Here is a 57671-nt window from a genome sequence, read left to right as displayed (position 1 = left end):
CAAGAAGCTGCAGTCGGAGGGCTATATCGAGGGCTACTCGGCGCAGATCAACGTCAGCAAGCTCGGGCAAACCCTTACGGTCTTCACCGAGATCACGCTGAAGAACCACCGGCAGATCGACTTCGCCCGGTTCCTGGCGGCGATAGACAAGGTCGATCAGGTGATCGAATGCCATCTGGTGTCCGGCGGCTACGACTATCTTCTGAAATTCGTCACGGCCGGGATCGGCGAATATCAGACGATCATGGAGCGCCTCACCGACATGGACGTGGGCATCGACAAATATTTCAGCTTCGTCGTGCTGAAGTCGCCGATCGTCAAGGCGCACATGCCGCTGACCAGCCTGTTCCGCATGTAGGTTTTTAGCTTCCTCACCTGCAGCGCCGCGCGTCTTATCAGACGCGCAAATGGCAGTGTAGCACTTTGAATTTCTGCATGTCGTTGTCCTTCAATCGAGGTCCAGGAGACATGCAGTAGCCTTCTCTCCGTTTTGCTTGTGCGGCTGCCGCGAGCCTCCTTCGCCCCGCTTGCGGGGAGAACGCGGCCGGCAGGCCGGATGAGGGGGCGTTCTGCTAAGCAATGCCGCTCAGCGTCGGCAATAGGCCCTGACCAATTCCGGATCCTGCTCGAGGCCATCGAGCCAGGCGGGATCGAGCTTCGGCACCGACGAGAAGAGCAACTGCGAATAAGGGTGGTGCGGCGCATTGACCTTGGCCGGAGTGATGTCCTCAACCTTTTTGCCGCCATACATCACGACGATTTCGTCGCAGATCGCCTCCACCACGGAGAGATCGTGGCTGATGAAGATGTAAGAGAGACCGAGCTCGCGCTGCAATTCTTTCAGCAGCTCGATGACGGCGGCGGCGACCACCGTGTCGAGCGCCGAGGTAATCTCGTCGCAAAGGATCAACTTCGGATCGGCGGCGAGCGCCCGGGCGAAGTTGACGCGCTGCTTTTGGCCGCCGGAAAGCTCGCCCGGCCGGCGATGACGGAGGTTGCGAGGCAGGCGCACCATGTCGAGCAGCTCGTCGATGCGTGCGTTGCGCGCCTTGGCATTCATCCCGTGATAGAAGGTAAGTGGCCGGGCTAATATGTCCTCGACGGATTTCGCCGGATTAAGCGCCGTATCGGCGTATTGGAAGACGATCTGCATTTCGCGTAGTTCATCGCGCGAGCGCTCGCGGGCGCTGCGACCGAGTTCCTTGCCGTCGAAGACGATCTTGCCGACGGCGGCCGGCAAGATGCCGGCGATGGTGCGAGCGAGCGTCGACTTGCCGCAACCGGACTCGCCGATGATACCGAGGTTGCGCCCTTTCTCCACCTTGAGACTGACATGCTCGACGGCGCGCACAAGCGGCAAGCCGTCGCTCTGGGACGGACCGTATCCCGCGACCAGGTTTTCGATCTTCAGAAGCGGAGCCGGGGCGGTCTCGGCTGTGTCGGCAGCCTCCCGGGGCTTTGGTTCAAAGGCGGAGAGGAGTTCGCGCGTGTAAGGGTGCTTGGCGTTCGAGAGGATTTCCTCGGTGGTGCCGACCTCCTGTACCTCGCCGCCCTTCAATACGATGATGCGGTCGGCGATCTGGGCGACCACCGCGAGGTCATGGGAGACATAGACGCCGGCAATGCCGCCCTTCTTCATCACCGACTTGAAGGCGCGCAGCACCTCGATCTGCGTCGTTACGTCGAGCGCCGTTGTCGGCTCGTCGAAGATGACGAGCTTAGGATCACCGATAAGCGCCATGGCCGCGGAAAGACGCTGCAGTTGCCCGCCGGAAACCTGGTGCGGATAGCGGCCTCCGATCGTCTCGGGCTCGGGCAGCGACAGCGCGCGGAATAGGCCGACGGCGCGGGAGCGCGCCTCGTCGGCCGCCATGAGCCCGTGGATACGGGTGACCTCGATCACCTGGTCCATGATCGTGGCGGCCGGATTGAATGCGGCGGCGGCGGATTGCGGAACATAGGTGACTTCGGTGCCGCGCACCCTCGCGCGCTGCTTTTCGCTGAGGGTCATCATATCCTTTCCAGCCACCGAGACGCTGCCGCCGGCAATGCGACAGCCCGGACGGGCATATCCCATCAGCGTCAGCGCTATCGTCGTCTTGCCCGAGCCGCTTTCGCCGATCAGCGCCACGATCTCGCCTTCGGCGATGTCGAGGCTGACGCCGTTGATGATCTCGACGCGGCGGCCGGAATCGGTGATGGCTTCGACCTTCAGGTCACGGATTTCTACGAGATTACCCATCATTCGCTCCGATCCCGGATCTTACGCGGCAGGTTGTCAATCAGGAGGTTCACGCTGATGGTGAGGCTGGCGATCGCAAAGGAGGGAGCCATCACCGCCGGTGCGCCAAAGGGAAGGCCGCCGATGTTCTCGCGCACGAGAGCCCCCCAGTCGGCATAGGGCGGCTGGACGCCAAGGCCGAGAAAGGAGAGGCCGGAGAGCAGGAGAACGATGAAGACGAAGCGGATGCCGAGGTCGGCAAGTACCGGCCCGACGATGTTCGGCAGGATTTCCGAGCGGATGAGATAAAGCGTGCTCTCGCCGCGGATCCGGGCGACGGTGATGAAATCCATCGCGTTGATATTTACGGCAAGCGCGCGGGCGAAGCGGTAGGCGCCTGGGATGTAGATCACCGACAGCGTCAGGATCAGCACCGGAATGGAGGAGCCGACGGCGGCGACCACCACAAGGCCGAAGAGCTTGCTCGGGATCGAGTTGAGGGCGTCGAGGAAGCGGCTCAGGACCGTGTCGAGCCACCCGCCGGCGACCGCTGCGATCATGCCGAGGACCACCCCGGTGAAACAGGCGATGGTGACTGCTGCAAGCGAGATGCCGACGGTGTAGCGGGCACCCATCAGAATCCGCGAAAACATATCGCGGCCGAGGTAATCGGAGCCGAGCCAGAAGTCGCGGCTCATCGGGCCGAAGTAATCGAGGTCAATGATTTCCCCGACCGGGTAGGGGATGATCAGCGGCGCGAAGATCGCGACGAGCGCCCAGCAAAGGATGATCGAAAGGCCGACCATCCCGACGATATTGAAGCGATAGCCGAGCCGGGTTCCGGAAATCCGGGCAGACTTGGTCTCAGAATGGGTCATTGTCATCGTAGCCTCGGATTGGAAAGGATGGCGATGATGTCCGCTGTCGTGATCAGGAGCAGGTAGCCGAGACAGAAGATCATCGCGCAGCTCTGGATCAGCGGCAGATCGCGCGTGGAGACAGCATCGACCATCAGCTTGGCAATACCGGGATAATTGAAGATCGTCTCGACGATAATGACGCCGCCGAGCAGATAGGAGAGCGAAAGCGCGACCGCATTGACAATCGGCCCCAGAGCATTTGGTAGCGCATGGCGAAACACCATGCGTGGCCGGGAGGCGCCCTTGAGCAGCGCCATCTCCACATAGGGCGTGTTGAGCGTCTCAATCACTGCCGCGCGCGTCATACGGATCATCTGAGCCGAGATGACGAAGGTGAGCGTGATCACCGGCATGGCATAGATGCGCAGAAGATCCGTGAGCGACGTCACCTCATTGGCGAAGGAGAGCGCCGGAAGCCATTTCAGATAGACGGCGAAGATCAGCACGGCTGAGGTCGCTATCATGAATTCCGGCACGGAGATGACGCCGATGGTCAACACGGTGACGATGCGGTCGTAGAGCGAGCCGCGCAGCATCGCTGCCGTGATGCCGAGCGTGAGTGCGATCGGCACGGAGAAGAGGGCGGTGACGCCGGCGAGCTGCAGCGTGTTAACAAGGCGCCCGCCAATCAGATCTGCGACCGGCATCTCGTTAGCATAGGATGTACCGAGGTCGCCTTGCAGCAAACCGACGATCCAGCGCAGGAAGCGGAAGATTGCCGGTTCATCGAGATGCATGGCCTGGCGCAGACCTTCGACGGCCTCCGGCGTGGCGGCCTGGCCGAGCAGGATCGACGCGGTATCTCCCGGCAGGAGTGTCGTCGCGAAGAAGACGGCGAAGGAAACGATCACCAAGGTGATCACGGCGATGAGCAATCTGCTCAGCACAAGGGATAGGACACGGTTGTTCACGGCGCTCCCTCTCGGCTTTCAGGACAGGTTTCGAACCATAATGCCGAGGGGCCGCAGCGATGCGGCTGCAGCCCCCAAGCCCAGTTGCTCAATCAGGCCTCGAGCCAGACATATTCCGCAAAAGCATAACCCATCTGCCCACCAAGCGGATTGGGTTCCAAGCCCTTGAGCTTGGCGGTGATCGCGTCGACGTTGGAGATATAGGCCGGAATGATGGTGCCGGCCTCGTTGGCGACCATTACCTGCATATCGTTGTAGATCGCCTTGCGCTTCTCCTGGTCGAGCGAGCCGCGCGCCTCGATCAGCATCTTATCGAATTTCTCCGATTTGTATTGGCTCTCGTTCCACGGAGCCTCCGAGGCGTAGAGCAGCGAGAACAGGATATCCGGCGTCGGACGCGGGTTGATATTGCCGAAGTGGACCGGCGCCTTCAGCCAGTAATTGTCCCAGTAACCGTCCGAGGGTACGCGCTGGACGTCGAGCTTCAGGCCGATCTCGGCCGCAGAGGCCTGGATGATCATTGCCATGTCGATCGCCGAGTTGGCCGCCTCAGATGCGATCACTGGGATCGACTGTCCCAGCACGCCGGCCTTCTCGAAGTGGAACTTCGCTTTCTCGGGATCAAAGGCGCGCGGCTTCAGGTCGGGATTGTGATAGAAGTTGGCCGGGGATACCGGCTGGTCGTTACCGACCTCGCCCAAGCCGCGCAGCGCCGATTTGACGATCTGCTCGCGGTTGACGAGGTACTTCATGCCCTCGACGAAGTCGCGCTTGCTGCCGGGTTCCATGTCCAACCGCATGTTGAGATTGGTGTAGTTGCCGGAGGTGGTCTTCGAGAGCACGAAGCCATCGCCCTGGCTCTCGACCAGGCGCATCGAACGCGGATTGATTGTGGCGGCCAAGTGGATATCACCGGACAGGAGCGCATTCACGCGCGAGCTGTCGTCGCTGATCGCGAAATACTCGAAGGAATCGACGTGCGGTCCGGACTTCCAATAGTTCTTGTTCTTGATACCAACGGAGCGCACGCCTGGCTCGAAGACCTCTCTTACGAAAGCGCCCGTGCCGTTCCCCTTGGAGAAGTCGGTGGTGCCGTCGGCGACGATCATGAAGTGGTGCATCGACAGGATGGTCGGCAGGTCTGCGTTCGGATTGGCAAGCGTGATCTCGACCGTCTGCTTGTCCACAGCCTTGAAGCCTGTCATCTGCGCGGCGATCTTTGCGACCTTCGATCCGACGGATGGATCGAGATGGCGCTTCAGCGAGAAGATCACGTCGTCTGCTGTTAGCGGCTTGCCATCATGGAAGGTGACGCCCTTCCTAAGCTTGACTGTCCAGGTCTTCGCATCTTTGGTATCGATCGCTTCGGCCAGCTCCATCTGCGGCGTACCGCTTTTATCGAGGAAGGTGAGGCGGTTATAGAAGGAGCAGCAGCGTACATAGTCGGTGGAGAGCGACGCCTTGGCCGGGTCGAGCGTGTCGGCGGTGGAGGATGACCAGCCGGCTGCCTTGAGCACGCCGCCGGAAACCGGTGTCGCCGCAACCGCATTACCGGCTCGGCCGAGCACGAGGGTGCCTGCGGAGAGGGCGACACCGCCGGCCAGCATCATCTGCAGCAGTTCGCGGCGGGTGGCGCCGCGACGGATGGCGTTTTCGACCATAGCGTCGTCGGATCTGGTCCAATTGGTGATCTTGTCGTTCATGTCATTCCCCTTTTCGTCTGTTGGCGGGCTGCCCGTCTTCCGTGGGCTTGGACCCGATCCGGTGAACTGGTCAGCTACGCGCGACGGCCACGGCATCGGCGAGGTCGGCCATGGAGGTGAAGTGGTAGTCGGGCTCGGTGAACTCGGCCGGCTCTATGGTGCCGCCGTAACCTTTCTGCGCGTGGCGTCGCTCGATCCAGCAGTTGGTCAGCCCAAGCTCCCGTGAAATGCCGATGTCGTGGTACTGGCTCTGGGCGACATGCAGGACATCGTCCTTCGAATTGCCTTCCGAGCCGATGAAGTCGAAAACCTTCTGAAAGAAGGCGGGATCAGGCTTTTCGGTGCCGGTATCGTCGGCGGTGAAGGCGGCGTAGAAGGGATCGCCCAGTTCCTTGGCGAAGAAATCGAAGGCCCAGCGGCGCGCATTGGTCATAGCGACAAGCCGGTAATCCTTCGCAAGGCGCGCCAGCGCTTCGGCGCTGTCTCCGAAGGCCCTCCAGTTCCCGGCGGAGTCCCTGAGACGCTCGCCATATTTCCGCTCGGTCGGAAGGCCGAGCTTCGGCGCGATTTCAAGATAGACGCGCACCAGATCGTCCGGGAATAGGTCGGCGTCCTTGGAGTAGCGCGCCGCGCGGTAGAGGCTGAGCGCCTCCTCGCCATCGATGGCGACACGGACCTCGGCGGCGATGCCGGCAAGGCAATCCTTGAGGCCGCCCTCGAAGTCGATCAGCGTGCCGACGACGTCGAACGTCATGTATTTGAATTCGGGAAGGCTCCTGTACACATCGATTCCCCAGTTTTTTCGCGTCCCAGGCCGGAACGCCGACTTCATCAAGAAGAATATTCTGTTCCCGTCGGCGGGATGTTTTCCCCCGCTCTTGCTGGAAAGGCCGCATATGCTGGGATCCGGCCGCTTCCTTGATTTGAGTTTGGCAGTTGTGCCGCGCTGGAGTCTCTGAAAGGGCACCGTGGCGCGGCACAAAATTTCGAATATGGCGGTTCCGCGATATATCGCGTCAGTCGTCCATCAGGCCCTCAAAGCCTGGCGAACATCCAGGTCTTCCAAGGTCTCGTCCAACGTTTGGCGGGTGCGCTCGACGGTTGCGTCGATCTCCGCTTCGGTGCAGCAGAGCGGCGGCGCGTAGCCCAGCACGCCATTGGCGAAGGCACGGATGACAAGGCCGTTTTCCCAGGCACGGTCGAAGATGCGGCGCGCCGGCTCCGCGGCTGCCGGCAAAGGGGTCTTCCTCACTTTGTCGACGACGAGCTCGACGGCGGCCAGCATGCCGCGGCCGCGCACATCGCCGACGAGCGGGTGGTCTCTCAGGCTTTCAAGGCCCTGCATCAGACGGGCACCGGCCTTCCGCCCGTTTTCCAGCAGACCGCCTTCGTAAAGCTTCAGCACTTCCAGGCCGACCGCCGCACTGACCGGATGAGCCGAATAGGTATAGCCGTGGCCGACGGCGGCAGCGCCGGCACCGTCGGCGATCGTCTGATAGACATGGTCGGCCATGAACACCGCGCCCATCGGAACATAGCCGGAGGTAAGCCCCTTCGCCGTGGCGATGAAATCCGGCACGATCTCGTCCTCCTCGCAGGCGAAGAGCGGGCCAGTGCGGCCGAAGCCAGTGATCACCTCGTCTGCAACGAACAGGATGCCGAGCTCGCGGCAGAGTTCGCGCATCGCCTTCATCCAGCCCTTGGGCGGCACCAGCACGCCGCCCGAGCCCTGGATCGGCTCGGCGTAGAAGGCGGCGACCCGTTCGGGGCCGATTTCCTCGACCTTGCGCCTCAGCGCGGCGAGCGAGGCGTCGATGATCGCCTGCGGAGCCTCACCCACCGGATTGCGGTAGGCATAATGCGACGGGATCTTGTGCTGCCAGTCGAAAGGAATGCCGAAGCCGGCATGGAAGGCCGGCAGCGCGGTCAGCCCGGCGCCGACCGTCGAGGAGCCGTGATAGCCCTGTTCGACCGAGATGAATTGATCGCGCTGCGGCTCGCCACGGGCAATCCAATAGTAGCGGATGAAGCGGATCGTACTGTCGACGGCATCGGAGCCGCCTAGCGTAAAATAGACATGGTTGAGATCGCCTGGCGCGCGTTCGGCGAGTTCCGAAGCGAGGCGGATTGCCGGCTCCGAACCGAGGCCGAAATAGGCCGTCGCGTAGGGCAGTTCACGCATCTGCTTTGCCGCCGCCTCGACGATGCTCTCATGTCCGTAGCCGGCATTGACGCACCAGAGGCCGGCGAAACCGTCGATCAGCTGCTTGCCCGAAGCGTCGGTAACCGTCGCGCCCTTGGCAGAGGCGAGCACGCGCACGCCGAGCTTTTCGTGGCTGCGATAGGAGGCGACCGGATGGATGAGGTGGGCGCGATCGAGTTCGATGAGAGAGTTGCTGTACATCAAAAATCTCCGGATCAGCCGAGCGCCTGGTTGGCGAGGGCAAAGGTGTTAGCGATGGGATCGGCGGATCGGCGGATCGGCGGCTTCATCATGGCGATGCCGCCGCCGACATGGGCCATTCCCAGTTCGGCAAGCCAGGGCGCGAGGCCGGTGGCGGCCGTGGTGTCCACTCTGAGGAACCGGCCAGGCCGTGCGGCAATGAAATGCGCGACAAGCGCCTTGGCATCATCAAGGTCGGCGGCAACGACCGGCCCGATGACCTCGCCGCGGCCAAACGGGCGTATCGCCGCGAAACCCGAGACACGGCCTTCACGGCGGCGGATGGCGAATTCACCGGCTCTGGCGAGATAAGCGACCAATCCTTTGCGGTCGGCGCCGAATGCGCGGCGGTCGAGCGCCGCGATAGCGTCGATGTCGGCAGCGGTTGCGCTCTCGATCCCCCGCGGCGCGGCGACGGCGCCGACCACACCCTGGTGCTGCAGCACGCGCCCGGTCTCCTGAAAGCCAAGTTTCTCATAGAGCGCCAACCCCTCGGCGGTCGCCACGAGCCGCAGCGGTCGATCGCCGGCGATCCGCAGCGCGGCGTCCATGAGCGTCCGGCCGAGACCGCGGCCGCGCATCGTCTCGTCGACGATGACCATATTGATCGTCGCGCAGTTCGCCTTATAGGGCGTGACGAGCACAGTGCCGACGACCCGGGCATCCTCGATAGCCACCACGCCTTCGCTCAAGGCGAGCGCCATCTGCCAATCCTCCAGGCGATGCGGCCAGCCGGCCTGCCGGGAGAGCCTGACGGCGGCTTCCAGATGCTCGGTACCGAAGGCAGTGATCTCGATCTGATTTGTCTGCATGTAGATGTCCTTCATTTCCTGCCCTGAAGTCTGCAGGAGTGGTGGCCGGCAGATCGTCTGAAGGCTGCGGCCCGCGCGATATCTTATAGCTTTGCTCTCGCGGGCTGCCGCATCTTATGCTGGCAGGCAGGAGCGGATGCGAAATGTGCGCGGCAAGAAGCAGGGCGGCGGGCAACGCTCGCAACCTTCTGCCAAAGCCGACTTTGGATACGATAGATTCTGCTTCGACCGTTGCGAAATCAGGTGAGCCGAGGAATGAGCTGGCGCCTATGATCTTACACGTAAACCCTGGTCCCGCTCTTTCAAGGATAGTTCACATGTCGACCTTCCGGCCGAAATACATCACCTTCGACTGCTATGGCACGCTGACCAACTTCCAGATGGCGGAAGCGGCGCGCGACCTCTACGGCGAACAACTCGACGAGCCGCGCATGGCGGAGTTCATCAAGAATTTCGCCGCCTATCGCCTCGACGAGATCCTCGGCGACTGGAAGCCCTATGCGGAGGTCGTGCACAATTCGCTCGAACGGACCTGCAAGCGCAATGGCATAAAATTCCGCGAGGAAGCGGCGCGCGTGGTCTATGAGCGCGTCCCGAGTTGGGGTCCGCATCCCGACGTGCCTGCCGGTCTCGCCAAGGTCGCAAAAGAGATTCCTCTGGTCATTCTCTCGAATGCGATGAACTCGCAGATCATGTCGAACGTCGAAAAGCTGGGCGCTCCCTTCCACGCCGTCTACACTGCCGAACAGGCCCAGGCTTACAAGCCGCGTTTCAAGGCGTTCGAATACATGCTCGACATGCTCGGCTGCGGTCCGGAGGACATTCTTCACTGCTCGTCCTCCTTCCGCTATGACCTGATGTCGGCGCATGACCTCGGCATCAAAAACAAGGTCTGGGTCAATCGCGGCCACGAGCCGGCCAATCCCTATTACGGCTACGTGGAGATCACCGGTATCTCCGGCCTGCCGGGCGTCGTCGGGCTCTAAGAGAAGGCGCGTTCGCCATGAAATTCCTGTCCTACTGGCACGACACCGCCCCGGCCTTTGCCGGGGCTGCCCAGGGTCCGGTCGGGGGCCATTACGACGTCGCAGTGATTGGCGGCGGCTTCACCGGCCTCGCTGCTGCTCGGCAGCTCGCCAAGGCTGGCGCCAAGGTCGTCGTGCTGGAGGCGGAGAGGGTTGGCTGGGGTGCCTCCGGCCGCAATGGCGGGCACCTCAACAACGGACTTGCGCATAGCTATCAGGCGGCCAAGGCGGAACTCGGCAAGGAACGGGCTATCGCCCTTTACAGGGCGCTCGACGACTCGATCGACACGATCGAGTCGTTGATCGCCGAGGAGGGAATCGACTGCAGTTTCCGGCGCGCCGGCAAACTGAAGCTCGCCTCGAAACCACAGCATTTCGACGCCATCGCCCGCAACTTCGAAGCCGTGCACGCGGAGGTCGACCCCGATACCGCGCTTCTCAGCGCCGACGACCTGAAGCAGGAAGTCGGCGCGCCTTTCTTCGGCGCCATGCTCTCGAAGAAGAGCGCGATGATGCATATGGGCCGCTATGTCGTCGGTCTCGCCGATGCGGCAACGCGCCACGGCGCGACGATCTTCGAGAGTGCCGCCGTCACGGAGCATCGGCAGACGGGCGGCCGGCACCATCTCAAGACCACGCGCGGCAGCGTCACCGCGGATGCGGTTCTTGTCGCCACCGGCGCCTATACGCCTTCGACCTTCGGTTATTTCCGCCGCCGCATCATCGCGGTCGGCAGCTTCATCATCGCCACCCGACCGCTGACAAAGGCGGAGATCGCAGCGACAATGCCGGGTAACCGCACCTGCGTCACGTCGATGAACATCGGCAATTATTTCAGGCTTTCACCCGACAAGCGGCTGATCTTCGGTGGCCGCGCCCGCTTCTCGGCGACATCCGACCAGCGCTCGGACGCGAAAAGTGGCGCGATCCTCACGGCGAGTCTTGCCGAGATCTTTCCGCAGCTCGCCAATACCGAGATCGACTATTGCTGGGGCGGTCTCGTCGACATGACCAAGGACCGCTTCCCCCGCGCCGGCTATCACGATGGCGTCTGGTACGCCATGGGCTATTCCGGCCACGGCGCGCAGCTTTCGACGCATCTCGGGATGATCATTGCGGACGCGATCCTCGACCGGCCGGACCGCAATCCGCTAAGAGGTCTCGAATGGCCGGCTGTGCCAGGGCATTTCGGCAAGCCCTGGTTCCTGCCGCTCGTCGGCATGTATTACAAGATGCTGGACAGGATCCAGTAGCTACCGCGAGGGGCATATCCGCATGCGCTTTCCCGGCACATGTTCACGCCTTCTGGATTACCCCTGAAGATGCCTATGCCAGATCACGCAGACTCCTCAGTGAGTTTAAACCATCACCCTTGCTTTACCTACCCGCACAGGCGCTACAACCAGTCTAGAGACGCCCGGCCGACAAACGAATGCCGGGCAGTGTTCGACCGCCCGGCAGGATCATCATGCTGACACTGGTAGATGTCGGCAGACGGGTGAGGCGATGCGCCGAGAACCGACGGCTATCCCAGCCCGCCGATATGAAAGCTCTTCATCTCGAGATATTCCTCAATACCGACCTGGGCGCCCTCGCGGCCGAGGCCGGATTGCTTGACGCCGCCAAAGGGGGCGACTTCGGTGGAGATGGCGCCGGTGTTGAGTCCGATCATGCCGAACTCCAGCGCTTCCCCGACGCGCCAGGCGCGCTTCAGGCTTTCCGTGTAGAAATAGGCAGCTAGGCCGAAGGGCGTGTCGTTGGCGATCGCGATCGCCTCCTCTTCCGCCTCGAAACGGAAGAGCGGAGCAACAGGGCCGAAGGTCTCTTCGCTGGCGAGCAGCATGTCGGTAGTGGCACCCGTCAGCACGATCGGGGCGGCGTATTGCCGACCCTCCGGTGACCTGCCTTTCGCCGCAACCTTAGCCCCCTTGGCAAGCGCGTCCTCGACATGGCGGTTTATCTTTTCGATCGCCGCTTCGTTGATCATCGGGCCGATCGCCATGCCGGGCTCGGTGCCTGGACCGACCTTCATGGCGTTGACGCGGACGCCAAGCTTCTCTGCGAAGGCGTCGTAGACTCCGGCCTGCACCAGGATACGGTTGGCGCAGACGCAGGTCTGGCCGCCATTGCGGAACTTCGAGGCGATCGCGCCTTCAACAGCGAGATCGAGATCGGCGTCATCGAAGACGATAAAGGGGGCATTGCCGCCGAGTTCGAGGGAGAGCCGCTTGACGCTGTCTGCGGCACCGCGCATCAGCAGCGAGCCAACGCGCGTCGAGCCGGTAAACGAGATCTTGCGCACCGTCTCGTTCGCCATGAACTCGTTACCAATCGCCGTTGGCATACCGGTGACGATGTTGATGACGCCGGCCGGAATACCGGCACGCTCGGCGAGCACGCCGAGGGCGACCGCAGAAAAGGGTGTGAATTCCGAAGGCTTGATGACAACCGTACAGCCTGCGGCCAATGCGGGTGCCACCTTGCGGGTGATCATCGCGTTCGGGAAATTCCAAGGCGTGACGATGGCGCAGACGCCGACCGCTTCTTTGAGCACGACGATGCGGCGGTCCGGCGTCGGCGAGGGGATGGTGTGTCCGCCGATGCGGCGCGCTTCCTCGGCGAACCATTTGACGAAGGCAGCCCCGTAGCGGATCTCGCCGCGTGCCTCGTCGAGCGGCTTACCCTGCTCCAAGGTCAGCAGCAGCGCCAGGTCCTCGAGTTTTTCGATCATCAGCGCGTACCAGCGCTCCAGTAGCGCGGCGCGCTCGGCATGCGTCTTCTTCTTCCAGGGCCCGAAAGCGGCACTGGCAACGTCGATCGCCGCCCGGGTCTCGGCCGTTCCCATGTCCGGCACGGTACCGAGGACGGCCTGGCTGGCCGGATCTATGACCTCGACGACGTCGCCTGATGCCGCGCCGATCCACTCACCGCCGATCAGGCCCGATTGCCGGAAAAGTTCCTTATCCTTCAACTTCATCTGCTGTTCCTCCTCAGTCGAGCGCGGCAAGTACCGCCGCCGCGATGGTTTCGGTTCTGTCTCTCCCCGGCACCGTGCCGATGCCGCGGGTCGTCGTTCTTTCGAGCGCGGCCATGACCCTTCGCGAGGCATCTTGTTGTCCGAGATGGTCGATCATCATGGCGCCGGACCAAATGGCAGCGATGGGGTTTGCGATCCCAAGATGGGCGATGTCCGGAGCGGAGCCGTGCACCGGCTCGAACATCGAAGGGGCACTCCTGTCGGGATTGATGTTTGCGGAGGCGGCAAAACCCAAGCCGCCCTGAATGGCAGCGCCAAGATCGGTCAGGGTGTCTCCGAAGAGGTTCGAGGCGACCACGACATCGAGTGTCTCGGGCGCCATCACCATGCGCGCGGCCATGGCGTCGATGTGATAGCTCGTCACCTCGACATCCGCGTATTCGGCAGCGAGCTCTCGCGTAATCTCATCCCAGAACACCATGGAGAATTTCTGGGCGTTGGATTTGGTCACCGAAGCGAGCTTGCCGCGACGTTGACGCGCCTGCTCGAAGCCGAAGCGCAGGATCCGCTCGACGCCCGCACGGGTGAAGATCGAGGCCTCAACCGCGACCTCGTCGGCCGTTCCCTGATGCACGCGGCCGCCGGCTCCGGAATATTCACCCTCGGTATTCTCGCGAATGCAGAGTATGTCGAAGGCTTCGGCCTTCAGCGGCCCCTGCACACCCGGCAGAAGCCGGTGCGGGCGAATATTGGCATATTGCATGAAGGCCTTGCGGATCGGCAGCAGCAGCCCGTGCAGCGAAACGGAATCCGGCACTTCGGCGGGCCAGCCCACGGCTCCGAGCAGAATCGCGTCAAAGCGGCGAAGCGTCTCGAGGCCGTCCTCCGGCATCATCGCGCCGGTCTCCTTGTAGAAGGCGCAGGACCACGGAAAGGGCGTACTGGTGAGCGTGAACCCGGAGTGCCTGGCGACGGTGGACAGAACCTGCCAGGCCGCATCGGTCACGTCCTGGCCGATTCCGTCGCCGGGGATGAGTGCGATCGAATAGGATTTCATTGAAGCTCCCTAGAGGCTGATGAGCACGCTCTTGCTCTTGCGGTTGGCATGGTACGCCTCGCGGCCGAGATCCTTACCGATGCCGGAGCGCTTGTAGCCGCCGGTCGGCAGGATGTGGTCGCGCGAGCGGCTGTAGCGGTTGACCCAGACGGTGCCGGCCTCAAGCCGCTGCGTCAGCCGCAGGGCGCGCGACAGGTTGCGGGTGAAGAGGCCGGCGGCAAGACCGTAGGTCGGGTGATCGGCGAGAGCGAGCGCCTCATCCTCGTCGGCGAAGGTCTGCAGGGTGAGGACCGGCCCGAAGATTTCCTCGGTAATCGCTGGCGAGGAGCTGTCGCGCACGGCGATCAGCGTCGGTTGATAGAAATAGCCTGGCGCATCCATTGGGGCGCCTCCGAACAGGCATTCGCCGCCCGCTGCGACGGCCGCCTCGACGATGCCGTGGATGCGGTTTAACTGGCGCTTCGAGATGATCGGCGAGTATTCGCTCGCCTCGTCCCAGGTCGGCCCTGGCCTCGCAGCGTTCATGCGCGTGACGATCGCCTCGGCGAGTGGGGTGGCGATGCTTTCCTCCACGATCAGGCGGGAGCCGGCGACGCAGGCCTGGCCAGCATTCGAAAGCATGCTCTGGGCGATCGCCGCCGCCGCCTTTTCGAGATCCGCATCGGCGAAGACCAGTTGTGGGCTCTTGCCGCCGAGCTCCAGCGTCATCGGCTTGATGCCGGTGCGCGCAATGTTGGCCATGATGACAGAGCCTGCGCCGGTCGAGCCGGTGAAGCTCACCTTGGCGATGTCCGGGTGACCGGTGATGGCATTGCCGGTGACTGCTCCGTCGCCGAGCACGATATTTATGAGGCCGGCTGGCAGGCCGGCGCGGTTCGCGAGTTCGGCGAGATAGACGGTCGAAAACGGCGTCATTTCCGAGGGTTTCAGCACCACCGCATTGCCGGCCGCGAGCGCGGGACCGAGCTTCCAGGCGGCCATGGAAACGGGAAAGTTCCAGGGCGTGATGGCACCGACGACGCCATAGGGCTCGGTCATGATCATGCCGAGGCTGGCGTCGTCGGTCGGCACGAGATTGCTTCCTTCTTTGTCGGCGAATTCCGCGAAGAAGCGAATCTGCTCGGCGCTGACAGCAATGTCGCCGGCGACGAGATGACCAACGGGCCGGGTTGAGGAAAGCGCCTCGAGCCTGGCGAGGGTTTCCGCCTCGCTTTCGATCAGGTCTGCCCAGCGCTGCAGCACGACTGTGCGCTCGCGCGGCCGTACGCCGCCCCAGTTGCTCGCCTTGAGCGCCTTCTTGGCAGTTGCGACGGCGCGGTCGACGAGCACCTCATCTGCAAGCGGGCAGCCTGCGTAAGGCTTGCCATCGGAGGGGCGTTGCATGTCGATGACACCTTCGGCCGGCACCAGTCGACCGCCGATGAAGTGCCCGATGGGCAAGGAGAGACTGTCCGGATCAAAGCTGAGTGTCATCGCGCGTCCTCGGCATGGGCTTGAACCCAACGCTAGTGGAGGAACGCGAGCAGCATGCATCGAGTGTTGATGCCGAGGCGGCGGAAAATTATGTTTTTGGCGGCATGGCAGCCAAATCTTCGGTGGTCACTCGGACGCCAGCCGTGCGACGGGTCGGCAAAGGTGGAGGCGATCCGAGGAGGGCGCGAGGAAGAGAAAGCTCCGCCGCGCTGGCCGGCAGCAGAGAGACGTCAGATAATCCAGCGGAGACGGCGCGGCCGGCGATGACACGCCCGAAGACCAGAGAGCGTGCCATCTTCATCATAATGTACTGAGAATAGCTCGTGCGCGACCTGGAAGACGATCGGTCGCGCGGCATCGGCGTTCTGGTTCACGGGACAGAACGGAATATACGGGAGGCTCGATCCCGCGACGGGCGACATGAAACTCTTCGAGGCTCCGGAGGGGCGCGGTCCGTACGGCATTGCTGCGACCCCGGACGGAGAAGTCTATTTCGTGTCGCTGGCCGGCAGTTATTTGGCAAGGATCGACCGCGATGGGGCGAAGCCGAAGTGATCGAGCCCCCGACCAAGAACCAAGGCGCGCGCCGCGTCTGGTCAGACAGCCAGGGGCGGCTCTGGATCTCCGAATGGAACTCGGGGCAGGTGTCAATGTATGATCCGCGCGACAGGAGCTGGAACGCCTGGCGGGTGCCGGGCGACAATCCGCGCGTCTACGCGGTCTATGTGGACGAGCGCGATGTTGTCTGGCTCTCGGATTTTGGCGGGAATGCGATCCACGCTTTCGATCCACGTACAGAGAAATTCACCACCTTTCCCCAAGTCTCAGGAAGGCGCCGATGTCCGCCAGATAAACGGCCGGAAGGGAGAGGTCTGGCTACCCGAGTCCGGCGCCGACCGATTGGTCGTGATCCGCACCGATCGGACCGAGTGACGTTTGCGACCACAACTGCAGCACTTCTTGTCTCGGCAGTCGATTGAGACCCCGCGTAAGAGGCACCCAGGCGGGCGGCATCCGCGTCAACACGATCGAATTAGGCGGAAGATTTCGCTCGGAGCATCCGTCGTGATCTGACGCACTTTCGCTTCCACGAGCGTACGCAGCGTGGCGTCGCTGATGGCCGGACCGGGGTTGACCGTCCAGGCATCTGTCTCGATCCCGAGGTCCAACAGGCGCTGAACGAGCGGGAAGCCTTGGGTTTCCGCGGCAACAATGGCGTCGAACCGGAGATAGGCGAGGCTCACGCCGGTCCTGTGCCGTTCCATGTGGCGCAGGAGCCGCTCCGGGTCGCGGAGAGCCGGTTGGCGGGACACCGCCAACATCGGGTCGTAGCCGAGCCGGGCGCCGGGAATGGCGGCGACGAGGCGACGTGCCTCATCGAGATGATGCGACCCGACGACGATGGCATCCGCCAGCCCGGCGACGGCGGCTGCCGCATCCGCGACCGCCGAATCCGGAAGCGCGTGCCGTTCGAGCAGCTTGAGGTCGAGCTGAAGGTTTGCCGACGGCGCTCTCGGCAGCCGTCGCAGCGGAACCACCAGTTCGGCGAGCGATAGCACCGGCGCATCGGGGTCGGGGTCGCCGTCGGCATCCCGGTGGAAAAGCCCGCTCATCGATGCGATCGGCGTGCGCGAAACATGTCCGCGGCCGGTCGTCGAAGGGCCGAGTGTCGGATCGTGAAGGACGGCGAAGCGGTCATCGGCGGTGGCGAGCATGTCGATCTCGAGGCTCGCGCCGAGCTGCCAGCCGAGGGCGAGATTGGAGCGTATGAAGGGCGCTTGGGTGGGCTGCCTGCGCAGCTTGTGCCACTTGAGCCGGATAGGGCCGTAAGGGCCCTCGACCGCCACCGGCGTGGTCGGTGTCCGATTGTTTATATCAAAGGCTGTCACCGTGCGTCCTTCTCCTTCGAGCGGCTGCCGCTCGATTCTGTCAAATGGGTGCACGGACATGCGCGCCGGCGATGAGTTTTTGTCCCTTCGTCTCGAAGACGAGCGAATTCTCGGGCTGAAAACCGATCCGTACCTTTTCGCCTGTCGAGTGCCCGGCCGCGGAACCCTGTTCGAGCACGCGAACGGCGCCCATGCCGGTCTCGACGACATAAAGGATCTCGCGGCCCATCGGCTCGATCTGGGCGATACGGCCGGCAAAGCCGGTGTTGCCAAATCTGAGGTGTTCCGGCCGCAGCCCGACAGTCACCGACCCTAATGCGCCCTCGACCGGAAATCTGACGTCATTCACGGTGACCGTTCCGCCATCGGCTTCGCCGGCAATGAGGTTGATGGGCGGGGAGCCGATGAAGCTGGCGACGAACAGGCTCGATGGCTTGAGATAGAGGTCGTCCGGCGTCCCGACTTGCTCGATCCGGCCGGCGCGCATGCAGATGATGCGATCGGCCATCGTCGTCGCCTCGATCTGATCATGCGTAACGAGGACGGTCGTGACGCCGAGCTGCGCATGCAGCGATTTGATCTCGGTCCGCATCGAAAGGCGGAGCGAAGCGTCGAGATTGGAGAGCGGCTCGTCAAGGAGCAGAAGCTTAGGCTCCTTCACCAGGGCGCGCGCAAGGGCGACGCGCTGCTGCTGACCGCCGGAAAGCTCGCTGGGGCGACGGTCCAACAGTTCCTCGACCCGGACAAGGTCCGCGGCGGCCTTCACCCGGGCAAGCGCTTCGTCGCGCGGCGTTTTCTTGAAGCGCAGCGGAAACAGGATGTTGTCGCGTACGCTCATGTGCGGGTAGAGTGCGTAGGATTGAAAGACGATGCCGACATTGCGGTCGCGTGCCTCTACCTCGTTAACCACATGCCCGTCGAAGAGGAGCTCGCCGCCGCTTGGAAGATAGATGCCCGCGAGCATGAACAGGCTCGTTGACTTGCCGCAGCCGGAGGGGCCGAGAAGCGCGACGAATTCGCCGTCCTCTATGACGAGGTTCATATCCGGGATCACCTCGACCGCGCCGAAGCGCTTCACCACGTTGCGGAACTCAATCTTCGCCATCGTCGTCAGCCCTTCACGCCGCCGATCGACATCTGCATGAGATAGCGCTGCGCGGCCATATAAAGGATGAGACTCGGGACAAGGTAGAAGACGCCGACCGCAGAGACGACGCCATAGTCGACGCCCATGACATCATCGCGCACCCAGTACATGTAAAGGCTCATCGTCCAATTGCTGTTCCTGATCAGGAACGTGAACACGAAGATGTACTCTTCCCACCCGCGGATGAAGGTGAAGACTGCGATAGCAAGGATACCGTTCCTCACCTGCGGCAGCACCACGCTCACAAATGCCTGCCGCCGTGACGCGCCGTCGGTCAGCGCGCTCATCTCGATGTCCCACGGCACGGCGTCGAAGAAGCCCTTCATGATGAAAATCGCAAATGGCAGCTCGAATGCGACAAGCACAATTATGACGCCGGAAAGCGTGTCGAGGAGCCCGATCCAGTAAAGCATCAGGAACATCGGTACGATCAGCGTTAGCACGGGGAATGCGTGGAGCACCAGGAGCGAGCGCAGCATCGAGGAGCGGCCGGGGAACTGAAAGCGCGACAAGTAGTAGGCTGCCAACGAGGCGACGGTAACGACGATTGTCGTCTGCGCGCCGGCGATCAGGATCGAGTTGCCGAAGGCATGCCAGACGTTGGGAAACTGGACCGCTCCTTTGACTTCCCCGATCCGCGACCGCACGACCGAAGCGAAGTCCGGTTCCCACAGGAAGATGAAATTCCCGAGGTGGAGGTCGGGGCCGACCAGCAGGGCGAAGGCGACGATAGCGATTGCCGCGACTGCGGCAAGGCCGACCCACAACTGGCGCCGGCTTTGCGCGAGCGCGGCCGTGAGCCAGAAGGCGACGACGGCGGGAATGACCACGGCCATCGAGCGCCACAGAACCGCCGTGTCGGCGACGCCGGTTTTGGCCGAGAAGGCGATGGTGACGAGCCAGAAATAGGGGAGGATGATCGGCAGGGACACGGCGATCAGGAAGGCATAGAGGACGACCGCCTTGGTGCGTCGGGCGGTCCGCGCCCGCGCGGCCAATGCATCCCAATCGATCGCTGCTTGCGCCGCCATCTCAATGCACCTCGATACGCGGCCGCTGCAGCAGGCGCTCCATGTCGAAGAAGCGCCAGCCTATGAGCGCGACGACGACGCCAATCACGATGAGAAAGAGCGCCAGCGCGGCTCCGTAGCCGTATTGGCCGCTCTCGAAGGCGCGACGGTACACGTAGAGCGCATAGACAGTGGTGTCGTAAAATGGACCGCCCTTGGTGAGCAGCAGGATGTATTCGAAGCTGACCAGCAGCGAGAGCGTTTGATAGATCGTGACGAAGCTGATCGGCCAACGCAACGCCGGCAGGGTGATGAAGCGGACCCTTGCGAACGTTCCGGCGCCGTCCACCGCCGCGGCGTGGAACAGGTGCTCGGGGATTCCGCGGATCGCGGCGGTGAATATGATCATGCCCATCGAAGCGCCGATGAAGCCGTTCGAGATGATGATGAGCGCAATCGGCGCCGAGGTCAGAAGGTCGAGCGGCGCGTCGAGGCCGAACGCCTGCATGAGCACCTGGTTTACGAGGCCGGCTTCGGTGGGGCTCACCGCCCACAGCCAGAGTAGGATGTAGAGGACCGACGGGCTCATCCGCGGCAGCAGCCACACACCTCGGAAGAAACTGCCGGAAATATTCCTGATCGCGGTGGTGGTGATGGCGAGGATCAGGCCAAAGGTCACGTTGAAGATCGCCAGCGTGCCGAAGACATAGACGAACGTTAGTCCGATGACCTGTGACAAGCGGCGATCGGTTCTAAAAACCTTCTCGTACTGCTCCATGGTGAACTCGCTGATGCGGAGCGAGCGGCTGAGGTCGGTGAACGACACAGTGATGTCGATGATCACTGGGACGAGAAAGAAGAGGACTGTGAGGACGATCGCGGGACCGAGAAAGAGCACGAAGTTCGTGCGCCTGCGGACCGCCGATCCCGCACGGCCGCGTCGCTCGATCGTGAGTTCATCTCTTATCGTCGTCATCGTTTGTCCCGCACGGAGGCCGTCTCGCAACCGTCGACCCGTGCGCCGTGCCGACGAGACCGCCCGGACCTATTTGACGGTCACGTCTTCGAGGGTCGCCGATGCCTCTTCGATGACGAAATCGGCCGCTTGCTCAGCCGACAGCCGCCCGGACTCTATGCCTTGAATTCCGGCAAAGATGATGCCGTTAAGCTCGCCAAACTGCGAGTTGTTGGGCAGGAACTTGGTGATCTTGAGCAGTTCCGTTGCCCTGGCGAGCGGCCAGGCCTTGGCATAGCGCGGGTCCTCGAGTTGCTCGGGTTTGATGCCGAGATGCGTCGTTGTGACCGCATGATCGGTGTTGAGATCGACCGCTGAAGCGTGGCCAAGCAGGCGGACGGCGAGTTCCGGCTCCTTTGTGTCGGCCGCGATCGCATAGACGATCGGGTGCGTCAGACTGACCGGCGCGCCGCCCTTCTGGGGTGCCGGACCGGTGATCCAGCCCCAATCCGCGAAGAATGCCTTCTCGTCCTGCGGCAACCCGTAGGTCGGGAACGCGACGCTGCCGAGGTCCCAGATGCCGTACATCCAGAATGCGGCGTTGCCGGTGTAGAATTCCTTGCGCAGCGCGTCGAACTCCATCGCCGTATTGTTGGCCGGGATGACCTTTTCCTTCACCCCGCGCTCGAACCAGCCGAAGGCGGCAGCAAGCTTGTCGCGCTCGAGGAGCAGCTTGCCGGTTGCCGGATCGACGAAGTCGTTGCCATAGGCGTTGAAGACCATGATGTAGTCCGGCCCCTTGTTCGGCCGGTGAAGCACGCCGTACTGAGCCTTCGTGTTGTCGACGACCTTCTTGGCGATCTCCAGCACCTCGTCCATCGTCAGGTCGCCCGACAGCGCCCGCTCCGGCATGGCGTCGACGAAGGCAGCGTCGTAGCCGGCCTCGCGCAGGAGCTTCTTGTTGTAGAAGAACATTCTCGCCTCGGCGTCCTGCGGAATAGCATAAATGCCGTCGGGACATTTCGCCGATGACCAGAGCGACGGAAAGATCGTGCCGAAGTGCTGAGGGTATTTCGCGATGTAATCATCGAGCTTGAGAACGAAGCCATCCTCCTGGAAGGCACAGATCCATTCGTGCGCTGCGATGAAGATATCGGGGCCCTCGCCGATGCCAAATACCTTGAGAAGCTGCAGTGCATCGTCGTCGAAACCCTTAGCGGGGCTCTCGCGCACGGCAACCTCGACGCGCTTGGGCGAGCCCTCGGCCTCGAGCTCCTTGTTCAACCGCTCGGCAGCCTTGACCACATTGCCTGGGCGCAGTGGCCCCGACGGATCCTGGCGCGACCAGAGCTCAAGCTTCACAGTTTCTTGCGCCAACAGGGGTGTTGCTGCAAGGAAGGCCGCACTGCCGGCCGCCAATGCTGCACTCAGAAGCGCAGCCGTTCCGATCCTCCAGTGAATCATCTGATTTCCTCCCAGCCGCGACACGCTTGCATCGTGCCGTCATTGATTGTTGCAATGCTGTGCAACACGATTATGAATGCGCTTTGGGGAATGTCCAGCGGAGTCGAACGGTGTCGGATACCAGAGACAGCAACCCGGGCCGCTTTGTGAGCGCCCACGCGGTCGCCGAGCTTGCCGGCGTGTCCCGGTCGGCGGTTTCGCGGGCCTTCACCCCTGGCGCAAGCATCGCGCCAGCAACGCTGGCGCGGGTGCGCGAGGCAGCCGCGGCGCTCGGATATCAGGTCAACGATCTCGCACGCGGGCTTCTGGCCAATCGCAGCCGGCTGGTCGGGCTCGTGACCTCGGACGCCGAAACTCCATTCCGGGCCCAGATGATCGCGGCTCTGTCGCACGCATTGATCGAGCGCTCCAACGTACCGGCGATCATCAGCATCGGTCCCACTGCGGACGACATTGCGAATGCAACACGTCAGCTGCTCCGCTATCGGGCGGAGGCTACCGTCTTCCTCTCGGGTTCGCCGCCGACCAGTCTTGTCGAGCTCACGCGGCGAAATGGACAGCCGCTGATCCTGATCAATCGGGCCGAGACCGGCCTCGACAGCGTCCATTGTGATGACAGGGACGGAGCACAGCAGGCCTTCGAGGCCCTGCGCCTGACAGGAGCCTCTCGTTTCGCCGTGATCAACAGGATAAACCCGAGCCCCTCCCTCTTTGCCCGCGAGCACGCCTTCGCCGAGTGTGCTGCGGCTTCCGGATTCGAAGCGACGATCGTTCGGGCGGCCCTTGCCGACTATGATGGCGGGCGGGAGGCGGCGCGACAGCTGCTGGAGAGCGGGCCTGCACCCGACGCGGTCTTCTGCGTGAACGATCTCATGGCATTCGGAACGCTCGACCACTTTCGCGGTGCGGGCTTGCGCGTGCCCGCCGACGTTTCAGTCATCGGCTTTGACGATGTGCCCGTCGCCGCATGGGCTTCCTACCGTCTGACCACTCTGCGGCAGGATCCACGGCGAATTGCCCATGACGTCGTATCGATACTCGACCGGCGCCTCGCCGATCCCGACTCGCCGCCGATTTCGGCCTACGTGCCGGTTGAGCTTGTTGTTCGCGAAACAGTCAGGGCGCACGGTCTGGAAGTCGTGTCATAACGATGTAGGATCTCGAATATGGCCTTCAGCTTCCTTGCCCGCGAAGCGGGACGTGTCCATGTCTGTGGCCACCGCGGCTACAGCCTCCATTACCCGGAGAATACGTTGCCGGCATTCGAAGCGGCAAAGGCTGCAGGGGCGACCACGGTCGAGATCGACGTGGTGCTGACCGCCGACGGTGAGCCGATCATCCTGCACGACCTGACTGTCGACAGGACGACAAACGGACACGGCTTTGTGGCCGACCTCAACCTCGAGCAGATCCGCAGCCTGGATGCGGGGGCCTTGTTTCATCCCGCCTTCGCCGGAACGAAGATACCGACCGTGGCGGAGGCGCTCGATTGGGCGAAGGTGCATAACATGGGTATTGTGCTCGAGATCAAGGAGGCAGAGCGCCCGGACATAGCTGTTGATCAGGTGGCAGCCTTACTGCGATCGACAGGTAGTCTCGACCGGGTCATTGTCATCGGCTTCGACCATGTGATGCTGAAGCGTGCGGTCGAGCGGCATCCGGACCTCAGGACCGAAGCCATCACCCACGCTCGCCATGCCGACCTCGTGGGGGTTTTGAAGGCGTGCAGGGCGAGTTCGGTTTCGATTGAGCTCGACATGCTCCACCCCGACGATGCGAAGGCATTGCATGAAGCAGGCCTCAGCAACCGCGTACACGTGCCTCGCCCTGATATGCTCGCCGAGTATTGGCGGGGCGGACGCGATCCCCTGCCGGACCTCGTGCAATGGATCGCCGACGGCCTCATCGACACGATCTCGGGCGACGACGTGCCGTTCATCGCCATGCTCGTCAAGCGCGCCGGCCGCACCGGCTGAGACCTCTACTGAATGTTTTCCTTAAATCGAATCCGATTGAAGGATAAAAACATGCAGCAGTTGAGAGTGTTACGGCGACCTTTGCCCGTCTGATAAGACGCACGGCGCGGTCAGAGGCGAGCCGACCATAGCCGATAGCTCGCGCTGATCGCCTGCAGGTGGTGGGGTGGTCCCCGGGGCCATTACAATCCGGTTGCGGCCGAGCTCTTTTCGGCGAGAATGGGAGGCTGGGACGTTCGCACGACATGCTGCTTTCGGCAGCTCTGAATGAGGGACAGCCGAGACACGATGAACGCCGTGTTCGTACTCTTTGACTCGCTCAACCGTCACGTGCTCGCCCCATACCGGGGGCAGCGGGTCCCGACGCCCAATTTTTCCCGACTGGCCGGGCGTGCCGCGACGTTCGAGCGCCACTACGTCGGCAGCCTGCCCTGCATGCCGGCGCGCCGCGACCTGCAGACTGGACGGCTCAGCTTCCTTCACCGGAGCTGGGGGCCACTCGAGCCGTTCGACAATTCCTTTCCCGAGCTGTTGCGTGAGGCCGGCTGTTACAGCCATCTGGTCACCGACCACTTCCACTATTTCGAGGACGGTGGCGCCACCTATCACACCCGGTATGACAGCTACGATTTCATCCGCGGGCAGGAGGGCGATCCGTGGAAGGCGATGGTGCAGCCACCCTGGGAACGCCTGCGTCAGATGTATCATGAGCGGCAATTCAGCCAGTCGGCACGCGACAAGTTTCGCCGCAACATCGTGAACCGCGAGTTCATCAAGGAGGAGAGCGACTTCCCGTCGATGCAATGCTTCGCCGCCGGCCTGGAGTTTATCGAGCGAAACAGGACAGCGGACAACTGGCTCCTGCAGATCGAGACGTTCGACCCCCATGAGCCCTTCACTGCGCCGGAGCGGTTTCGCGAGGCATTCACGACGGGCTGGAACGGCCCGATTCGCGACTGGCCACGCTACGGCCGCGTCGACGAACTGCCGGAAGAGTGCGAGGAACTGCGCGCCAACTATTACGCCCTCGTTGCGCTTTGCGATTTCCTCATCGGGCAGCTACTCGATTATTTCGATCAGCACGACCTTTGGCGCGACACCGCACTTGTCGTCACGACCGATCACGGCTTTCTGCTCGGCGAGCACGATTTCTGGGCCAAGAACCGGATGAACATGTATGAGGAGATCGTGCATATCCCGCTCTTCGCCTACGATCCGCGCCGCCCGGGAAGCGCGGGCGTTCGGCGTTCGGCTCTGACCCAGACCATCGATCTCGCGCCAACATTCCTCGATCTGTTCGGCGTTCCGGCCGTTGCCGAGATGGAGGGGCATTCCCTGCTGCCACTGTTCGACGCCGATCGCTCGCTGCGGCGCGGCGCCCTCTTCGGCTATTTCGGTGGCGCGATCAACGCGACCGACGGACGATACACCTATCACCGCTTCCCGCCAGACCCTCGCTCGCAGGAGCTCTATCAATACACACTGATGCCGACGCACATCTGGGAGCCGTTCACCCCGGAGGAACTCGCCGGAGCCTCGCTTCAACAGCCGTTGCCGTTCACGAAGGGAGCCCCTGTCCTCAAGGTACCGGTGATAGAGCGGTCGCCGATGTACGACAACTACGGTCCCGGCGCGCTTCTCGAGAGTGAAACCCGGCTCTACGATCTTGCTAATGATCCGGGACAGAATACGCCCCTTGTCTCCCCGGAGATCGAGGGGGCAATGACCCGTCTCATGCAGGATCTCATGCGCGCCAATGATGCTCCGCCAGAAGCTTACGCGCGGGTTGGGATCGAGGCTGAGTAATGTAACACGCTTCCCCGACATCGCTTCGGAGAGCGAAAGTCATCACCGTCCGAACTCAGATTTCCCGTCTGCCTCCCAGGCCCCGACTCGGCTGCAAGTCGAGCAGATACCGGCGGCAACCTTTTTTCATGGTCGGGCTTGCGACGTAGAAGCGTGTTGTAGCGGCCTGCAGTCAACCAGATATCAGCGTTGAAAGCTGCTCGGGAAGTTTCACCCTGGAGGCTCTGTAAGCGGCAATCACGCGGTTGGCCATTAGCATGGCGATGGTCATCGGTCCGACGCCACCCGGAACCGGTGTGATAGTGGACGCGATAGAATGGGCGCTCGAGGTCACATAGCCCTCGTCGTTCTCGAGCGTGGCCGCCGCTCCCTTGGCGAGAATGTGCGAACCGCTGCGGAACGACGGCTTCGGGTCGAGCGGCACGACGCCCACCAGTTGCGGCCGGTCGGGCGCAGCCAACCCCTCGCGCTGCAGCATCGCCTTGCCGATAAAATTGGGCTTGGTCGCCGAGACCATCTTGCCGAAGCCCAGATCGGCCGGGATAACCGTGCCGTTGATCTCGTTATGCGTCACATGGCCTTTTTCAATGCGCAGAACACTGAGCGCCTCGGCACCGTAGGGCATGATGCCGTGGCCCTTTCCGGCTTCCATCAACGCAACGGCGACGCTTTCACCGTAGCCGGCCGGAACCGCAAGCTCATAGGCGAGCTCGCCCGAGAAGGAAATCGGAAGAGGCAACCGTAAGGCGCGCCGCCGAACAAAGAAACCTCCTTCGCTGCGAGGATGGGGAAGGCTGCGACGATCCGGACCTACTGGGCAATGCACGGAGCCGATCAACTGCTGCACCAGCTTACCAATGCGGCGCTGGTGCTTGGCGCGCTGGTGTAGATGCTTTCATCCCTGGTGCCACGCATGCGATTGGCAGGGACGGGCGTCGGACTTGTCTGCGAGAGCGGAACACAACGAAGCAACAGCCCGTCCGCGAGCAGGCCGGCCCTCAGAGCTTTGCAAAACTGGCAGCTACAGCAACCACACATCAAAAGCACTGCATCAGTGGCTGCACGGTGCCCCTTTTGGGTCGCCCCTGCCAAGTCGGAGCGTGCTCTGATCGTCGAAGAAGTGGACGTCCGCGGAAGCGAAGGCGAGACCGATCTGGTCGCCGGGTGCGAGGCTGACGCGCTCGCGAAGCAGCATTGCCAGTTGTGCTCCGCCAAGCTCCACCAGAAGGTGTGTTTCGTCGCCGGTCGGTTCCACGATCAGCACCTTGGCGGAGGGGCCGGTGGCGCCGATTTGCAGCTTGTTTGGCCTTATTCCCGCGACGGCCGGTGCGCTATGAGCCAGATTGGCGGCAGGAATAACGAAGCCGCCGGGCCCTCGGAACGTGCCGTCGACAACCTCGCCCTTGATGAAATTCATCGCAGGACTGCCGATGAAGCTCGCGACGAAGAGATTGCGAGGATTGTCGAAAAGCTCCAGCGGCGTCCCGATCTGCTCGACATTGCCGTCGCGCATCACGACGATGCGGTCGGCCATCGTCATGGCTTCGATCTGGTCATGCGTCACGTAGATGCTGGTGGTGCGCAGGCGCTGGTGCAGACCTTTGATCTCGGCACGCATCTGCACGCGGAGCTTTGCGTCGAGATTTGAGAGCGGTTCGTCGAACAGGAAGACTTCCGGGCGGCGGACGATGGCCCGGCCCATGGCGACGCGCTGGCGTTGGCCGCCCGAGAGCTGGCCGGGATAACGGTCGAGCAGACCCTCCAGGCCAAGCATGGTAGCCGCTTCGCCGACCTTCTTCTTCTGTTCGTCCTTCGGGAGTCGAGCGAGGCGAAGTGCAAAGGCCATGTTCTCCGCAACGGTCATGTGCGGGTAGAGCGCATAGTTCTGGAAGACCATCGATATGTTGCGGTCCTTCGGAGCGACCTCGTTGACGATGTCCCCTCCGATCACGACCGCTCCGTCGGAGATTTCCTCAAGGCCGGCGATCATGCGCAGAAGCGTGGACTTGCCGCAGCCCGATGGGCCCACCAAAGCGACGAATTCGCCGTCGGCGATCTCTGCCGAGACACCATGAACGACTTCCAGTGAACCATAGCGCTTGACCACATTCCTGATTTCGACGCTGGCCATCTCACCCTCTCGCTTTCTTCATTGCCGCTTCCATGTTGTGGAACGGGCGGCGATAGGTCGGCACCCGCTCCGCGACATCGGGGAACTTGCCGAAGGGCTTGTGCGGCTCTGCCTGGTACCAGAAGGCGACGGAGGAGATATCGTCGGCGCGGCGGTTGGCATGACCATGTTCGATTGTCACCCGAATGCTCTTCTGGAAGATAGCGGGGTCTTCGATATGCCAGCGGTAGAGCGTGACCGGCTCGGTCCAGTTGGGGCCGCCGGCTGCGATGATGCCGTGATAGGGGGCGCTATAGTCCTGGGTCGGGCACCAGGCGGTGTTGAAATAGTCTTCCGTGCCCGTGCCGTGCAGGGTCGGCGGCCAGGCATCATTGTCGCCCGGCTCCGACTCCGGCCGCGGTTCGATCAACGCCGCTTTGGGACCGATGCGCGGATCGGGCTTGCGAACCGTATCGGGCACCGACAATCCCTGCTCGCCGTCGATGAAGATCATGTCGTCGCCTTCGCCGTACCAATCCCAGACATCCGAGCGACGACGCGAATAGACGCTGTAGAGGACGCCGACGTAATGGCCGCGCCCCTCGGCTGCGAGGATCGTGTAATTCTGCCGGCCGTCGACGTTCTCGCCGCCGAAGAGGAACTGTTCGTTGGTCAGGCCGGCTTCGCTCATACCCGCCGGCCGTGCCTGGCGGTAATGGGCGTGGAAGCGGCCCATGTCCTCCTCGAGAACATCGTGAAGCTCGAGATCGATGTAGTAGTAGAAGAGGAGGTCGTGTTCCGCCTCGTTGGTGACGGTGAACTTCATGTGCGAGCCGAAGGGCATGGGGAAGTAGCAGTTGAAGGCCTTGCCGTCCTCCGGGCTCGCCTGCATCGGCAGGCTGGCATAGTTGGCGGTGCGGGCATGGCCCATGCCGAAGAAATCGCCGATGGGCGCCTCGATGCTCGGCTCCGTCTCACCGTCCCAATAGGCCCTGAGCACGATCTTGCGCAGGAAATCCTCGCTCTCGCATGCGAGCGTCGCCCAGATATGGGTGATGATGCCGGCGCCTTCGTGCTCGCCGATCACCACCGTCTTGCCGGGTTCGATATGCAGCCTGTCGTCATTGCCGCCGGTGCGGTCGTAGCTGGAGAAGCGGCGCGTTTTCGCGTTGCGCAGCTTCGCGAGACCGCGAAGGGGCGAGAGGCCGGCATTGGTCATTCGAATGTCTCCTGTGCAATGTGCTGTCGCGGCTTACTTGAGTCCGCTGGTCTTGAGGGAATCCATGATCTGCCTCTGGAAGATCACGAAGAGGATGAGCGTCGGGATCGCGACGATGGTGGCGGCGGCCATCATGTAGTTCCACGATGCGGAATACTGGCTCTTGAAATTCGCAATCCCGAGCTGGACGACCCAGAGATTGGGGTCCGAGGTGATGGTGAGCGGCCAGAGGAACGAATTCCAGTTGGCCAGGAAAAACAGGATCGCCAGTGCTGACATGATGGGACGGCTGAGCGGGAGGATGACGCTCCAGTAGATCCGCCAGTAACCCGCGCCGTCGATGCGTGCGGCCTCCTCGATCTCTTTCGGCAGCGACAGATAATACTGCCTGAGCAGGAAGATGCCGAAGGCATTGAAGATCGCCGGGATGATCAACCCCGCGTAGGAGTTGAGCATGCCCATCGCTTTGACGATGACGAAGAGCGGCACAATGATCACCGGCAGCGAGACGAGGAATGTCGAGAAGATCGAGAGAAACAGCACCTCGCGGCCGGGAAATCTCAGCCGCGCCAGCGCATAGCCGGCCATGGTGTGGAAGAACAGCGCCACGATCGTCACCGCGGCCGACACCAGGAAGCTGTTGGTCATGTAGCGGATGAATGGAACGGCGGTCAGCACATAGATGAAATTGTCGAGGGTCGGCGATTGCGGGATGAGGTTCGAAGAGAACGACTCCGCCGCCGGCTTGAAGGCGATCGACACCATCCAGAAGAGCGGAAACAGCGTCATGAAGGCGAGGCTGGCCGTCACCAGCATCCAGACGCCACGCACCAGCGTGACCTGCGACCGGGAGAAATAGGGCTGGGGGCGCTTACTGCTCATGGTTGAAACGTCCTCCTCGCGTCAGGGCAAAGAACACCGCTGTCACGATCATGAGCGCCACGACCAGGATGGAGGCCATGGCCGCCGCATAACCGAAGGCGCCGAAGCCGAAGGCCTGCTGGTAGATGTAGACGATCAGCACCGCCGTGGCGTTGGCAGGCCCGCCCTTGGTCATGACGTAGATGATGTCGAAGGCCTGTGCGCCTGCGACGGCTGCCACCATCGACACCATGATCACGAAGAAGCTCGTGGGTTTGAGAAGCGGCAGCGTGATGAACCAGAAGCGGGCGATGGCGCCGGCCCCGTCGATCATCGCCGCTTCGTAATATTGGCGGGGAATGTCCTGCAGACCGCCCAGGAAGATCAGCATGTAGAACCCCATCAGGAACCAGACGCTGACCAGGACGATGGTGATGAGCGCGAAGTTGGGGTCGCCGAGGAAAGAGAAACCGCCGATGCCGAGTGCGGCCGTCAGTCTGCTGACCACGCCGATCTTGTCGACCACCATGAACTGCCAGACAAGCGCGACGACGACGAGGCTGACCATGTGCGGTGCGAAGAACATCGAACGCATGACGGTGTTGAAGCGGTCGGTGCGCTGGACCAGAAGGGCAAGGCCCAGCCCGCATGCGTAGAGCAGCGGGACCAGCATGACGGCATAGAGGGCGGTCACCTTCGCGCCCTTCCAGAACAACGGGTCGTTCCACATGCGCAGGTAATTCTTCGCACCGACGAAGGAATAGCCGCCGAAACCGTTCACCTCGAAGACGCTGAGCGCGAGGGAGAGTGCCATCGGCACGCCGAGAAAAACGAGCAGTCCCAATGCGTCCGGCAAAACGAACAGATAGCCCGCGATCCACTCGCGGTGCTTGGCGGAAAGGCGAGTCCGGCCGGCGTGCCTGCGCCGCGCGGCCGTTTCGGCAATCGTTGTCATGACGTCATTCCCAGCTTGCTGAGGCGGCCGCATCGAATGCGGCCGCCGGTTTGGCCGTCAAAGGATCGGCGCGCCCTGGTAGCTCGAAAGGAACGCGTCGAGCTGCTGGGAGGCGGCCGTCGCCGTGGCTTGCGGATCGGCGCCGCCCAGTTGCGTCTGCTGGATCGCGTCGGAGATGATCTTGTAGACCTCCGGCGGCACGCGCGGCTCCGCCCGGGTTCCGGGATGGATCTCCTTGGCGAACGTGCCGATCATGCCCGACGAGAAGGCCTCGCCGCCAGCCTTCAGCGCGCTGTTGCGCGGCGGCATGTCGGATTTCCCCTTGGTGCACCAGGTAGCGACCCGATCGATCGAGCCCTGTTCCTTGGAGGCGAGCGCCCAGGCGCAGAATTCGCCCGCCGCGTCGGAATTGCGGCCTTTGGCATTGGCAACGAACGCCCATCCGCCACCCACGGTCACATATTTGCCGTTCGGCGGGGTGGGCAGCCGGAAGACGCCGTACTGGAAGTCCTTGGCATTGCTCTGAAGCTGCGAAATGCCCCAGATGCCGACGTTCTGCATGGCGACATAGCCAGATGCGAGGTTGGCGATGGTGTCATGCCCGCCCGCACCCATGATCTGGCGGGGCGCCACGCCGCTGTTGATCGCATCCTGCCAGAACTTGAGCGCTTGCACGGTGGCCGGTGAATCGAAGCTGCTCTTGCCGTCCGCCGTCTGGAACTCGCCGCCGCCCTGCCAGAGGAAGGGATACCACGTGAAGTTCTGGTAATAGCCCGGCTGGGTCTCGAACATCACCCCGAAGCGCTCGGGTGTCGTCAGCTTCTTGGCGACCTCCAGCAACTCCTCCCACGTCTTGGGAACGTCGTTCTCGTTGAGGCCAGCCTCCTCGAATGCCTTGACCGAATAGTACATGGCCATCGGTTCGACCTCCATCGGGATGCCGAAGACCTTGCCGTCCACCATGCGGTTGGCGATGACGCTTTCCGGAAAATCCGCCCTGGTGGCTTCGTCGATGAAGGGGGTCAGGTCCTTGAGGACGCCGCCATTGTAGTAGCGCAGGAAGTCGCCCGGCGAGATGATGAAGATGTCGGGCCCTTCGCCGGAGGCAAACGCGGTTGCCAGTTTCGGACCGCTGATATACTCGGAGTTCGGAATGAACTCGAGCTCGATCTTCTGCGGGTGGCTGTCGTTCCAGTCCGCGACCGTCTTTTCGAACCATTCGACCTGGCTCGCCACCGGTCCACCGGGCGCATAAAACTGCCAGAACTTCAGCGGCGTTTCCTGTGCCCGCACCGCCAGGCGATTGATATAGGGAAATCCGCCGAGGCCGACGATGCCGCCGGCCACCGCCGCACCGCCCTTGAGCAGGCCGCGTCGCGTCAGTGTCGGAAATGCCTTCTTTTTGTCACTCATTACTTCCTCCCGGGTTTTGCTGGTAAATACCCCCGGGGCTCCTCCTCCGGGGACGGCTTCGCCTTACGCCGTATCGAAGGCGTGAAGGATGCAGGGGATCACCTCCGAGCGAGGCGGCCCTGAATACTCGCCCGACAACCGTTCGAGCAGCATGGCGGCCGCTCGATGGGCAAGCAGCGAAGGGCTGTTGCCGACACGCGCGATGCGCGGCCGCACATATTCGAGCTGTGGCTGGTCGCCGAAAACGGCAATCGCAACGTCGTCGGGAATGCGAATGCCGCGGTCATGGAATTCGGCGATTGCACCCGCCGCCATGAGATAATTGCCGAAAAAGATGACTGAAGGCAGGCGGTCGCCATGGGTCTCCACCAGCCAACCCACGGCCTCCTGTCCCGATGGGCTGAGATAGGTGCCCTCGCGCCGCAGCTCGGCGATCGGTTCGACCCCGTGATCGCGCAGTCCCTGCTCGAAACCCGCCGCTCTTGCCATGGCCTCGGCAAAGAAGGACGGGCCCGTGACCTGCGCGACGCGCTTGTGGCCTTTCCTGGCGAGGTAAGCACCCATCTGGTAGCCGCCGCCGAAATCGTCGATCTTGACGCTGTCGACCGCCGCATTGGGCAGGTCACCGATGAAGACGGTGGGAATGTCTATGCCGATCAATGTGTCGTGCATGCCATGCAGCGCAAAGTCGCCGACGATCAATCCATCGATCCGGCGGTTGCGTATCTGTTTCAGATATTGGTGGCTGTGCTCCTGCGAGTGACCGCCGGGAACGTCGGTGTTGAAGATCAAAAGATCCAGCCCCGTCGCCTCGAGATCCGATTGCGCGGCTTTCACGAGTTCCGGATAGAAAGGGTTGCGGATATCCGGGATCAACATTGCCACCAGGTTGGTCCGCCCCGTGCGCAGGCTCTGTGCCTGGGGGTTCGGTACGTAGCCCAGCTCGGCTATCGCCGCTTCTACCCTCCGACGCATTTCTAGCGAAACGCGGTCTGCATGATTCAACACATGAGAGACCGTGGTCAGAGATACGCCCGCTCGTTTCGCGACTTTAGCAATCGTTGTCATGTCTTGTTGAATAAGCGATTACAAATCGTTTTGCAAATCGTTTTGCAAAACGATTTGCAACATTCCTGCGATGGAGCGGGTGATAGCCAGAAGCGAGCAAATCTGAAGGGAGGCTTACAGCGCCGCGCGTCCAACCCGACGCGCCAAGGCCGCTGTAGCACTTTGATTTGCTGCGTGATTTTACCCTTAAATCGATTCCGATTTAAGGAATCATGCAGTAGGTCAGAGCGGTATTATGAGGGCAGGACTTTGCAGGCGTTCGCCGTCCACTGAAAGTTGGTGCCGTGACAGGGGCGGTCCCAAGATCGCTCGAATCCGTTCCAGCGCACAGAGTTCACCTAGCAAAGAAATGTCAGTTGCACCTTGCAGGCAACGGAGCGGTCGCCGGCCTGTTCGAAGGCCGCGACCGCCTGCTCGACCGGAAAGCTGTGTGAAATGATCGGCCGGACATCGATCCGGCGATGGGCGATGAGGTCGACGGCCAACGCGAACTCGCGGTCGAAGCGCTGCGATCCGACGAGGCGCAATTCCTTACCGACGATCGCGTTGAGCGGAAGGGTGATGTCGCCCGTGACGCCGACCTGCACGATCAGACCGCGCGGTCTGACCGCGGCGATCGCGCCGCGCAGGGCCGGTTCGGCCGCGGAGCATTCGAAAACCACGTCGAACTGGCCCTTGTCCACCTCGTAGGCGGCAAGGCCCGCCGGCTCGCGCCGGACGTTGACGGCCCGGGCCGCACCCATCGCCATTGCCCGCTCAAGCGCCGCATCGGCAAGGTCCGTCACGACGACCGTCCCGGCACCCGCATGGCGGGCGGCCGCGACCACGAGCGCGCCGATCGGCCCGGCGCCGGTGACGAGCACCTTTTTGCCGTTGAGGTCCCCGGCCTGCGCCACGGCGTGAAGGCAAACCGCGAGCGGCTCGGCACAGGCCGCCTCGCCGGCACTGATGAGTGCGCCCGCGGCAAAACATTGGCTCACTGGCACGACGAGCCAATCGCGGAACATGCCCTGCGTGTGCGGGAAACGCATGGCGCTGCCCAGGAACCGCATGTTGAGGCAATGAATAGCGAGCCCCTCCGCGCAAAAGCGGCACGCGCCGCAGGGCTGGCTCGGATTGATCGCCACCAACTCGCCGACTGCAAGTCGGGACACGTTGGCCCCAAGCGCAGCAACATAGCCGGCAGCCTCGTGGCCGGGGATGATCGGCTCGCGCACCCGGATGGGGCCGAAGCCGCCATCCTGGTAGTAGTGAAGATCGGAACCGCAGATGCCGCCGGCCGCCATCTTCAGCAGCACCTCGCCTTCGCCGGGCTCTGCGACATCCTCGGCCTCGAGCCTCAGATCACGTTGGCCGTAGAGCCGGGCGAGACGCGCGTGCATGGGCGCTCCTGCCATCAGCGGATCAGTCCGACGACGCCCGGCAGCCATAATGTGATCGCCGGCACGAAGGTGATCAGGATCAGCGCGATGAAAAGCGGCAAGAGCCAGGGCAGGATCGCCATGGTCGTCTTCTCCACCGAAAGCTTCGCCACGCGCGAGAGCACGAAGAGCACCATGCCAAGCGGCGGGTGCAGCAGGCCGATCATCAGATTGAGGGTCATGATGAGGCCGAAATGCACCGGGTCGATGCCGAACTGGGCCGAAAGCGGCAGGAGGATCGGAACCAGGATGGTGATCGCGGCGATCGTGTCCAGGAAGCAGCCGACGAAGAGCATCAGGAGGTTGACCAGGATCAGGAAAACCCACTTGTTCTCGGTAATGGTCAGGATCGCGCCGGAGAGCATCTGGGCGGCCTGGCTGACGGTCAGGAGCCAGGCGAAGATCGAGGCGGCCGTGACGATGAAAAGCACCGACGCGGTCGTCTCGATCGTGTCGAAGGTCGCCCGGGTGAGCGTCGACACGGTCATCGTGCGGTAGCGCACCAGCCCAAGGAACAGTGACCACAGAACCGCGGCAACGGCCGCCTCCGTCGGCGTGAACCAGCCCATCGTCATGCCGCCGATCAGGATCACAGGGGTCATCAGCGCCATGACGGCGGAAAAGTCGAAATACCAGTCGAGCGCAAGAAGCACGACGAGGGCGATGCCGACGGCGGCGTTCATCGACAGGCCTGCCGCCATCAGGAGATAGACGACGACGGGCACGGCGAGGACAACGACGACCTCGAGCGAGGCCGAGAGCAGCCGTTTCATCTCGAAGGGCGTATCCGAACCCCAGCCGCGCTTGTAGGCATAGATCGCCACCGTCAGCATCATCAGCACCGTCATCACCACGCCGGGAACGATGCCGGCCATGAACAGCGCGCCGATCGAGACATTCGCCATCATGCCGTAGATGACGAAGGGCAGCGACGGCGGAAAGATCGGTCCAAGCGTCGCTGAGGCGGCGGTCACGCCGACGGCCGCCTCGACCGGATAGCCGTGATCCTTCATCGCCTTGATCTCGATCGTGCCGATGCCGGCGGCGTCCGCAAGTGCCGTGCCCGACATGCCGGAGAAGATCACCGAGCCGATGATATTGACCTGCGCGAGGCCTCCCTTCATCCAGCCGACGAGGGCGACGGCGAAGGAATAGATGCGGCCTGTGACGCCGGCGGAGTTCATCAGGTTGCCGGCGAGAATGAAGAATGGCACCGCCAGCAGCGGGAAGCTCTCCACGCCGGCGATCATCCGCTGCGCGGCGATGATGTCGGGCGCGACATTGTAGAAGACAAGATAGAGGACCGAGGCCGCGGCCATCGAGATGGCGACCGGAACGCCGACCACCATCAGCACGAGAAACGAACCAACGAGCAGCAGCATGGATCAGTCCTCAATCTTGTGGAATTCTTCCGGCCTTTCGAGAACCGAATAGCCGCGGCGTTGATTGGCGATGAAGACCTGGATGGACCGGATGAGCATCAGCACAAAGCCGGCCATCACGCTGTAGAAGACGATGTTGCGCGGCAGATCGACCGTCACCATGCGCTCGTTGGCGACGACCGCCACATAGCGCCACATCAGCCAGCAGGCATAGGCGAAGAAGCCGATCCGGACGACATCGACGAAGATCGCCATGCCGCGGGCCACGGACCGCGGGAAATAGTGGTAAAGCACGTCGACCTGGATGTGCCGCGAGACGCGCACGCACATGACGGAGCCCAGGAACACGACTCCAATCAGGCAATTGGTGGCGATCTCCTCCGTCCAGGCGTAGGAGTTGTTGAGCACGTAGCGCGTGAAGAACTGCAGGAAGACGCATCCGGTCATCAGCCAGAAGAAGGCGAGCGTGACCCAATCCTCGATGGCATAGTTGGAAACATTTGTGGCCGGCACGGCGGCATCTTCGAAGGAATGGGCAAGCTCCTCCGGCGTCGACTGCAAATGGACTTCTTGGGACATGGTGTTCATCCGGCGTTCGTGGGGACGGAATGCCGGCGACCCTGGCGGCCGCCGGCAGAGCGGAACGAGGAAAAGTGTCAGCGGTTTTCCGCCCGCATCCCGCTCTCGGCTATCAAGACACTCACTTGACGGCGCGGATGGCCTCAAAGTCTTCCTTGTTGTAGCCGAAGTCCTCAAGCTTGACCTTGTCCATCACGGTCGACTCGAAATCGGCCTTGTCGACTTCGGTCACTTCGATGCCGCGTTCCTTGAAGGTCTCGACGAGTTTCTTCTCCCGCTCCTCGATGATCTTGGTGGCGCGCTCCGCGGCCTCCTGCATCACTTCGGTGAAGATCTGCTTGTCGGCATCGGAAAGCTGCGACCACAGGTTCTTCGACACCACCGTGTTCAGGTGATCGACGATATGGCCGGTCAGCACGATGTGCTTCTGCACCTCATAGAACTTCTTCGCCTCGATCGTCGTCAGCGGGTTTTCCTGGGCTTCGACCGTGCCGTTCTGGAGCGCGAGATAGACCTCGGCAAAGGCGATCGGCGTCGTGTTGGCGCCGCAGGCGCGCGGCATGGCGAGATAGGCCGGTACGTCCGGAACCCGCATCTTCAGCCCCTGCATGTCGGCGCATTTGGCAATCGGCCGGTTCGACGTGGTCTGGCGGGTGCCGTAATAGGTGACGGCGGTAATGTGGTTGCCGGATGCGTCCTCATAACCTTGAGCCAGACGCTTGAAGACATCGCTCTTGGTGTAGGCAATCAGATGGGCCGGGTCGCGGAAAATATAGGGGAAATAGGTAACGCCGATCGGCGCATATTCGCGCGCGGCAAAGCTTGAACCGGAAATGATGATATCGACCGTGCCGAGCTTCAGGCCCTGGTTGATATCGGCCTCCTTGCCGAGCTGCGAGGCCGGGAAGACGTCGATCTTGTAACGCCCTTCGGTACGCTTGCCGATCTCCTCGGCAGCCCAGACGGATTCCGTGTGGAACGGCTCCGAGGTCTCGTAGACATGCGCCCATTTGAGCGCGGTCTGGGCCTCGGCGGTCAGCGCCGAAGCCAGAATGGCCGCGGTCGCACCCAGCAGCGTCAACAGTCTGAATTTCATTCTCTTCCTCCTCCGAAGATGAAGTGATTGAGCAAAAGCGCTAATCGCTTCCGACACGCCTCCATGCGGCCGGTATCGTGCTGTCGGACGGCTCCTCCCCGAAGCTCGCCGACAGGCGAATCTGTGACTGGTCGAGATGCGCGCGCATTGCGGCGCGTGCGGCGGCCGGATCGCCGGCGGCGATTGCGTCGCGGATCACGCGATGCTCCTCCATCGCGGCCCGCCAGGTGTCGGTGTTTTCGAAATAGCTGGCGAGCTTCTCGAAGTAAGGCGTCATGCGCATGTCGTGGATGCTGCCGACAAAACGGTTCAACGTCTGATTGGCGATGATGCTCGATACGAGGACATGGAACTCACGGTCGAGCGCGAGCGCCTGACGGCGATCCTCGAGTGCTGACGACATGCGCGCAAGGTTGTCGTCGAGAATGGCGATATGTTCGGGGCGCGCCAGCCGGGCCGCCTCTTCGGCGATGGCGCATTCGACCACCGCCCGCGCCCGCAGCAATTCGAACGGACCTTCGAAATCCTCCGGCGGCACATCCTGCGCCGGCACCCTGCGCGCCGTCACATAGATACCCGAACCCATGCGGATGTCGATAAAGCCTTCGACCTCCAGAACGATCAATGCTTCCCTGATGGTCGGGCGGGAGACGCCCAGTTTCTGCGCCAGCTCCCGCTCGGCCGGAAGCCGCGAACCGGGCCCCAGTTCGCCGCGCTCGATCAGGCTCCGCATCTGGTCCGCCACCTGCCGATACAGGCGGCGCGATTCCACGGCAGAGAACATCGCATCCTCGCTGCAGATCCAGGCCATTATCGGCCTAGTGGCCAAGTGGTCATACCAATTTGCGTTACAATACGCGCCGTTCGGGCGATGTCAATCAAACAATGCTCTGTTCAAAGCAACGGGGAAGCCGCTGGAAAGCATCATTCTGGAAAGATGCTGTGGGCGAGGACGAGGTTGCTGAGGACGGCCACAAGGCCGCGCGTTGGCCCGTGCTCGATTTTGGCAAAGCCTTCATGCCTACCGGGGTACACCGGCACGCCTCGACGCGGATCGCTAGTCGACCGCGGCCTGTCAGGTGTTCCTTCCATTCGATGCCAAACGCAGGCCGGCTGCGCGTCCGCCGCTCGGCACCACGACGATCTGCCTGACCTTGCCCTGTTTGAAGGCGGCGAGGAAACGCGGGTAGTCCTTGAAGGCGACGCAGCCATGCGATTCCGCCCGGCCGCCGCGCAGCAGGTAGCTGTGGGTCAGGAAACCGTCGCGGCCGTGCTTGTTCCTTCCATCGACAGGCAGCATGCGGATCGCCTCTACCCCATGGAAGCGCGCTTCGCGCATCTTCAGATTGTAAGTGTGCGGTGGGGTCGGTCCGGTCATCTTGACATTCACGTAGCGTGGGTCATCGGCCATCTTGCCGATGCCGGAATGGGCTTCGAGTACGCTGCCGTCGGGCATATAGACCTTCGCGGCGGTGATGTCGTAGACGGCGACGCCATTTCCCGGCCTGGCACCGCCGCCGAACATGTTGCGCAGCGCCTGGCCGAAGCCACTGCCGGAACTCGTCTCCGGATCGTCCGGCCGCGCATAGGCGAGCTTCTGCTGTTTTGGCGTTTCGCGTTCGTCGGCCTTTCCGGTCTCTTCGGTCTTCGGCGCCCTTCCGTCTTGGGCCTTTCCGGTCTCGGATTTATCCGTTTCGGCAGCAGGCTTTGCGGCTTGATCGCCGCGGGGGCGGAACTGCGGCATAGGACCGACTGACGGGGTGTCCTCGTGCTCTGGCAGGGCGGCGTCTTCGTCCACGGTTGGATCCTGCGACACGGCGATGTCATCCTCCAACGGCGCCGTCAGCAACGCCGAGAACGCAGCGCCGGTCGCTCCGCTTTGGGAGGGGGTGGCATAGGCCAGTTGGGTCAAGGGCTTATCAGTCGAAGCGGCGGGCCGTGGACCGAAGCGTTCCGGCACAGGTGCCTCGATCTTTGCAGTCGCCTGGGGGGACTTGGCAGCGTGGCCGGCGAGTTCCTCGGATGTCAATGCGGCCAGCTTCACCGCGGCGTCGAAGTGCGCCGCTTTGCCACTTGTGTCGGCATCTGCCGAAACAGCGGGATGGCGGGCGGATTTTGGTGCGGGCAGGAGCTGCGCCGCGGCGGCGACCAGGCTCGGCGCCTGGCCGAACCTGGCGTGCTTTTCCCATGGGCGCTCTCTTGTCCTCTCCGCCAAATGGAGTTGCGGCTTGGGCAGCAGGTGTCCGGAGCCATGAGCGAAGGAGTTGCCCATCGTGACCATGCCAGCCACCGACCACGCAGTCGCGCCGGCAAGGGCGGTGCCGCAGCAGGTGATCAACAATGGACGCAACAGACGGTGCAAAAATTTTGGACGAACGATCTTACTCAACAACGCATATCAAGCCAAAAAATCCCGCAAAGGCCCACGGGCCGACGAGCGACCACCGCTGCGCGACTTCTGGATTGTCCCCTTCTTGACGACGGATTGAGAAAAGATGGACAACTATGGTTAAATTTTGCTTTCCAGAACGCAGATTGATCCAAATCTGCCTGTTGGATGCCCTGCAGGCCTGTTAGCCGGAATATCTGCCAATGAGCTGGAAGGGTGGGCATCGCAGCGCATAGTGTCTGCGGGGGCCTTTCGTGGGGAGGTTGCAAGTCTTCGGGCAGCAGCCCCGAGCTCCGCCGTTCGATTCCGATCCAGCCGAGAGATGAGCAAGCACCAGCCCGAGACAGTCTGTCTAATCAATCAGCCGGGAGCCTGCATGTGTGGGGCAAACGGCCCTGAAATCATCGTGATCAGGCCGCCTCGAGCCGGCTGAATCGAACCGGGATCAGTTGCCGCGCCTCGAGTTGTCCTGCCGAATCCTTGTCGATGACGGTCAGAAACTGTTCTTCGGACCCCACGGGAAGAACCATGCGGCCCTTCGGCTTGAGCTGCTCAAGCAATGCTGGCGGTGCCTCCTCAGCCGCCGCCGTGACCAGGATCTTGTCGAACGGAGCGTGCTCAGGCCAGCCGCGAGACCCGTCGCCGATACGGATGCCGATATTTGAGATGCCGAGGCCGTGCAGGAGAGCCTCGGCATGGTTTGCGAATTCCTCGATGATTTCGACGCTCCAAACATGCCCGGCGAGTTCTGCGAGGATCGCGGTTTGGTAGCCAAGGCCGGTGCCGATCTCGAGCACTGCCTCATCCGGTTGGGGAGCAAGGAGATCGGTCATCAGCGCGACCATGAACGGCTGCGACACCGTTTTATCGAAGCCGATCGGCAGCGGCATGTCCTGGTAGGCAAAGGGCGCAGCCGGAGCCGGCACGAAAAGATGCCGGGGCACCCGCAGCATTGCTGCCATTACCCGTTCATCGAGCTCCGCCTTGCCCAGTTCCTCGCTTTCAAGGTCGGCATAGATTGCAATCACCTCGACCATGTGCCTGCGCAGAACCGCGAGGTGCTCTTCCTTCATTGCCTTCATGACCGTAGGCTCTCCTCAGCCAGTTCGCCGCCAGATAGCCCCTCGTCATTATGGGTCACGGATATACGATAGCAAGATGAGAGGATTTGCCGCCGTCCGGTGCCGAGACGCGCTCGCGTTGTCAAAGCTCGAGAATGGCGTAGGGGCGGCCCGTCGGCTTTTCGATATGGGCCGCGACATTGAACACCGGAGCGCCGCCCGGCGTTTGCCCTTCATAGGTGCCTTTGTGCGCATGGCCGTGAACGACCGCGCTCACCTGGAAGCGGTCGATGGTCTCGGCCAGACGCGATGATCCGAGAAACGGATATATTTCCTTGGGTTCGCCGGCAACCGTTTCGGCGATCGGGGCATAGTGCAGAATGACAAGGGCGCGCTGTGCCCTGGTGTTCCTCAAGGCATTCTCCAGCCGCATGGCCTCGTCTACGCTCTCCGAAACCATGGTTTTAATGGCAGCCTCGCCGAAGGAACCCAGCATGTGCCGGCCGAAGCCGCCGATGAAGCCCTTGGTTCCGGCGAATCCCACACCGGAGATCTCGACCGCCTGGCCGTTAAGAAGGTGGACGCCAGCCTTGACGAGAATGGAAGAGACTTCCTCCGTCGCATCGCCCTGGTGATCGTGGTTTCCAAGAACGGCAACCACGGGAACCGTGCAGGACTTCAAGTCGTCTGCCAGGAGTTCGGCTTCAACCGGCTTGCCGAGGTCCGTCAAGTCGCCCGCGATGACGAGCACGTCGGCGGCTTTCGACATTTCAGAAAACAACTCCGCGTAGGAGACGGACCTGTCTTCCTTGACGTGAAGGTCAGCGACGGCGGCGACTTTTAGCTTGCTCATGGTGTCTGCTCCTCTACGCCTTCGCGCATCTCACCATCGCCGCCGACATCGGCAAATCCCCATTCCTTGACGTCGATCTCGTAGTCAGGGCGCGAGTACATGCGCCCGCGGCAGATTTTCGTCTGCGGCAGCGGCAGATCCCGTTGCGCCGAAAGCCTGCTCAAGAGTTCGTCCAGCAGCCATTGCGGAACATTGTTGCGCTCGGACGGGTAGATCCATCGGAAATTGAGGAGGTGGATAAGCAGCACCTCCCAGTGAACTTCCATGTATTCCAGCAATCTTGCCCAATCGATCCGGTCGTGCGCCTTCAAGATCACGTGCGCCACGTCGGCACCGTCATAGCGTTCGCGAAGCTGGATGAAGGACTTCGACCAGACCAATTCGGTCGGCGCGGCGATCGAGACGGGACAACCGCTGATTTCCACAGGCAGCGCATGTGTGAACCAGGCATCGTTGACCAGCATGGTTCCATTCGGCGAGGCGAAGATTACGTCGAAGAAAAACCTGCCCTTGAACACCTTCCCGAGCCATCGGTCGTCTTCGATTTCGACGGCATAGCCGCGGGACTTGAAGTGCTTGAGGATGCGGGTGTAGTCGCCCGCCTTGCAAAAGATGTCGAGATCCTTCGTCGGCCTTGATATGCCGGTATAGGCGCTGACGGCAAAGGTACCCGCGACCAGGAAGGAGATTTTCGAGCGAACGAGCTCAGCGAGCGCTTCGGCGACAAACGCCTCGGCTTCCTCATCGACGAGTTGCGGCATCGCGAGAGATCCGGATGCCCGGCGCGAATTCTTTTGCGGCGGTACGGCTGACGCCATGCTGTTCTCCCGGGCCGACAGTATCTCCTACGAGAACACGCCAAATTGGGGGAAGTTCCGCGCCATCGTCCAACGCAGGCGGATGCCCTGTGCAACTGCAGCCGAGGAAGCGCCGAACCCGTCGCGCTTCGTCGCTCACCTTAGAGCCCGAAGGGGAATGTCTCCGGCATGCCTGGGCGTACATGCTCCGGCATCAGAGGGGCTACCGGTGTCGTCAGGTCGAACCAGACAAAAGCATCGAATTGATGCGGCAACGATGCATGGAGGTAGTGGCTCATGCGTTCGGTCTCTGGTCTGTAGATGACACCGATGAATCGTTCGAGTTTCGGCTCGTCCAGGCGCCGGCGCAAGGCGTCGTCGCGCGAGAAATCGAGCAGAAAGCGATCAACATCCGAGTCGTGAAAGACTCTTTCGTAACTGCCGGGTAGGGAAGGCTGGATTTCCTTCATCTTGATTTCACCGTCCCAGGCACTTGCTGCCGCCACTTTGCCGCCGTGCGTTCCGAAACCGATCAATGCTGCCTGCTCCCCAAAACGTTCGCGGCAAAGCTGACCGATGTTCAACTCGTCGCGAGCCGCTCCCATCTCCGTGTGGCGCGCATCGCCGATATGGGAATTATGCGCCCACACGATGGCTTTCGAACCGGAACCGCGCGACTCCAGGAGGTGTTCGAGCGTTTCGAACATGTGTCTGTCGCGCAAGTTCCAGGAATCGGCACCGGCATAATACATGGTCCGGTAGTATTGTTCGGCCGCGGAAATCAGCCGGGCATTCTGTGCCGCGTCGAAAAGCTGGTCCCCGTCGCTGTCGGTCGCTTCCAGGCTGCGCTCAAGGAGCTCGCGGCATTGACGCACCACGGCCTCCTCGCATTTGTTGTAGCTCGCGGTCAGCACGGCCCGACCATAGGTAGATGGATCGTTTTGCCATGGGGTGAGACACCCGTAGCGTTCCCTCGCGACAGTCGCGGCGGCCGGATCGACCTTGTCGAGATAGCCCAGAACGGCGGCAATGGATTCGCGCATGTTGTAGATGTCGAGTCCGTAGAAGCCGGCCCGGTCCTGTTCGGCGACGCTGTCATTGTATTCGCGCATCCAGTCGACGAAGGACATGACCTCGCGGTTCCGCCACATCCACGTAGGAAAGCGTTGGAATGGAGCATTCGAGCCGCGCCTGTGAGGGCGATGCCGAACATATCGATCAACGGCTGCCGCGTCCGGCCAGTCGGCCTCCACTGCGAGGATTGTAAAACCGTGCTCTTCGATCAGCCGACGGGTGATGGCGGCGCGAGCGCGATAGAATTCCGAGGTCCCATGACTGGATTCGCCAAGCAACACCACGCGGCGGTTGCCGAAGCGATCGAAGAGCCGCCCGAAGGCTGGATCGTCGAGGTCGGGCAACGGCTCGGCGACATCGGCGACCATTTCGGGGAGCGTGCGGGAAGGCGGACGGGGGATCGATCGAGCAGGTTGCGACGGCTCATCTCTCCGGGCGTGCTCGCCGATCAGCGGGACAAAGCGGACGCCGCCAAGGTCATGCTCCTCGAAGGTCGTGGCGTTGACGCGGGTCACCTTGAGCAAGCGCTGCTCACCCGCCGGTCCGATCGGTATGACCATGTGACCGCCAAGATCAAGCTGCTCCTTCAGCGCTTGCGGCACGCTGGGGCTGCCAGCGGCAACGAGAATGGCATCGAAGGGGCCCGCTTCCGGCCAGCCCTTCGTTCCATCGCCGATGCGGACGTCGATATTGTCGTAGCCGAGCCTGGCAAAACGCTGACTGGCCCCGTTTGCGAGCGGTGCGTGACGTTCGACGGTGTAGACATGTCCGGCGACCCTGCTCAAAACGGCGGCCGCGTAACCGGAGCCGGTCCCGACTTCCAGCACCGTATCACCGGCCTCGATCTCGGCCTCAGCGATCATCAGCGCGACGATGTAAGGCTGCGAGATCGTCTGTCCTTCGCCGATTGCGAGCGGAGCGTCTTCATAGGCGAACTCCTCAAAGCCTGGATCGACGAAAGCCTCGCGAGGAACAATCCGCATGGCTTCGACGACACGGGGATCATCGATCCCGCGGCGGACGATATGGAGATCCACCATCCGGTCGCGAGCACGGGATAGATCAAGTCTCATCAGGGCGTTCCCTTACATTGACTGCGTCCGCCGACGCCCACTGGTCGCGTCCTGGCGGCGCGCGGCCCATTTCCGTGGTTCCGTCGGAACTGGTGAAGGGCGCGAATGTTCCGCGCATCTCATTCCGAGACGGCACGTTTCCTCTACAAATGGGGCATTGCGTGGGGAGGATGCTCGAAGGATGACGAATCGTCGGAACAAGGCATTTCCCCCGGAGTTGCTAGTGCGTGCGGCGCGAAGAAGTCCATTCGAGAAAATCAGCGGACAGCGGTCATGAGCACGAAGGAAACGGATCTTGCCGAAAAACTGCAGGCCACGGAGCCGGGGCGGGGCCGGGATGCCGCGACACCGAGAGAAATACCCGCGAAAGGGATGCGGGACGTCTTCTGGCGAGTGGTCGCGGAAATCTCCGAAGAGCGAATCGCTCTGATCTCGGCCGGCGTGACTTTTTATCTGCTATTGGCGCTATTTCCTGCGCTGGCCGCACTGGTCTCGATCTACGGACTTGTCGCTGACCCATCGGCAATCGGCACGCATATGGGCATTCTGGACGTGTTGTTGCCGCCCGGGTCCTACGATCTGATCATGGATCAGTTGAAGGCGCTGACAACGCAAAAGACGTCCACGCTCGGTATCGGCTTCCTGGTGAGCCTGCTCGTTTCCTTGTGGAGCGCGGCAAATGGCATGGCGGCGCTCTTTGACGCGATGAATGTCGCCTACGGAGAACAGGAAAAGAGAGGCTTTCTGCGGAGAATCCTCTTGCGCCTTGCGTTCACCTTTGCAGCCCTGCTGTTCGTAGTCGCGCTGATCGTGGCGGTTGGCGTCGTACCGGCTGTTCTTGCCTATCTGTGGCTCGATCGCTGGGTAGAGATCTTGACCAAGGTTGCGAGGTGGCCGGCCATGCTGCTTCTTGCCACGATCGGTACGGTTCTCATCTATCGTTTCGGTCCAAGTCGGGAACGGGCGAAACTCAGATGGCTAAGCTGGGGCGCGGTCTTTAGCACATTATTGTGGTTCGCCGCCTCCTGGATCTTTTCGTACTATCTGGAGAACTTCGCAAACTACAACGCCACATATGGCGCTCTGGGCGTCCTTGTCGGTCTGATGATGTGGGTCTGGCTCTCGGTGATGATCCTGATCGTCGGCGCGCTCATCAATGCCGAGCTCGAGCACCAGACGGCGGTGGACTCAACGACAGGCAAGCCGCTGCCCATGGGTAAACGCGGTGCCTACGTGGCCGACACGCTCGGTAAATCGGCTGATTGAGGCATGGCGTGGATCAACATTGGGCCGCGATACGAGTCCGCGGCCGCCCGCGCCGGCATTATCTGACCGGCGACGATAGCGCCGCCGCCTATGGGTTGACGATTTCCACGACGGTGACATCGAAGACCAGATCCTGGCCGGCGAGGGGATGATTGCCGTCCACCGTCACTCGTTCGTCGTCGATACCGGTCACTGTGAACGCCATATGACGGCCATCCGCGGTGGTTGCCTGGAGTTTGGTCCCGATCTCGACGCCCTCGGGAACCGCGGAGCGCGGTACCGACTGCACCTGCGCGTCATCATGACGGCCGTAAGCCTCCTCAGCGGGAATGGCGACCGTGTTCATCTCGCCGATGGCCATGCCGCTGATCTCGCGGTCGAGCCCCGGAATGATCTGGCCTGCGCCCACCTTGAATTCAAGCGGCTCCCGACCCTGCGAGGACTCGACTGCGGTGCCGTCCGTCAACTTTGCAGTATAGTGCATGCGAACAACGTCGCCGTTTTTGACTTCGGTCATATCTGCCTCTCGATGGATGTTGGAGTGACGATTGCGGTCTCTGGCAAAAAGGCCGACCGCGTCACGATATGCCGGCCTGTGCCGACGTCGGTACATCTCAGAACTAGGGCGCTAACGGCATTTGTAAACCGCTGCATGCGTGCACGTGTCTCGCCGATATCGGGACACCGGCGTTAGCAACATATGCAATGTTTCAGAATCGGATCCGGCAGGGAACAAGGCTCCAAGTGGCTCGTTTGTTTGCATACATGTGATCGATCCCATTACTCCCTGGGAGGAGCCGAAAAATGAACAATGAACCAAGCGGCCGCAGCCCTGGCGATCCGTTGCGAGTGCCTGTGACGACCTCGCAAGGTGTCGACGACGCCTATGGCGCGCAAACCGGTGGAACTGGCGAGGACACGTCAGATCGCAACCTGCAGCAGGCGGTGCGCGAAGACCTGAATGATATACGAGAGTTCGCGGATCAACAGGCGGAACAAGCCCGAGAGGCTGCAGCCCGCGCTGCCGAACACGAAAAGAACGCCGTAGCGCGCCAATTGAGCTGCGTTGCGATGGCCGTTGAGAAAGTAGGCTCCGAGCTTCAACAATCGGACCAGCAAACCCTCGGCCGCTACGCGCAACAGATCGGCACGTCGCTCCGCGGCCTTGCACGCGATGTGGAGGGTCGCAATCTCGGCGAGATTGCGGGGATGGCCGAAGACTTCGGCCGAAAGCAGCCGCTCGCCTTTCTCGGCATGGCGGCGATCGCAGGCCTGGCCGCCAGTCGGTTTTTGACCGCCTCGGCCGAGCGTCGCACGCACCGGACAGTTTCCCAGCCATCTTCCGCATCGCCGTCAGCCGCTGACCGGGCAAGTGAAGGCGGGTGGAATTTTGAGGAGTTTCAACGCAATGACTGACCATCGGGACGACCGCCCCCTATCGGAATTGATGACCGGCTTGGTGACGGACATATCCGGACTTTTCCGCAAGGAAATCGATCTGGCCAAGACGGAGGTATCCGAGACTTTGGACCGTGCGACAGGGAGCCTCGAGACGCTTCTTGTCGGCTTGATTTTCGCGATTGGCGCCATCGGCGTGCTGTTGGCCGCGGTGGTCCAGGGACTGGCCGCGTTTCTTATGGCACGCGGCGCCACGGAGCCAAACGCTGAAGCGTTGTCGGCCGCCACTGTCGGCGTTGTCGTGGGCCTGCTCGCCTGGGCAATGATTTCGCGCGGCCTGTCGACGCTGAAAGCCAGCAGCCTCAAGCTCGACAGGACGACAGCCTCCCTGCAGCGCGACGTGGACGTGTTTAAGGAGCAGATGCGATGAACGATTCTTCTCACATGCATTCGTCTGCCGAGTTGCAGCGAGAGATCGAGGCCGATCGGCAACGCATTGAAGAAAAGCTCCACGCCATCCAGGAACGGATGTCTCCGGGACAATTGATGGACGAGATGCTCGAATATGCGAAGACGAGCGGCGGAGCCGAATATCTCAGCAATCTCGGCGTCGCGCTCAAGGCAAATCCGATCCCCGTTGCCTTGATGGGGATAAGCCTCGCCTGGCTGCTCGCAAATCCGGGGTCGCGCGCGCCCGGATTAAAGGACGACGGTGCGGACGACTATCCGCTCGCAACTGTGACGGGCTCTGTAAGGCGGGTCGGACCTGTGGAGGCCAGCTTCGGAGAGCGCTATAGCCACTTCACAGATGAAAGCGGCAATCGCTTCAGAGCCCTGACAGACACTGCCGATCGTCGGGCCGGCCACTTCGTCGACCCAAACGGCAACGTCTATCGCGGCTTTGCCGATGCCACGGGAAAGCAGATCGAAGAAATACGCAACGAGACCGGTGCTTTGTTTGACGAGGCTTCTGGCTGGGCGTCCAGCACGTGGCGGCAGATTGGCGCGACGGCGAGCCGCGTGACCGGCTCCATTGCGGATGCCGGCAAATCCCTCGCGGGCCGCACCCAGGATGCTGCCCGATCGCTGCAGGAGGAGGGCGCGCATCTCAATGCGGCTATCCTCAGGCACTTCCGCGACCAGCCTCTGGTCGGCGGCGCACTCGCCTTTGCGGTCGGCGCAGCGATAGGGGCTGCGCTGCCCCACACCGAGGCCGAGGACGAGGCGATGGGTGAGGCCGCTGACGAGGTACGCAGCAACCTCTCGGCGCGGACGAATGCGGCAGTCGGCGAAGCCATGGCAACGGGGCAGGAGATGCTGGACAAGACCGGCGATGTAGCACTTCAAGCGCACGACGCTGCCAAAGAGCGGGTGCGTGAGTGGCCGCGGGAATAGCGTTTCGGCTGTGAGCCCAGCAGTCATCTCGATGCCGCAGAGCGATTATGGATAACGAGATGGAATTCACGCGAGAAAAGCGTGAACTCCATCGGACTCCCGGTACGCCTCCAATTCATGCCACATCCGGCAGCCGGTCCACCAGCTTGTCGAGTGTGATCGGATAGTCGCGCACCCTGATGCCGGTGGCATTGTAGATGGCGTTCGCGACGGCCGCGGCAACACCGCACAGGCCGAGCTCGGCGATCCCCTTGGCCTTCATCGGCGACGACATCGGATCGGTCTCGTCGAGGAAGATGACCTCCTGGTGCGGGATGTCGGCATTAACCGGTACCTCGTAGGAGGCGAGGTCGTGGTTGACGAAGAAACCGCGCTCCTTGTCCACGACCAACTCCTCCGACAAGGCTGCGCCGACGCCCATCGTCATGGCGCCGATGACCTGGCTGCGTGCCGTGATCGGATTGAGAATGCGGCCCGCGGCGCAAACCGCAAGCATCCTCCGGACTCGCGTCTCGCCGGTTGCAACGTCCACCGCGACTTCGACGAAATGCGCCCCGAATGTGGATTGCTGATGCGTCTCGGTGAGCTTGCCGAACTCGATGCGGTCCTCCGCGACGAGGCCTTCATCGCCAGCGGCTTGCGATAGCGGCATCCGGCGGTCGCCGGACCGTACCTCGCCGTCTGCGAAGACCAGGTTGTCGGCGTTGTTGAAGCCGAGTTTCTGCGCCACCGCTTCCCGCAGCTTGACGCAGGCGGCGTAAACCCCGGCCGTGGAGCTGTTTCCCCCGAACTGTCCGCCGGAACCCGAGGAAACCGGAAAGCGGGAATCGCCAAGACTGACCGCAACCTTGTCGATCGGTACGCCGAGCATCTCTGCGGCGGTTTGCGCGATGATCGTGTAACTGCCCGTGCCGATGTCGGTCATGTCGGTCTCGACGGTAACGATGCCCTCGCGATCGAGGCGCACGCGGGCTCCGGAGGCCACCACAAGATTATTGCGGAATGCCGCGGCGACCCCCATTCCGATGAGCCAGTTTCCCTCACGCCTACTGGCGGGCTGCCTAATGCGCCCTTCCCAGCCGAAACGCTCCGCGCCGGTGCGCAGGCAGCCTACGAGGTCGCGGTGCGAGAACGGCCGCTCGGGATTCTCCGGATCGACCTGCGTATCGTTGAGGATCCGGAATTCGACGGGGTCGAGATCGAGCCTCTCGGCCATTTCGTCGATCGCGATCTCCAGCGCCATCATGCCCGGAGCTTCGCCCGGCGCGCGCATCGCGTTTCCCTCGGGAAGATCGAGCGTCGCAAGGCGCATCGCCGTCATGCGGTTGGCGCCGGCATAAAGCAGGCGTGTCTGTTGCACGGCCACTTCGACGCCACCGCCCGGAAGGTCGCCGGACCAACTCTCATGCGCAATCGCAGTGATCTTCCCGTCGCGTCCCGCGCCGATCCGTATCCTCTGGATCGTTGCCGGACGGTGCGTCGTGTTGTTCATCAGGAAGGGACGGGGCAGGGCGACCTTCACCGGACGCCTGGCTTCGCGTGCGCCAAGCGCCGCGAGCACCGCGTCTGCGCGCAGAAACAGCTTGCAGCCGAAACCGCCGCCGATGAAGGGCGACATGATGTGAACCTTCTCCTTGTCGATCCCGAGGGTCGTCGCAAGATCGGTCCGCCACCAGTCGACCATCTGGCTTGACGTCCAGACCGTCAGTTCATCGCCGTTCCAGGCAGCGATCGAGGCATGAGGCTCCATCATCGCATGCGATTGATCCGGCGTGGTGTAGGTCTGGTCGAACTTGACGGCTGCGGTGTCAAAGGCCGCATCGAAGTCTCCTGCCGCAGAGTCCGGCTCGCCTTCCTTCGGCTTGACGGCGGTGTCCCTCGCCGCCGCCAGATCGAAGACGCCCTTCTCCTCGGCATAATCGATCTTCACGAGCGCGGCCGCCGCGCGCGCCTGCTCGAAGCTTTCAGCGACCACCACCGCGATCGCCTGGTGGTAATGCTGGATCTCCGTGCCGCCGAAGAGCTTGGCGGTGTTGTATTTGCCCTTCTTCAGCTCGCCTGTGCCGTCGGAGGTGACGACCGCGATCACGCCGGGAGCACTTTTTGCGGCCGTGGCATCGATAGATCGCATCCGGCCCTTGGCGATCGGTGACCCGACGATATAGCCATAAGCATAACGCGTGCCGGGATCATGCCATTCGTAGGCGTAGACCGCCTTGCCGGTTGTCTTGAGCGGACCGTCTATGCGGTGGATCGGCTGACCCACCGCCTTTAACTGATCGATCGGGTTCGTCGTTGCAGATGTGTCGAATTTCATTGTCTCATTCCCTCGCTTCGGAAAGGACCGCGCTCAGCGTGCGTTCGACGAGCGCCACCTTGAAGGTGTTCTGTTCCGTAGGGCGGGCCTTTGCGAGTAGCTTGGCGGTGACCGCCTTTGCCCCGCCAGCAAGCTCTGCCTCGGCTGCCTCGTCGCGCCAGGGTTTGGGCGCAATGCCACCGACCGCGATGCGGCCGGTCCCGTCCGGTTGCACCACCGCAGCGACGGAAACCAGCGCGAAGGCATAGGACGCCCGATCACGAACCTTGCGGTAGACCTGCTTGCCGCCAGCGGGCTTCGGCAGGACGACCGCCGTGATCAGCTCGCCGCGGTCGAGGACATGCTCGATATGCGGCGTATCACCGGGCAGGCGATGAAGATCGGCAATGGGAATGCTGCGCATCTTGCCGTCCGGCCGCACGGTCTCGATGACGGCATCGAGCGCACGCATCGCCACAGCCATGTCGCTCGGATGTGTCGCGATGCAGTGATCGCTGGCACCGACCACCGCGAGCTGGCGGCTGAAGCCGGCAAGCGCTGCGCAGCCGCTGCCGGGTTGCCGTTTGTTGCAGGGTTGGTTGGTGTCGTAGAAATATGGACAGCGCGTGCGCTGCAGCAGGTTGCCGGCGGTCGTCGCCCTGTTGCGCAACTGTCCCGATGCCCCGGCAACCAGCGCCCGTGACAGGAGGGCATAGTCGCGACGAATGCCGTCATCGGCGGCAAGATCCGTGTTGCGGACAAGGGCGCCAATCCTGAGACCGCCTTCCGGCGTCGGCTCGATCTTGTCCAGCCCCAGTCCGTTGACATCAATCAGATGCGTGGGCGTCTCGATCTCGAGCTTCATCAAGTCCAGGAGATTGGTGCCGCCTGCGATGAATTTCGCTCCATTCATGTCGGCCGCCGCCTTAGCGGCCGCCTCGATCGAGGAAGCGCGTTCGTAAGTGAAAGCTCTCATGCCTTCCTCCCCGCGACTTCGGTGATGGCTTCGACGATGTTCGAATAGGCGCCGCATCGACAGATATTGCCGCTCATGCGTTCCCGGATCTCCGCGGCCGTCACCTCGGAAGGAGCGAGCAGATCGGCCGTCACATGGCTCGGAATATTGGCCGTGATCTCTTCGAGCATCGCGATCGAGGAACAGATCTGGCCGGGCGTGCAGTAGCCGCACTGGAAACCGTCATGCTTGACGAAGGCGGCCTGCATCGGATGGAGGCTGTCGGGCTGGCCCAGGCCCTCGATCGTCGTGATGCTGTCGCCCTCATGCATGACCGCAAGCGTCAGGCAGGAGTTGACGCGGCGTCCGTCGATGAGGACCGTACAAGCGCCGCACTGTCCGTGGTCGCATCCCTTCTTTGTGCCGGTGAGATGCAGGTGCTCCCGGAGTGCATCGAGCAGCGTTGTCCGGTTGTCGAGCTCAAGCTCGCGGCGCTCGCCGTTCACCGTGAACGAGACGTTCGTGCTTTGCGATGCGGCGGGGGCATTTGTCTGTGCGTGGCTGAGCGAGGCTGTGCTTGCCACTGTGACGGTGGCGGCCGACGCGACGAGCAGGTCGCGCCGGGAAATTTCAAGTGCGCCAGGGCTTTGCATATCCAGCTCCATCTCTTGATGATGAAAGGTCTAGGGCGGGACGGCTGCACGGTAGCCGTTACTCGAAACAACGAAAACCGCAAAACGATCCGTCTGCGCGCCAAAAAAGTAAGCTGGAGTCTGGCAGTGCGGAGGCCGGTGGGGCCTCAAGGTTGCGATCGTCCAGTTGTCATCACCATCGGTGCGGCAGCCGGTGGCCTTGTGTTCCACTGGGCAGGATGGTGAGTTCATTCGCATTCGCCGCCGTCCTGTTACTTGGATTCGACAGCCGATGGTGCAGCATTGCGGGGCCCCTGCACTCGGCAATTGCCGGACCTCGAAAACTATGCGACAAATTTCTCGCTGTTGTGCTGGAGGAGAGCATGACGGCAACGGGAGCATAGATATTTCCAGTGCAATTTGGAGCTGTCTGACGCCACTCCAGAGACCAGGAAGTATTTTGGGAGGAGTGCCATGTCGCAGACTGCGTTGCCCGTCCACTCGCTTTCAATAAAATCGGCCTTGGTGATCGATGACCATCCGCTTTATTGCGATGCCCTGGCCGCGACGATGGAAAGCACCTTCAAGACGCGTCGAATTCGAACGGCGACGTCGCTCAGCGAAGCGATGCAGCAACTGCGAATGCGGTTTTCACCCGATCTGATCATGCTTGATCTCAATCTGCCGGACGCGTCGGGTCTGAGCGGTTTTCTGAAGATCAAGGAGAAGATGCCGGACATCCCGGTGATCGTCATCTCGGCGATCACGTCGAAGGACGTCGTCCAGTCGGTTATTGCAGCCGGGGCCGCGGGTTTCATTCCCAAGGATATGGACCGGCAGAATTTCCAGGAGGCGATGCAGGATATCTGGAACGGCAAGACCTATGTGCCGCCAGGCTACACGATCCCGACACGCAGCACAGCCACGGACCTGTCGGTGGAAACGATTTCGCGCAAGATCGCGCATTTGTCGCAGCAGCAGACCCGTATCCTGGGGCTGATCTGTGAAGGGATGCCGAACAAGCTGATCGCCTACGAGATGCAACTGGCCGAGGCGACCGTCAAGGCCCATATCACGGCGCTTCTGCGCCGGCTGGGCGTCCATAACCGCACGCAGGCGGCGATGCTGGTGCGCGAAGTCTCGATCCGCCATAGCCTGCAGTGAGGATGCCGGAAGCGCACAGCGCTCTAGAAGGGAGGACGGCGGCGCATGACGGCTGTCGACGATCTTGACCGCAAACCGGCGGAGGCAGTGCGGCTCGCCGCATCGCGTGCCGATGACGCAGCGGTTGCGCTTGCCGAAATCAGACGGCAGCTTGCCACCGCAAGGCCGAGCTTCGTCCTCCTGTTCGTGCCGAACAGGCTTCAACCCGATGACGTTGCCAAGGCTCTGCGGGTGTCGCTACCGAACACCGTGGTCTTCGGCTGCACGACGGCCGGCCAGATCACGTCGCGGGGCTATGAAGACGACGCGTTGCTGGCGATCGCGTTCCAGCGGCATCACTTCCGGGTTGCCTCGATCCTGTTCGAACCGATCTCGCCGGTTTCGATTGCCGATGTCGTGTCGCAGACGGAGCGGCTCGCCGCGCAATTCCGTGCGACGCCGGGCCGTAAGCGGCTCGCCCTGATTTTTGCCGATGGACTGTCCAAACAGGAGGATATCCTGATGGCGGCCCTGGAGGCGGGCCTGAAGGACATTCCCGTCTTTGGCGGGTCGGCCGGTGACGGGTTGCGGTTCGAGCGCACCCAGGTCCTGCGCAATGGCGAATTTCACAGCAACGCCGCACTTCTTCTCCTGCTTGAAACCGATCTGGACTTTAGCGGCCTCGGCTTCGATCATTTCCAGCCCACGGAAACACGCATGGTGGTTACCCGTGCTGTCCCGGAGGAAAGGCTGGTTCTGGAAATCAACGGCTCACCGGCGGCCGAGGAGTATGCCCGGCTCGTCAAGGTGCCGGTCAGCGAGTTGTCACCGATGGTTTTCGCCGAGAACCCCGTGCTGGTGCGCAACGGCAATCTCTATCATGTGCGGGCAATCCAGCAGATCCACGGCGAACATGGCCTCACCTTCCTGTCGGCCATCGACGACGGTCTGCTGCTGAGGCTCGGTCGTGGCAAGGAAATCATTCGCACCCTCGAAACGGGGCTCGCCGTCAGCGACAAGGACGGTGAGGCACCCGATTTCATCCTGGGTTTCGACTGCTATCTGCGCAAGCTCGAGATCAAGGGCAAGGGCCTGGACGGCAAGGCGTCCGAGCAGTTCCGCCAGCATCGGGTCGTCGGTTTCAACACCTATGGCGAACAGCATCTCGGCGTGCATGTGAATCAGACCTTCGTCGGTGTCGCATTCTTCCGGCCAAAGGGAGGCGCGCCGCTGTGATCGATCCGGACGAACCCTATAAGATCCAGATCGCCAAGCAGGCCAAGATCATCGAGGCCCTGATCAATCGGGCCGAGCGCGGTCATGAGGTCGGCGGCTCCGCCTATTCGCTCTTCGAATCCGCCATCGCCCTGCAGACGGAGGTCTGGGAAAAGACCAAGGACCTGGAAAAGGCTCTCGATACACTCGGCAGGGCGTCGACCGAGCTGGAGATCGCCTACCAGACGCAGGAGCGCATCCAGAGAAACCTCGCCGATGCCATGGTGGCCATGGAAGACGGCCTTGCCCTCTTCTCCGAAGAGCGGTTGCAGGTCTGCAATGCCCAGTTCCGGCACCTGCTTCCCGACGTCGAGCCGCTGATCAAGCCCGGTCTCGGTTTCGACGACTATCTCGCGGCCGTCAATGCCAGCAAGTATCTGAGCCGGGACGAAAACGGGGGGACCGGCCGTCGCCAGCCTCTGGTGAAGGAGCATGGGTCCGGCCAACGCTTTTCGTCCTTCGTCATGGAGTTGAGAAACGACCGCTGGTTTCAGATTTCCTACCGGCAGACGAGTTCCGGCAACATCACCGTGCTGCAGACCGAAATCACCGACATCGTACGGGAGAACCGGCGCGAGAAGAACCGCCTGATCGACCAGCAGGCTCATTTCCTGCAGGCCGCCTTCGATCACATGTCCCTCGGCATCTGCACGTTTTCGTCGCGCGGCGAGTTGCTGGTTCGCAACGAGCGTTTCGGCGAGCTTCTCGGCATACCGCTTTCGCTTCTGAAGAAGGGAAGTCCGTTCCAGCGCATCATCGAACATTTGGAACGTCACGAGATCCTCGAGCGCAAGGGCCGACGGTCTAAATTCGCCAGCTGGTTCAAGGCCATGCGCCGCGGCGAGACGATGCAGGAACGGTGTCGGCGACGCGACGGCATGAGTCTCGACATTCGCATCCACTCCTTGCCCGGCGACGGTTTCATCGTGTCGATCATGGACGTGACCGCAGAGACCCAAGCGGCAGCGCTTTTGGAACAACGTGTACAGGAGCGGACCGCCGAACTGACAGAGGCCAATCGCCTGCTGCAGATCCATGCGATTGAGCAAATCAAAATCGAGGCCGCGCTTCGGCAGGCCAAGGAGGCAGCCGAAGCGGCCCATACATCGAAGACCCGCTTCCTGGCGGCGGCCAGCCATGACCTTCTTCAGCCGATCAATGCCGCGAAACTTTATCTCTCGATGTTGACGGAGACGGCGGGGCAGCCCGGGGCGGAAGACGTGGTCGGCCGGCTCAAGCGGTCCTTCACCTCGATCGAATCGCTTCTGCAGGCGCTCCTCGATATTTCGCGCCTCGACAGCCCGGCGGCCGAGTTCAACATCGCGTCGTTCGAACTCGGTAGCCTGCTGCAGGGTCTCGCCGGGGATCTGGCGCCCCTGGCGACAGAAAAGGGGATAGAGCTTCGGATCGTCCCATCCACGCGCTGGGTCACGAGCGATCAGCGCTATCTGATGCGCTGCATCCAGAACCTGGTCGTGAACGCGATCCAGTACACGGAGCGTGGCCGTGTGCTGGTCGGTTGCCGGCTCAGCGGCAATCGGCTGCGGATCGAAGTGTGGGACACCGGTATCGGCATTTCCGAGGGGGATCAGACGCGCATTTTCAACGAGTTCACCCGGGCCGGTGGCGCCGGAAAAGGCACGGGCATGGGGCTCGGGCTGTCGATCGTCGAGCGGGCCTGCCGGCATCTCGATCATCCTGTCCGGCTGGTGTCGCAGCCCGGCCGTGGTTCCGTCTTCTCGATCGAAGTGCCGCTTGCCGCGTCCGGCCGTGCCAGTTCCCGCGAAAACCCGATCATGGAGCAGGTGCTCGATGGCAGCCTCGATCTCATCGTCATGGTCGTCGAGAACGATCCCGACGAGCTTCACGCGATGACGCATGTGCTGGAAAGCTGGGGAGCAAGCGTTCTGGCGGCCGCTTCGACCGTCGATGCAGCGGCGCTGATGCAGGAAATCGGCACGGCGCCCGACATTCTGCTGGTCGACTATCAGCTGGACAATGGCGACAATGGCATAGAAACCATTCGTACGCTGCGCGCGCTTGCGGGGATCGAAATCCCCGCGATCATCATTTCTGCCAACCGGCAGCGCGAATTCCTGCAGCTCTGCAACGAAATGTCGTTCGCCTTGCTCACCAAGCCGGTGCAACTGGTGCGGCTGCGGGCACTGATC

Annotated in this window: 49 protein-coding genes and 2 pseudogenes (2 of these 51 only partly in view); 14 read left to right on the top strand and 37 right to left on the bottom strand. The window is 62.3% G+C overall.

Translation table 11 applies throughout. The features are described from left to right. Positions 1-358, top strand: the 3' portion of a protein-coding gene (locus QA637_RS25545; protein ID WP_136508554.1) for an Lrp/AsnC family transcriptional regulator. 119 nt of this gene lie to the left of the window's left edge; only the last 358 of its 477 coding nucleotides appear in the window; its start codon lies off the left edge, out of view; its stop codon occupies positions 356-358. 228 nt (positions 359-586) lie between these two features. Here the strand turns inward: QA637_RS25545 and QA637_RS25540 are convergent, their stop codons facing one another. The 7 genes from QA637_RS25540 to QA637_RS25510 form a co-directional block, all read right to left on the bottom strand. After that, complete coding sequence (locus QA637_RS25540) at positions 587-2242, bottom strand: ABC transporter ATP-binding protein (RefSeq protein ID WP_283067348.1); 1656 nt, start codon at positions 2240-2242, stop codon at positions 587-589. Then, entirely contained in the window at positions 2242-3105 is an 864-nt protein-coding gene (locus QA637_RS25535) for an ABC transporter permease (protein WP_283065502.1), read from the bottom strand. The genes QA637_RS25540 and QA637_RS25535 overlap by 1 nt, the downstream gene beginning before the upstream one ends. Continuing rightward, complete coding sequence (locus QA637_RS25530; protein WP_184108700.1) at positions 3102-4052, bottom strand: ABC transporter permease; 951 nt, start codon at positions 4050-4052, stop codon at positions 3102-3104. The genes QA637_RS25535 and QA637_RS25530 overlap by 4 nt, the downstream gene beginning before the upstream one ends. 92 nt (positions 4053-4144) lie before the next feature. After that, positions 4145-5755, bottom strand: coding sequence for an ABC transporter substrate-binding protein (locus QA637_RS25525; RefSeq protein ID WP_283065499.1), 1611 nt, complete (start codon positions 5753-5755; stop codon positions 4145-4147). 70 nt (positions 5756-5825) lie between these two features. Beyond that, a complete protein-coding gene (locus QA637_RS25520; RefSeq protein ID WP_283065498.1) occupies positions 5826-6539 on the bottom strand; it encodes an HAD-IA family hydrolase in 714 nt (237 codons plus the stop codon). Between the two features lie 243 nt (positions 6540-6782). Then, positions 6783-8159: an aspartate aminotransferase family protein gene (locus QA637_RS25515; protein WP_283065496.1), complete on the bottom strand. Its 1377-nt coding sequence runs from the start codon at positions 8157-8159 to the stop codon at positions 6783-6785. A 14-nt stretch (positions 8160-8173) separates the two neighbouring features. Then, positions 8174-9010 carry a GNAT family N-acetyltransferase gene (locus tag QA637_RS25510; protein WP_283065494.1) on the bottom strand — a complete coding sequence of 279 codons (837 nt, stop codon included), beginning with the start codon at positions 9008-9010 and terminating at the stop codon, positions 8174-8176. Between the two features lie 317 nt (positions 9011-9327). Between QA637_RS25510 and QA637_RS25505 the strand changes: the two genes are divergently transcribed. After that, on the top strand, positions 9328-9996 hold the full coding sequence (locus tag QA637_RS25505; RefSeq protein WP_283065493.1) for a haloacid dehalogenase type II: 669 nt from the start codon (positions 9328-9330) through the stop codon (positions 9994-9996). Between the two features lie 17 nt (positions 9997-10013). Further along, entirely contained in the window at positions 10014-11288 is a 1275-nt protein-coding gene (locus QA637_RS25500) for an NAD(P)/FAD-dependent oxidoreductase (RefSeq protein ID WP_283065492.1), read from the top strand. A 272-nt stretch (positions 11289-11560) separates the two neighbouring features. Here QA637_RS25500 and QA637_RS25495 read toward each other — a convergent pair whose 3' ends face one another. The 3 genes from QA637_RS25495 to QA637_RS25485 are packed head-to-tail and all read right to left on the bottom strand — an operon-like array spanning position 11561 to position 15542. After that, positions 11561-13012 carry an NAD-dependent succinate-semialdehyde dehydrogenase gene (locus QA637_RS25495; protein WP_283065490.1) on the bottom strand — a complete coding sequence of 484 codons (1452 nt, stop codon included), beginning with the start codon at positions 13010-13012 and terminating at the stop codon, positions 11561-11563. A 13-nt stretch (positions 13013-13025) separates the two neighbouring features. Beyond that, positions 13026-14069, bottom strand: coding sequence for a tartrate dehydrogenase (locus QA637_RS25490; RefSeq protein ID WP_283065489.1), 1044 nt, complete (start codon positions 14067-14069; stop codon positions 13026-13028). A 9-nt stretch (positions 14070-14078) separates the two neighbouring features. Further along, positions 14079-15542: an aldehyde dehydrogenase family protein gene (locus QA637_RS25485; RefSeq protein ID WP_283065488.1), complete on the bottom strand. Its 1464-nt coding sequence runs from the start codon at positions 15540-15542 to the stop codon at positions 14079-14081. 366 nt (positions 15543-15908) lie between these two features. Between QA637_RS25485 and QA637_RS25480 the strand changes: the two are divergent. Then, positions 15909-16475 (top strand): annotated as a pseudogene (locus tag QA637_RS25480) (Vgb family protein); the annotation flags it as partial. Between the two features lie 86 nt (positions 16476-16561). On the opposite strand, the gene QA637_RS25475 reads toward QA637_RS25480, so the two are convergent. From QA637_RS25475 to QA637_RS25455, 5 genes are all read right to left on the bottom strand, one after another. Beyond that, on the bottom strand, positions 16562-17431 hold the full coding sequence (locus tag QA637_RS25475) for a glycerophosphodiester phosphodiesterase (RefSeq protein WP_283065486.1): 870 nt from the start codon (positions 17429-17431) through the stop codon (positions 16562-16564). 40 nt (positions 17432-17471) lie between these two features. After that, on the bottom strand, positions 17472-18536 hold the full coding sequence (locus tag QA637_RS25470; RefSeq protein ID WP_283065485.1) for an ABC transporter ATP-binding protein: 1065 nt from the start codon (positions 18534-18536) through the stop codon (positions 17472-17474). Between the two features lie 5 nt (positions 18537-18541). Continuing rightward, positions 18542-19609: a carbohydrate ABC transporter permease gene (locus QA637_RS25465; RefSeq protein WP_283065484.1), complete on the bottom strand. Its 1068-nt coding sequence runs from the start codon at positions 19607-19609 to the stop codon at positions 18542-18544. Position 19610: 1 nt separating this feature from the next. Further along, positions 19611-20564, bottom strand: a complete 954-nt coding sequence (locus tag QA637_RS25460; RefSeq protein ID WP_283065483.1) for a carbohydrate ABC transporter permease — start codon at positions 20562-20564, stop codon at positions 19611-19613. A 69-nt stretch (positions 20565-20633) separates the two neighbouring features. Then, positions 20634-22007 (bottom strand): ABC transporter substrate-binding protein, encoded by a 1374-nt coding sequence (locus QA637_RS25455; RefSeq protein ID WP_153437946.1) that lies wholly within the window; start codon positions 22005-22007, stop codon positions 20634-20636. Positions 22008-22117: 110 nt separating this feature from the next. Here QA637_RS25455 and QA637_RS25450 point away from each other — a divergent pair, with 110 nt between their 5' ends. From QA637_RS25450 to QA637_RS25440, 3 genes are all read left to right on the top strand, one after another. After that, on the top strand, positions 22118-23155 hold the full coding sequence (locus QA637_RS25450) for a LacI family DNA-binding transcriptional regulator (RefSeq protein WP_283065481.1): 1038 nt from the start codon (positions 22118-22120) through the stop codon (positions 23153-23155). 18 nt (positions 23156-23173) lie between these two features. Further along, positions 23174-23983 carry a glycerophosphodiester phosphodiesterase gene (locus tag QA637_RS25445; RefSeq protein WP_283065479.1) on the top strand — a complete coding sequence of 270 codons (810 nt, stop codon included), beginning with the start codon at positions 23174-23176 and terminating at the stop codon, positions 23981-23983. Positions 23984-24271: 288 nt separating this feature from the next. Then, entirely contained in the window at positions 24272-25789 is a 1518-nt protein-coding gene (locus QA637_RS25440) for a sulfatase family protein (RefSeq protein ID WP_153438034.1), read from the top strand. Positions 25790-25961: 172 nt separating this feature from the next. On the opposite strand, the gene QA637_RS25435 is transcribed toward QA637_RS25440, so the two are convergent. From QA637_RS25435 to QA637_RS25350, 18 genes and pseudogenes are all read right to left on the bottom strand, one after another. Further along, positions 25962-26090, bottom strand: coding sequence for a hypothetical protein (locus tag QA637_RS25435; RefSeq protein WP_283067346.1), 129 nt, complete (start codon positions 26088-26090; stop codon positions 25962-25964). Continuing rightward, positions 26088-26587: pseudogene (locus tag QA637_RS25430) on the bottom strand (sarcosine oxidase subunit alpha); the annotation flags it as partial. The gene QA637_RS25435 and the pseudogene QA637_RS25430, both read right to left, overlap by 3 nt. A gap of 253 nt (positions 26588-26840) precedes the next feature. Next, on the bottom strand, positions 26841-27920 hold the full coding sequence (locus QA637_RS25425) for an ABC transporter ATP-binding protein (RefSeq protein ID WP_283065477.1): 1080 nt from the start codon (positions 27918-27920) through the stop codon (positions 26841-26843). 1 nt (position 27921) lies between these two features. Then, positions 27922-29118 carry a glycoside hydrolase family 172 protein gene (locus tag QA637_RS25420; RefSeq protein ID WP_153437955.1) on the bottom strand — a complete coding sequence of 399 codons (1197 nt, stop codon included), beginning with the start codon at positions 29116-29118 and terminating at the stop codon, positions 27922-27924. A gap of 33 nt (positions 29119-29151) precedes the next feature. Continuing rightward, complete coding sequence (locus QA637_RS25415) at positions 29152-30000, bottom strand: carbohydrate ABC transporter permease (RefSeq protein WP_153437957.1); 849 nt, start codon at positions 29998-30000, stop codon at positions 29152-29154. Continuing rightward, positions 29990-30934 (bottom strand): carbohydrate ABC transporter permease, encoded by a 945-nt coding sequence (locus QA637_RS25410; protein ID WP_153437959.1) that lies wholly within the window; start codon positions 30932-30934, stop codon positions 29990-29992. The genes QA637_RS25415 and QA637_RS25410 overlap by 11 nt, the downstream gene beginning before the upstream one ends. A gap of 57 nt (positions 30935-30991) precedes the next feature. Next, the gene (locus QA637_RS25405; protein WP_153437961.1) at positions 30992-32347 is read right to left on the bottom strand and encodes an ABC transporter substrate-binding protein; all 1356 of its coding nucleotides are present in this window, start codon (positions 32345-32347) and stop codon (positions 30992-30994) included. A gap of 63 nt (positions 32348-32410) precedes the next feature. Next, on the bottom strand, positions 32411-33415 hold the full coding sequence (locus tag QA637_RS25400) for a LacI family DNA-binding transcriptional regulator (RefSeq protein WP_153437963.1): 1005 nt from the start codon (positions 33413-33415) through the stop codon (positions 32411-32413). Positions 33416-33753: 338 nt separating this feature from the next. Next, on the bottom strand, positions 33754-34797 hold the full coding sequence (locus QA637_RS25395) for an L-idonate 5-dehydrogenase (RefSeq protein WP_283065475.1): 1044 nt from the start codon (positions 34795-34797) through the stop codon (positions 33754-33756). Positions 34798-34811: 14 nt separating this feature from the next. Further along, the gene (locus tag QA637_RS25390) at positions 34812-36218 is read right to left on the bottom strand and encodes a TRAP transporter large permease (protein ID WP_283065473.1); all 1407 of its coding nucleotides are present in this window, start codon (positions 36216-36218) and stop codon (positions 34812-34814) included. Between the two features lie 3 nt (positions 36219-36221). After that, on the bottom strand, positions 36222-36797 hold the full coding sequence (locus tag QA637_RS25385) for a TRAP transporter small permease (RefSeq protein ID WP_153437969.1): 576 nt from the start codon (positions 36795-36797) through the stop codon (positions 36222-36224). 121 nt (positions 36798-36918) lie between these two features. Beyond that, complete coding sequence (locus QA637_RS25380) at positions 36919-37893, bottom strand: sialic acid TRAP transporter substrate-binding protein SiaP (RefSeq protein ID WP_153437971.1); 975 nt, start codon at positions 37891-37893, stop codon at positions 36919-36921. A gap of 40 nt (positions 37894-37933) precedes the next feature. Then, positions 37934-38677, bottom strand: a complete 744-nt coding sequence (locus tag QA637_RS25375) for a FadR/GntR family transcriptional regulator (protein ID WP_283065469.1) — start codon at positions 38675-38677, stop codon at positions 37934-37936. A gap of 291 nt (positions 38678-38968) precedes the next feature. Next, the gene (locus QA637_RS25370; protein ID WP_153438035.1) at positions 38969-40174 is read right to left on the bottom strand and encodes a tlde1 domain-containing protein; all 1206 of its coding nucleotides are present in this window, start codon (positions 40172-40174) and stop codon (positions 38969-38971) included. A 518-nt stretch (positions 40175-40692) separates the two neighbouring features. Beyond that, positions 40693-41364: a protein-L-isoaspartate(D-aspartate) O-methyltransferase gene (locus QA637_RS25365; RefSeq protein ID WP_283065466.1), complete on the bottom strand. Its 672-nt coding sequence runs from the start codon at positions 41362-41364 to the stop codon at positions 40693-40695. A 121-nt stretch (positions 41365-41485) separates the two neighbouring features. After that, complete coding sequence (locus QA637_RS25360; RefSeq protein WP_153437977.1) at positions 41486-42196, bottom strand: metallophosphoesterase family protein; 711 nt, start codon at positions 42194-42196, stop codon at positions 41486-41488. Further along, positions 42193-43014 (bottom strand): nucleotidyltransferase family protein, encoded by an 822-nt coding sequence (locus QA637_RS25355; protein ID WP_283065464.1) that lies wholly within the window; start codon positions 43012-43014, stop codon positions 42193-42195. Before QA637_RS25355 ends, QA637_RS25360 begins: the two co-directional genes overlap by 4 nt. 140 nt (positions 43015-43154) lie before the next feature. Beyond that, positions 43155-45140 (bottom strand): protein-L-isoaspartate(D-aspartate) O-methyltransferase, encoded by a 1986-nt coding sequence (locus QA637_RS25350; protein ID WP_283065462.1) that lies wholly within the window; start codon positions 45138-45140, stop codon positions 43155-43157. A 273-nt stretch (positions 45141-45413) separates the two neighbouring features. On the opposite strand from QA637_RS25350, the gene QA637_RS25345 reads away from it, so the two are divergent. Beyond that, positions 45414-46406 carry a YihY/virulence factor BrkB family protein gene (locus tag QA637_RS25345; protein WP_153437983.1) on the top strand — a complete coding sequence of 331 codons (993 nt, stop codon included), beginning with the start codon at positions 45414-45416 and terminating at the stop codon, positions 46404-46406. A gap of 88 nt (positions 46407-46494) precedes the next feature. Here QA637_RS25345 and QA637_RS25340 read toward each other — a convergent pair whose 3' ends face one another. After that, on the bottom strand, positions 46495-46923 hold the full coding sequence (locus QA637_RS25340; protein ID WP_153437984.1) for an FKBP-type peptidyl-prolyl cis-trans isomerase: 429 nt from the start codon (positions 46921-46923) through the stop codon (positions 46495-46497). Between the two features lie 287 nt (positions 46924-47210). Between QA637_RS25340 and QA637_RS25335 the strand changes: the two genes are divergently transcribed. From QA637_RS25335 to QA637_RS25325, 3 genes are read left to right on the top strand one after another with little or no spacing between them, the layout of a single operon-like run. Next, complete coding sequence (locus QA637_RS25335) at positions 47211-47822, top strand: nutrient deprivation-induced protein (protein ID WP_283065461.1); 612 nt, start codon at positions 47211-47213, stop codon at positions 47820-47822. Next, complete coding sequence (locus tag QA637_RS25330) at positions 47815-48234, top strand: phage holin family protein (RefSeq protein WP_153437988.1); 420 nt, start codon at positions 47815-47817, stop codon at positions 48232-48234. The genes QA637_RS25335 and QA637_RS25330 overlap by 8 nt, the downstream gene beginning before the upstream one ends. After that, positions 48231-49199 carry a DUF3618 domain-containing protein gene (locus tag QA637_RS25325; protein WP_283065458.1) on the top strand — a complete coding sequence of 323 codons (969 nt, stop codon included), beginning with the start codon at positions 48231-48233 and terminating at the stop codon, positions 49197-49199. The genes QA637_RS25330 and QA637_RS25325 overlap by 4 nt, the downstream gene beginning before the upstream one ends. A 115-nt stretch (positions 49200-49314) precedes the next feature. Here the strand turns inward: QA637_RS25325 and paoC are convergent, their stop codons facing one another. The 3 genes from paoC to paoA are packed head-to-tail and all read right to left on the bottom strand — an operon-like array spanning position 49315 to position 53103. Next, positions 49315-51516 (bottom strand): aldehyde oxidoreductase molybdenum-binding subunit PaoC, encoded by a 2202-nt coding sequence (gene paoC / locus QA637_RS25320; protein ID WP_283065456.1) that lies wholly within the window; start codon positions 51514-51516, stop codon positions 49315-49317. 4 nt (positions 51517-51520) lie between these two features. Continuing rightward, the gene (locus tag QA637_RS25315) at positions 51521-52471 is read right to left on the bottom strand and encodes an FAD binding domain-containing protein (protein ID WP_153437994.1); all 951 of its coding nucleotides are present in this window, start codon (positions 52469-52471) and stop codon (positions 51521-51523) included. Continuing rightward, complete coding sequence (gene paoA, locus QA637_RS25310; protein ID WP_428843144.1) at positions 52468-53103, bottom strand: aldehyde dehydrogenase iron-sulfur subunit PaoA; 636 nt, start codon at positions 53101-53103, stop codon at positions 52468-52470. The genes QA637_RS25315 and paoA overlap by 4 nt, the downstream gene beginning before the upstream one ends. A 453-nt stretch (positions 53104-53556) precedes the next feature. Between paoA and QA637_RS25305 the strand changes: the two genes are divergently transcribed. The 3 genes in view from QA637_RS25305 to QA637_RS25295 are tightly spaced (at most 45 nt apart) and all read left to right on the top strand, a layout consistent with a single transcriptional unit that may run on beyond the window. Continuing rightward, the gene (locus QA637_RS25305) at positions 53557-54246 is read left to right on the top strand and encodes a response regulator (protein ID WP_153437997.1); all 690 of its coding nucleotides are present in this window, start codon (positions 53557-53559) and stop codon (positions 54244-54246) included. A 45-nt stretch (positions 54247-54291) separates the two neighbouring features. Next, entirely contained in the window at positions 54292-55461 is a 1170-nt protein-coding gene (locus QA637_RS25300) for an FIST signal transduction protein (RefSeq protein ID WP_283065453.1), read from the top strand. Continuing rightward, positions 55458-57671, top strand: the 5' portion of a protein-coding gene (locus QA637_RS25295) for a hybrid sensor histidine kinase/response regulator (RefSeq protein WP_283065451.1). It continues 30 nt past the right edge of the window; the window shows 2214 of its 2244 coding nt (coding positions 1-2214); it begins with the start codon at positions 55458-55460; the stop codon falls past the right edge of the window. Before QA637_RS25300 ends, QA637_RS25295 begins: the two co-directional genes overlap by 4 nt.

Origin of the sequence: Sinorhizobium terangae (genome assembly GCF_029714365.1) — a bacterium.
GTDB classification, from domain to species: Bacteria; Pseudomonadota; Alphaproteobacteria; order Rhizobiales; family Rhizobiaceae; genus Sinorhizobium; species Sinorhizobium terangae.
This window is presented reverse-complemented; position numbering and strand designations above follow the sequence as displayed.

What these genes read in the sequence shown, in the direction of transcription:
- QA637_RS25455 (WP_153437946.1), bottom strand. Translation starts at nt 22,007, where the DNA reads ATGATTCACTGGAGGATCGGAACGGCTGCGCTTCTGAGTGCAGCATTG.
- QA637_RS25300 (WP_283065453.1), top strand. Translation starts at nt 54,292, where the DNA reads ATGACGGCTGTCGACGATCTTGACCGCAAACCGGCGGAGGCAGTGCGG.
- QA637_RS25490 (WP_283065489.1), bottom strand. Translation starts at nt 14,069, where the DNA reads ATGAAATCCTATTCGATCGCACTCATCCCCGGCGACGGAATCGGCCAG.
- QA637_RS25510 (WP_283065494.1), bottom strand. Translation starts at nt 9,010, where the DNA reads ATGCAGACAAATCAGATCGAGATCACTGCCTTCGGTACCGAGCATCTG.
- QA637_RS25505 (WP_283065493.1), top strand. Translation starts at nt 9,328, where the DNA reads ATGTCGACCTTCCGGCCGAAATACATCACCTTCGACTGCTATGGCACG.
- QA637_RS25355 (WP_283065464.1), bottom strand. Translation starts at nt 43,014, where the DNA reads ATGGCGTCAGCCGTACCGCCGCAAAAGAATTCGCGCCGGGCATCCGGA.
- QA637_RS25445 (WP_283065479.1), top strand. Translation starts at nt 23,174, where the DNA reads ATGGCCTTCAGCTTCCTTGCCCGCGAAGCGGGACGTGTCCATGTCTGT.
- QA637_RS25365 (WP_283065466.1), bottom strand. Translation starts at nt 41,364, where the DNA reads ATGAAGGCAATGAAGGAAGAGCACCTCGCGGTTCTGCGCAGGCACATG.
- QA637_RS25470 (WP_283065485.1), bottom strand. Translation starts at nt 18,536, where the DNA reads ATGGCGAAGATTGAGTTCCGCAACGTGGTGAAGCGCTTCGGCGCGGTC.
- QA637_RS25425 (WP_283065477.1), bottom strand. Translation starts at nt 27,920, where the DNA reads ATGGCCAGCGTCGAAATCAGGAATGTGGTCAAGCGCTATGGTTCACTG.
- QA637_RS25305 (WP_153437997.1), top strand. Translation starts at nt 53,557, where the DNA reads ATGTCGCAGACTGCGTTGCCCGTCCACTCGCTTTCAATAAAATCGGCC.
- QA637_RS25535 (WP_283065502.1), bottom strand. Translation starts at nt 3,105, where the DNA reads ATGACAATGACCCATTCTGAGACCAAGTCTGCCCGGATTTCCGGAACC.
- QA637_RS25405 (WP_153437961.1), bottom strand. Translation starts at nt 32,347, where the DNA reads ATGAGTGACAAAAAGAAGGCATTTCCGACACTGACGCGACGCGGCCTG.
- QA637_RS25540 (WP_283067348.1), bottom strand. Translation starts at nt 2,242, where the DNA reads ATGGGTAATCTCGTAGAAATCCGTGACCTGAAGGTCGAAGCCATCACC.
- QA637_RS25460 (WP_283065483.1), bottom strand. Translation starts at nt 20,564, where the DNA reads ATGACGACGATAAGAGATGAACTCACGATCGAGCGACGCGGCCGTGCG.
- QA637_RS25400 (WP_153437963.1), bottom strand. Translation starts at nt 33,415, where the DNA reads ATGACAACGATTGCTAAAGTCGCGAAACGAGCGGGCGTATCTCTGACC.
- QA637_RS25360 (WP_153437977.1), bottom strand. Translation starts at nt 42,196, where the DNA reads ATGAGCAAGCTAAAAGTCGCCGCCGTCGCTGACCTTCACGTCAAGGAA.
- QA637_RS25525 (WP_283065499.1), bottom strand. Translation starts at nt 5,755, where the DNA reads ATGAACGACAAGATCACCAATTGGACCAGATCCGACGACGCTATGGTC.
- paoA (WP_428843144.1), bottom strand. Translation starts at nt 53,103, where the DNA reads ATGCAAAGCCCTGGCGCACTTGAAATTTCCCGGCGCGACCTGCTCGTC.
- QA637_RS25315 (WP_153437994.1), bottom strand. Translation starts at nt 52,471, where the DNA reads ATGAGAGCTTTCACTTACGAACGCGCTTCCTCGATCGAGGCGGCCGCT.
- QA637_RS25330 (WP_153437988.1), top strand. Translation starts at nt 47,815, where the DNA reads ATGACTGACCATCGGGACGACCGCCCCCTATCGGAATTGATGACCGGC.
- QA637_RS25335 (WP_283065461.1), top strand. Translation starts at nt 47,211, where the DNA reads ATGAACAATGAACCAAGCGGCCGCAGCCCTGGCGATCCGTTGCGAGTG.
- QA637_RS25415 (WP_153437957.1), bottom strand. Translation starts at nt 30,000, where the DNA reads ATGAGCAGTAAGCGCCCCCAGCCCTATTTCTCCCGGTCGCAGGTCACG.
- QA637_RS25395 (WP_283065475.1), bottom strand. Translation starts at nt 34,797, where the DNA reads ATGCACGCGCGTCTCGCCCGGCTCTACGGCCAACGTGATCTGAGGCTC.
- QA637_RS25420 (WP_153437955.1), bottom strand. Translation starts at nt 29,118, where the DNA reads ATGACCAATGCCGGCCTCTCGCCCCTTCGCGGTCTCGCGAAGCTGCGC.
- QA637_RS25465 (WP_283065484.1), bottom strand. Translation starts at nt 19,609, where the DNA reads ATGGCGGCGCAAGCAGCGATCGATTGGGATGCATTGGCCGCGCGGGCG.
- QA637_RS25440 (WP_153438034.1), top strand. Translation starts at nt 24,272, where the DNA reads ATGAACGCCGTGTTCGTACTCTTTGACTCGCTCAACCGTCACGTGCTC.
- QA637_RS25390 (WP_283065473.1), bottom strand. Translation starts at nt 36,218, where the DNA reads ATGCTGCTGCTCGTTGGTTCGTTTCTCGTGCTGATGGTGGTCGGCGTT.
- QA637_RS25500 (WP_283065492.1), top strand. Translation starts at nt 10,014, where the DNA reads ATGAAATTCCTGTCCTACTGGCACGACACCGCCCCGGCCTTTGCCGGG.
- QA637_RS25370 (WP_153438035.1), bottom strand. Translation starts at nt 40,174, where the DNA reads ATGGTCACGATGGGCAACTCCTTCGCTCATGGCTCCGGACACCTGCTG.
- paoC (WP_283065456.1), bottom strand. Translation starts at nt 51,516, where the DNA reads ATGAAATTCGACACATCTGCAACGACGAACCCGATCGATCAGTTAAAG.
- QA637_RS25340 (WP_153437984.1), bottom strand. Translation starts at nt 46,923, where the DNA reads ATGACCGAAGTCAAAAACGGCGACGTTGTTCGCATGCACTATACTGCA.
- QA637_RS25515 (WP_283065496.1), bottom strand. Translation starts at nt 8,159, where the DNA reads ATGTACAGCAACTCTCTCATCGAACTCGATCGCGCCCACCTCATCCAT.
- QA637_RS25325 (WP_283065458.1), top strand. Translation starts at nt 48,231, where the DNA reads ATGAACGATTCTTCTCACATGCATTCGTCTGCCGAGTTGCAGCGAGAG.
- QA637_RS25385 (WP_153437969.1), bottom strand. Translation starts at nt 36,797, where the DNA reads ATGTCCCAAGAAGTCCATTTGCAGTCGACGCCGGAGGAGCTTGCCCAT.
- QA637_RS25485 (WP_283065488.1), bottom strand. Translation starts at nt 15,542, where the DNA reads ATGACACTCAGCTTTGATCCGGACAGTCTCTCCTTGCCCATCGGGCAC.
- QA637_RS25410 (WP_153437959.1), bottom strand. Translation starts at nt 30,934, where the DNA reads ATGACAACGATTGCCGAAACGGCCGCGCGGCGCAGGCACGCCGGCCGG.
- QA637_RS25495 (WP_283065490.1), bottom strand. Translation starts at nt 13,012, where the DNA reads ATGAAGTTGAAGGATAAGGAACTTTTCCGGCAATCGGGCCTGATCGGC.
- QA637_RS25350 (WP_283065462.1), bottom strand. Translation starts at nt 45,140, where the DNA reads ATGAGACTTGATCTATCCCGTGCTCGCGACCGGATGGTGGATCTCCAT.
- QA637_RS25345 (WP_153437983.1), top strand. Translation starts at nt 45,414, where the DNA reads ATGAGCACGAAGGAAACGGATCTTGCCGAAAAACTGCAGGCCACGGAG.
- QA637_RS25380 (WP_153437971.1), bottom strand. Translation starts at nt 37,893, where the DNA reads ATGAAATTCAGACTGTTGACGCTGCTGGGTGCGACCGCGGCCATTCTG.
- QA637_RS25375 (WP_283065469.1), bottom strand. Translation starts at nt 38,677, where the DNA reads ATGTTCTCTGCCGTGGAATCGCGCCGCCTGTATCGGCAGGTGGCGGAC.